This window comes from Alteromonas sp. MmMcT2-5 (assembly GCF_022348315.1).
GTDB classification, from domain to species: Bacteria; Pseudomonadota; Gammaproteobacteria; order Enterobacterales; family Alteromonadaceae; genus Alteromonas; species Alteromonas macleodii.
This window is the reverse complement of the sequence record NZ_JAKRFB010000039.1, coordinates 1-41,860: the sequence shown is the minus strand read 5'-3', so window position 1 is coordinate 41,860 and position 41,860 is coordinate 1. Positions and strand designations below refer to the sequence as shown.

Annotated in this window: 30 protein-coding genes and 1 pseudogene; 8 read left to right on the top strand and 23 right to left on the bottom strand. The window is 44.4% G+C overall.

Annotated elements, in window-relative coordinates; translation table 11 throughout:
- Nucleotides 1-96: 96 nt before the first annotated feature.
- The 5 genes and pseudogenes from MHN09_RS15430 to MHN09_RS15410 form a co-directional block, all read right to left on the bottom strand.
- Nucleotides 97-987: pseudogene (locus MHN09_RS15430) on the bottom strand (IS66 family transposase); the annotation flags it as partial.
- Between the two features lie 140 nt (nt 988-1,127).
- Entirely contained in the window at nt 1,128-1,478 is a 351-nt protein-coding gene (gene tnpB / locus MHN09_RS15425) for an IS66 family insertion sequence element accessory protein TnpB (protein WP_187447030.1), read from the bottom strand.
- Nucleotides 1,479-2,047: 569 nt separating this feature from the next.
- A complete protein-coding gene (locus MHN09_RS15420) occupies nt 2,048-5,194 on the bottom strand; it encodes a hypothetical protein (protein ID WP_187447031.1) in 3,147 nt (1,048 codons plus the stop codon).
- Nucleotide 5,195: 1 nt separating this feature from the next.
- Complete coding sequence (locus tag MHN09_RS15415; protein WP_187447032.1) at nt 5,196-7,754, bottom strand: hypothetical protein; 2,559 nt, start codon at nt 7,752-7,754, stop codon at nt 5,196-5,198.
- On the bottom strand, nt 7,747-8,340 hold the full coding sequence (locus tag MHN09_RS15410) for a hypothetical protein (protein WP_222936563.1): 594 nt from the start codon (nt 8,338-8,340) through the stop codon (nt 7,747-7,749). Before MHN09_RS15410 ends, MHN09_RS15415 begins: the two co-directional genes overlap by 8 nt.
- Nucleotides 8,341-8,830: 490 nt before the next feature.
- Here MHN09_RS15410 and MHN09_RS15405 point away from each other — a divergent pair, with 490 nt between their 5' ends.
- Entirely contained in the window at nt 8,831-10,549 is a 1,719-nt protein-coding gene (locus MHN09_RS15405; protein ID WP_239241359.1) for an EAL domain-containing protein, read from the top strand.
- 159 nt (nt 10,550-10,708) lie between these two features.
- Here the strand turns inward: MHN09_RS15405 and MHN09_RS15400 are convergent, their stop codons facing one another.
- The 6 genes from MHN09_RS15400 to MHN09_RS15375 all read right to left on the bottom strand — a co-directional run bounded on the left by MHN09_RS15400 (nt 10,709) and on the right by MHN09_RS15375 (nt 21,192).
- A complete protein-coding gene (locus MHN09_RS15400) occupies nt 10,709-12,643 on the bottom strand; it encodes an EAL domain-containing protein (protein ID WP_239241358.1) in 1,935 nt (644 codons plus the stop codon).
- A 194-nt stretch (nt 12,644-12,837) separates the two neighbouring features.
- Nucleotides 12,838-13,905, bottom strand: coding sequence for an MBL fold metallo-hydrolase (locus MHN09_RS15395; protein WP_239241357.1), 1,068 nt, complete (start codon nt 13,903-13,905; stop codon nt 12,838-12,840).
- 246 nt (nt 13,906-14,151) lie between these two features.
- On the bottom strand, nt 14,152-17,199 hold the full coding sequence (locus tag MHN09_RS15390; RefSeq protein ID WP_049588794.1) for an efflux RND transporter permease subunit: 3,048 nt from the start codon (nt 17,197-17,199) through the stop codon (nt 14,152-14,154).
- A 3-nt stretch (nt 17,200-17,202) separates the two neighbouring features.
- Entirely contained in the window at nt 17,203-18,336 is a 1,134-nt protein-coding gene (locus MHN09_RS15385; protein ID WP_039225671.1) for an efflux RND transporter periplasmic adaptor subunit, read from the bottom strand.
- Between the two features lie 278 nt (nt 18,337-18,614).
- Nucleotides 18,615-20,540, bottom strand: coding sequence for a monovalent cation:proton antiporter-2 (CPA2) family protein (locus tag MHN09_RS15380; RefSeq protein WP_239241356.1), 1,926 nt, complete (start codon nt 20,538-20,540; stop codon nt 18,615-18,617).
- Nucleotide 20,541: 1 nt separating this feature from the next.
- Nucleotides 20,542-21,192: an NAD(P)H-dependent oxidoreductase gene (locus MHN09_RS15375; protein ID WP_239241355.1), complete on the bottom strand. Its 651-nt coding sequence runs from the start codon at nt 21,190-21,192 to the stop codon at nt 20,542-20,544.
- Between the two features lie 287 nt (nt 21,193-21,479).
- Here MHN09_RS15375 and MHN09_RS15370 point away from each other — a divergent pair, with 287 nt between their 5' ends.
- Nucleotides 21,480-21,974, top strand: a complete 495-nt coding sequence (locus MHN09_RS15370; protein WP_014949059.1) for an acyloxyacyl hydrolase — start codon at nt 21,480-21,482, stop codon at nt 21,972-21,974.
- Between the two features lie 88 nt (nt 21,975-22,062).
- On the opposite strand, the gene MHN09_RS15365 is transcribed toward MHN09_RS15370, so the two are convergent.
- Genes MHN09_RS15365 through MHN09_RS15355 form a run of 3 tightly spaced genes read right to left on the bottom strand, consistent with a single transcriptional unit; the run spans nt 22,063 to nt 25,605 of the window.
- Complete coding sequence (locus MHN09_RS15365; protein ID WP_239241353.1) at nt 22,063-22,803, bottom strand: hypothetical protein; 741 nt, start codon at nt 22,801-22,803, stop codon at nt 22,063-22,065.
- A gap of 16 nt (nt 22,804-22,819) precedes the next feature.
- Complete coding sequence (locus MHN09_RS15360) at nt 22,820-25,117, bottom strand: molybdopterin cofactor-binding domain-containing protein (RefSeq protein ID WP_239241351.1); 2,298 nt, start codon at nt 25,115-25,117, stop codon at nt 22,820-22,822.
- Complete coding sequence (locus tag MHN09_RS15355) at nt 25,114-25,605, bottom strand: (2Fe-2S)-binding protein (RefSeq protein ID WP_014976187.1); 492 nt, start codon at nt 25,603-25,605, stop codon at nt 25,114-25,116. The genes MHN09_RS15360 and MHN09_RS15355 overlap by 4 nt, the downstream gene beginning before the upstream one ends.
- Before the next feature lie 296 nt (nt 25,606-25,901).
- On the opposite strand from MHN09_RS15355, the gene MHN09_RS15350 reads away from it, so the two are divergent.
- Nucleotides 25,902-26,261 carry a helix-turn-helix domain-containing protein gene (locus MHN09_RS15350; protein ID WP_014949063.1) on the top strand — a complete coding sequence of 120 codons (360 nt, stop codon included), beginning with the start codon at nt 25,902-25,904 and terminating at the stop codon, nt 26,259-26,261.
- Nucleotides 26,262-26,310: 49 nt separating this feature from the next.
- Here the strand turns inward: MHN09_RS15350 and MHN09_RS15345 are convergent, their stop codons facing one another.
- The gene (locus MHN09_RS15345) at nt 26,311-26,586 is read right to left on the bottom strand and encodes an antibiotic biosynthesis monooxygenase (protein WP_014949064.1); all 276 of its coding nucleotides are present in this window, start codon (nt 26,584-26,586) and stop codon (nt 26,311-26,313) included.
- 293 nt (nt 26,587-26,879) lie between these two features.
- Between MHN09_RS15345 and MHN09_RS15340 the strand changes: the two genes are divergently transcribed.
- On the top strand, nt 26,880-28,157 hold the full coding sequence (locus MHN09_RS15340) for a diguanylate cyclase (RefSeq protein WP_239241349.1): 1,278 nt from the start codon (nt 26,880-26,882) through the stop codon (nt 28,155-28,157).
- 43 nt (nt 28,158-28,200) lie between these two features.
- On the opposite strand, the gene MHN09_RS15335 is transcribed toward MHN09_RS15340, so the two are convergent.
- From MHN09_RS15335 to xdhA, 7 genes are read right to left on the bottom strand one after another with little or no spacing between them, the layout of a single operon-like run.
- Nucleotides 28,201-29,460: a urate hydroxylase PuuD gene (locus MHN09_RS15335; protein ID WP_239241347.1), complete on the bottom strand. Its 1,260-nt coding sequence runs from the start codon at nt 29,458-29,460 to the stop codon at nt 28,201-28,203.
- A 47-nt stretch (nt 29,461-29,507) separates the two neighbouring features.
- On the bottom strand, nt 29,508-30,800 hold the full coding sequence (guaD, locus tag MHN09_RS15330) for a guanine deaminase (RefSeq protein WP_239241345.1): 1,293 nt from the start codon (nt 30,798-30,800) through the stop codon (nt 29,508-29,510).
- A gap of 5 nt (nt 30,801-30,805) precedes the next feature.
- Nucleotides 30,806-31,132 carry a hydroxyisourate hydrolase gene (uraH, locus tag MHN09_RS15325; RefSeq protein WP_014976192.1) on the bottom strand — a complete coding sequence of 109 codons (327 nt, stop codon included), beginning with the start codon at nt 31,130-31,132 and terminating at the stop codon, nt 30,806-30,808.
- 58 nt (nt 31,133-31,190) lie between these two features.
- A complete protein-coding gene (gene uraD / locus MHN09_RS15320; protein WP_239241343.1) occupies nt 31,191-31,694 on the bottom strand; it encodes a 2-oxo-4-hydroxy-4-carboxy-5-ureidoimidazoline decarboxylase in 504 nt (167 codons plus the stop codon).
- Complete coding sequence (gene xdhC / locus MHN09_RS15315; RefSeq protein WP_239241341.1) at nt 31,684-32,583, bottom strand: xanthine dehydrogenase accessory protein XdhC; 900 nt, start codon at nt 32,581-32,583, stop codon at nt 31,684-31,686. The genes uraD and xdhC overlap by 11 nt, the downstream gene beginning before the upstream one ends.
- Nucleotides 32,580-34,946, bottom strand: coding sequence for a xanthine dehydrogenase molybdopterin binding subunit (gene xdhB / locus MHN09_RS15310; RefSeq protein WP_239241339.1), 2,367 nt, complete (start codon nt 34,944-34,946; stop codon nt 32,580-32,582). The genes xdhC and xdhB overlap by 4 nt, the downstream gene beginning before the upstream one ends.
- On the bottom strand, nt 34,939-36,384 hold the full coding sequence (xdhA, locus tag MHN09_RS15305; RefSeq protein WP_239241337.1) for a xanthine dehydrogenase small subunit: 1,446 nt from the start codon (nt 36,382-36,384) through the stop codon (nt 34,939-34,941). The genes xdhB and xdhA overlap by 8 nt, the downstream gene beginning before the upstream one ends.
- Nucleotides 36,385-36,792: 408 nt before the next feature.
- Between xdhA and MHN09_RS15300 the strand changes: the two genes are divergently transcribed.
- The 3 genes from MHN09_RS15300 to MHN09_RS21480 are packed head-to-tail and all read left to right on the top strand — an operon-like array spanning nt 36,793 to nt 38,555.
- Nucleotides 36,793-37,437 (top strand): TetR/AcrR family transcriptional regulator, encoded by a 645-nt coding sequence (locus tag MHN09_RS15300; protein WP_239241335.1) that lies wholly within the window; start codon nt 36,793-36,795, stop codon nt 37,435-37,437.
- 1 nt (nt 37,438) lies between these two features.
- A complete protein-coding gene (puuE, locus tag MHN09_RS15295; RefSeq protein ID WP_049588806.1) occupies nt 37,439-38,368 on the top strand; it encodes an allantoinase PuuE in 930 nt (309 codons plus the stop codon).
- A 52-nt stretch (nt 38,369-38,420) separates the two neighbouring features.
- On the top strand, nt 38,421-38,555 hold the full coding sequence (locus MHN09_RS21480) for a hypothetical protein (RefSeq protein ID WP_275446548.1): 135 nt from the start codon (nt 38,421-38,423) through the stop codon (nt 38,553-38,555).
- Nucleotides 38,556-39,096: 541 nt separating this feature from the next.
- On the opposite strand, the gene MHN09_RS15290 is transcribed toward MHN09_RS21480, so the two are convergent.
- Nucleotides 39,097-40,428: an NCS2 family permease gene (locus MHN09_RS15290; protein ID WP_014949076.1), complete on the bottom strand. Its 1,332-nt coding sequence runs from the start codon at nt 40,426-40,428 to the stop codon at nt 39,097-39,099.
- Nucleotides 40,429-40,750: 322 nt separating this feature from the next.
- Here MHN09_RS15290 and MHN09_RS15285 point away from each other — a divergent pair, with 322 nt between their 5' ends.
- Nucleotides 40,751-41,749 carry an adenosine deaminase gene (locus tag MHN09_RS15285; protein ID WP_014976199.1) on the top strand — a complete coding sequence of 333 codons (999 nt, stop codon included), beginning with the start codon at nt 40,751-40,753 and terminating at the stop codon, nt 41,747-41,749.
- The last annotated feature ends 111 nt before the right edge of the window (nt 41,750-41,860 follow it).

Genomic DNA, 41,860 nt, shown 5'->3' with positions numbered 1-41,860 from the left:
CGCAGCGAATAAACTGTTATGAAGAACCGGATGCGTTAATTGCGCTCGTCCGGGTCTGTGAGGGGTGAGGGCAGTAATGTCCTCATCTACTCGGAAACCCGCTAATGTGGCCTTGGTTTGTTCATAGCCCTGATAGCCATCCACTTGCAAATAGCCTGAGTAATATCCCAGATACTCTACCGCACAACGCCCTGAGCGATTGTTCTGGTAGTCATACAGCACGATATTGGGTATCGGGTTTTCATTGGGCGAATCACTGCCGGTGCAATACAACCACATATAACAGGTAGATTTGTCTTCACTGATGACCTTCAGTGTGGTTTCATCTGCCTGAATGACGGGTTGTTCCAGTTGGATGGTCTTGAGCCGTTCAACTAAGGGTTTAAACAATGTGCTGCACTTTATCATCCAGTCGGCCATGGTACGGCGACTTAATTCGATACCATATTGTTTGAACAAGCTTTCCTGGCGATACAGCGGCAGTCCATATTGTTATTTACTGGTGATGATTTGGCTTAATAATGATGACGTAGCTATCCCCTTAGGAATAGGGCTGGCCGGTAGAGGCGCAATGTTAACCTTAACCTCAATACCTTGCTGCTCACACATGCGGCAACTGTATTTGGGCCTGACATGCTCTACCACTTTGACCTGGGCGGGGATGAATTCCAACTTTTCACTGCGTGCTTCGCCCATCTGATGCAGCTCACCGCCACAGCAATCACAGACCTTGTCTTCATCGCTAATGTCATGAACAACCGTTTCACGCGGTAAGTCTTTAGGCAGTGACTGGCGTTTCGGTGTTTTGTGGGTATAGCTGATGGCCTGTGTCTGGTCTTCCTCTTCAACGTGGTCAGCCTCTGACTCAGCTTCGTTAAACAACTCACCCTGGCCTGGATGGCTTTCACTGCTAGCTCCAAACTGCTTTTGTTGAGCCAAGCGGAACTGCTCTTTTAAATAGGCTATTCTGGCATCCTTCTCAGCCATTAATTCTGCTTGCTCTGCAAGCAATTTTCGAAGCTTTGTCAGTTCGTCAATCATGGTGTCATTTTACCAATAAAGCCCAGTAACCTGTTGTTTTTATTCAGACTAATTCGTGATCGTTAAATCCCTTGTATGATCACAGGTTATAAGGCCACCGACTGGAAGGTCATGGGTTGATGACCGATAACATCATACCCACTTAGCAACCACTCCAGTTGCTGTTCAGTCAGTGAATACGTTGGCGTACTGAGCTTACCTGGCCACTTGAATTTGTCCTTTTCCAGACGCTTGTACCACAGGGCAAAGCCGGTGCGGTCCCAGTACAGGATTTTCAGTTTGTCTTTGCCCTTGTTAAAGAACACGAACAAGGCGCCTGACATCGTCGGCAAAGCCATGTCGGTTTCGACGATGGCCGCAAGGCCATTGATGGACTTTTTGAAGTCGACAAAATCACGGTGCAAATATACTCGGGGTGGATCAACAAAAAGCTTCATGCCGGCAGGCCATTGAGCAAAGTGAGCAGGTAATCTGCCGGTGTTTCTGCTGGCAGCGATAACCTAGAGGCTGAAAGTTCGAGCACAATCGGTTGCTTAATATCTCGATGGACTTCTGTCGCAGTATGTTTGGTAACTTTTGTGCTGACAAAAGCGGATGTCGTGGCATTAACTAATCCATGCTTCTTCCGCTGAGTGAAAAGCCACTGGTTGAAATCTTATGCTGGCGACAAAATTCTGAAATGGTTAAACCGCTTTGCTGCTGGTCTTCCAGAATCTGCCGCCATTGGTCCCGGCTTCGAAATTTTCTCATTGCTCACTCCGTTTTGAATTTTGGAGTCAGCTTACTGAGATTTCTTCAACCACTGAATGTGCTGTTTACCGGACGCTTGCAAACGTCGACATACATGCTAGCGACGTTCGCAATATATGGCTGAGGGAAAAACATGAATATCACTGCATTACGGCTGGCAAAGCTTGCTGAAGCGCGGCAACATTGATAGTGTGATTACGTCAAAATCGCTTGGTACTTATACCGTCAGTATCCCTTGATAATCACACTAGTACATCTAAACGTCCATATGAAGCAACTTACCAAACACAGCCAAAACGCACAAAAAACTAATAAACGCCTTGTTTCGTCTTGGCGTGCTATTTGAGTCTGCTTTCGGTTTTAAAAAGTGCAAACTAACGGTACCCTTCTGTAAGTAGCTGAGGAACCGTCCCTCATCGCTGATTGTGACCTTAACCTTTGATTGCTCGTTCGACCTTAAGTATTCGACAAACCGATGTGGTATGACAATTTTGGTAACGACTTCATTGTCAAAACGACTCTCTATTTCATCAAGCCAAAATTTTAAATCTTTTCGATATTGACTGATCAAGTCTTTGTCAAATTGTTGTTCAGAGGGGAAATACCAAGTGAATGAAAGTTGCCAACTCTCGCTCTTTAGTCCTTCAAAAAGGTCGAGTAGCGTGCGTATCGCTTCTACGTTGTGCGATCTTATCAAAGAGTCTTTTGAAGCAACTCGATTCCTCATTAAATCGTGCATCCCCGACCAAAGTGCATGATTACCGTCCTCTGTTGCTCTACACCGGTCATTAAATGTAGTTAATAACTTTTCCACATTAGCAATTTCGCTTTTCTTGAGCATTGCGGCATTCGCATAGCGAGGAAGCTTATTCTTTGCTCTTTTACCTGGTCGTCTAGATAGGTTGTCATCTATGTTGATAATTTTGTTGATTAGCCCATCATCAACTTGGATAGACTGCATAATCTGAATGTTGGATTTTCTGTTTGCTAGCATTAACATCACTTCCCAAAGATCCAGTAACGAGAGTTTTTTGTTATTGGTCATCGAAAACGCATTTTGGATCTGCGCTAGTAGCGTTTCATTGTCGGCTGATATCTCTTTTGGTTCGCAAATAGTCATATGTCTTGGACGCAGAAAATCTACTTCATGTGCTGGGTTTAATAGTTTCGCACGCGAGTTCAAATCTTCATCTTGAAGCCCCCAGAATTCTTTAAGCGAAGGTTTACTGAGTTTATTGTCAGAGAAGGCAACATGCTGCACAAATTCGGACAGGTGGTAATAGGATGAAAGCGTCACCTCAGGTGTTGCGTGTCCCATTAATGATGATACTGCCCACAGTCTTTTCCTAGACCATGGTGTCAAAGCTAGTCGAGATGCTACTTTTTTATAATTTGCATCATTGAAATAGGGATGGTCGCAAAATTGATAAGTTCTAAATTTCTTCAGGAACTCACTATTTAATAGCAACATCAGCCAATTGCAAAATGAGTGGCGACAGTGATGAAAGACCAAGTTTTGGTCGCCAGTTACTGAGCGTAGTATATAACTAAGTAGATTGAATGCTTGGTTAGCTTCATTGATATCTGGCACTATTTTGGTGTTTATATTGACATGAAGCCCTCTTCGACCATCTAAATAGTCAATAAGCTCCTCTAGCTTGTCCTCAGGCCAAAGGCAATCAAGTGGTAGGTTACGAGAACTCTTTGCTGACTTTAAATCGCGAAACCTATTAGGCCGTACTTGCAGACTAACATAGTGTAGCCCCCCTATTTTAAGGTCCGCAAATTGTAAGCCTGAAATTTCGTTGCGTCGTAATCCACTATAGAACCCAAAACAAAAATAAAGTTTGGCAAGGGTTGCTAGTGGTGTGTTCAACAGGTCGCATAATTGGCATATCCTGTCCGCTTCATGATGGGTAATGATGTTGGCATTCACCCCAGTCTTGTTGCATGGGACATCGATATCAGAAACATCCATTTCCCTAACGAAGTTCTTAGTAACTAAAAAATCGGCGAAGTAAAGTACAAACTGTTTCTTGCTAGATATGATTTCATCGATGACGTCGTTTAATTTAGTCACCCAAATATCTGGTGATAGGGTTTGCATATTGCAACCTGCAAACTCTTGGATAAAAGGTTTGGCAACATAATCTACGTAGTCATATATGGTTTTAAGTCTTAGTCGGTCCTTTTTTTTGCCTCCTTCATCAAGTAGATGATATGCCCATGCGAGTAATAACCATATAAGAGGCTTTTGTATAGCATGCTCTGTTTGCTCTAGCCACGTTCGTAGTTTGCCTTTAAGTGGAGTAGTAATCTCACCGCTCTTCTTTTGAGTCGTGTTTATCTTCAATGGGCGAATAAACGAGGTTACTTCTGTATATTGTTCGGTAGTGGTTTGTTCTAGAGGAAATATACTCTTAGCGTATTTTCTATTATCGCTGCTTGGACGGTTAGCATCTGACCATGCTTTGCGTTGACGATGTGAAACAGTCCTGTCAACGATGAAATCTTGTTGTATCTCTACTGCGGTGCCTTTCAATAATCTAAATAGCGTATGTCTCTTAAGTGGAGTGGTAGGGAATATTCTTAGTCTAATAGCCGACTCAGCTGCACTTAATGATAATGCCAATTCAGTACGCAGCATACTTCGAAACATTATTGCGCTGATTTTGTATTCAGTGGGCACGATCTGAAATGTATGTAACGTTTTGTTGATTGCGTTGACTATGTTTGCAGGGCTGCGCTGTCGTACGTTCCAGTTCAGCTTGAGCAGCATGACCGCCGTCTCGGATAACCAAAACCGCTGATACTCGGTTTCAAAAAAGCACTCTTCTCCGATGTAAAAAATGTCTACCTCTCTATTTAAAAGGCTTCTGACATTTTGAGGCTGTGATACGCCCTCTTTAAGTATTAGCCAAGCAATGAGAATACCCACTTGATCGTAAGTGTTATTCATATAAATAGACAATGTGTCGGGTGCTTCAATAAACCTGTAAATTCTTCGTTGCAACGTAGACAGTATCATGTCGTCGGGTTGAATAAGAGGAATGTCTTGTCTGATTTGAACAGGAAAGGAGAGCTTTGGGGTTTTGATTCCAGACTCTTTTTCTAAGATACAAAATAGTAGTTCTGCAAGACGTAACTCAACCAAATGTAACTCGAATCCTTTGCTTAGCGAATTCGTGAAATTTTTTATAGATTGCGCTAAGTATTTTTGGTTGTCATAGCGAACATGACGTTGAAATTTTTCGATTACGTTCTTTATTGTTTTGTCGACATCTGCACTATCAAAGTGACTAATCTTAGAAAGTTTCACATACTGCGAGATATTCGTTTGCGCTGAACTCGCATAGTGTTGCTTGACATCAGTCGACAGTGATATCTGCGCTTGTTTAGGCATATTAAGACCGGAGCCTAGTGAGTAATGACGGCAGCGCTGTCCAACCCAGATCTTCCAGCATCTCATCAAGTAATGGCTGTAGCGATGAGACGGTCGTTGGATAGCTTGATGATGAAAACTTTTCCAAAGGGTTCTCACCAGAAACGAAGTGACCCAGCTGAAACTTAACCAGCTCTTGGTGCACGCCTTGAGTTTGAAGATATCTTCGCATGTAATGTCTTCCAAAATTTATCGGTAAATGTATTTCCGCGCGTAATTTTTTGGGGGTGACAGTAGTCGGTATAATGGATTGTTCCGCATTTTCCGCTTTAATTCGTTCGCCTTCTGTTTCATTGCCATGTGTACTAAACAAGAAAAAGACGCCAAGTTGAGTTGCGGAATTTCTGATAGTGATAAAATGATCGAGTCGCTCGCTTTTACCTTGCAAATGAACGTAATTTGTAGGAGAAAGTTGGGAAAATAGGTGTCTAGCGAGCAAAGGCTCTACCATACTGAGAAGGTTCGCCATAGTATTTATATGTACTTGATAGAATTGAAGTTGCTGGCGCAATAGTCTTGCACACACTATAACGCGCATATGTGAGAAGGTCTTTGTTGAGTCTTTGTCCGAAATACATAACGTATTTCTTTCTGGAAAGATTAGACTCAAGGAGGGCAGGGGGTTACATACGGCGCGGTATCCTGTTCCGCTCAGAAGCATCCCAAGCGTGTAGATTGTATAAGCATTATGATATTCAATGAGGCTTTCTATTTGCCTCGTAATTTGTCTAGATTGGAAATGAGTTTTTAGGTGTGCTGCAGTAGTTGAAATCCAAGTCTGCAATGCAATTTTCGTTGGCGTAAAACATGAACCCACTCCAATATGTTGTTCGATACCGCTTTCATTCTCGACGTCGTTATTGGTATTAACTGACGGCATGAGCTCTGGTGGTTTAAAATTAGGATCAAAAAGCATCACTTGTTTTAATACATCCTGCCAAATGGAATGAATGCGGGCATTGATTTCCCTCTCGCTGTACCAGGCATAGTGCCTCGGCGCTCTTGTGTAGTACGATATTTTGCCTGATAAAATTTCTAGAATAACGGGATCGTGTAGTTCTTGAGCAACTAGGAAATTCTGAAGAAAGCATTCAACCCTCGTAACACCTATCTGACTGTGGTTGCGATGATTTATGACCTTAAGGAAACCATCGACTGCATTTTTTATTGTGTTCAATCTGTAAGTGCAGCCAATAGTCTCGTGCTTGAGTATATCTGCAGCTACTATTTTGTCGCGTATAAACGCAGGCAGAAAGAGCTTTACGGTGGAACCTACTCTGAGTAAGTCTCTTCTATGCGAAAGAGAGCTCTTCGTAGTTGGAGATGGAGCGACAATCAAACTTGTTGATGTATCGGTGACATGAAGGCCTGGCTCATGATGGTTTTGATTTAGATGCACAGGAATGTTGAGGAGTTCGTCTAATTCTTTACCTAGGAACCAAATTAGACATATTAGGCTTTGAATGTAGCTTGCTGGTAATCCACTGTATGTACTGCTTGATGATGATGTTAACTCATGCCACAGCAATTGAAGTTCATGAGGTTGAAGAATTGCACGGTCTGTCGGTAGTAGGTTGTGACTGCGCCTAACGTCTCGAGTGATTTGTCTTCGTATTTTCTCAATTTTGTATTCATCTTTGATAACAGCTGTATCAGGGCGCTCATGCTTATCTTTACTTTCACCCGCCTCGTTAATTTGTACGATAGTCACACTCGGGTAGTCCTCGCTCAAGCATGCAGAGGGATCCTCCGTTTTATCATTCGATAAGTATTTTGCTTTAAGAGATGCAGTCAAAAGGTTTCCGGAACCTGGAAGTCTTACTAGCTTTGTTCTTTGAAAATAAGAACGTGTTTTTGAGGGCGAGTCGCGGGATTGTCTCACTCGCGTGGTCCAATTTAAGCGATAAAAATGTTCAAGGCTATAAAGGTATGTCAAGCTTGAAGGATTCTGATTACTTGGATTCAACGCTTTGATGCTCTCTCGAGCATGAGCTGCACTGATAGCCAGTGCATCTGGTGAACCTGATGTTCTCAAATGATAAGCTACGTCCGGATCGGTATATGATAGTCGGAATGCTCTTGCCGCTTCCTCTACTCTACGATTGCGTTTAATCTCAATCTCATTATTAAAATAGTGACTGAGAAATGAAAGTAAAGCAGACGCCATTTTATCGTCTTGATAATCATAAAATATAAACAGTAATGAATATATTGGTCGGAGGCTTAACCAGCCTTTCGCCTTTGTTTTATTGTATAAGATTTGTTGTTTAGCAGTTGGGGTCTGTACAATTTTTTGTTGTAGTGAATCGAAAGTGCTTAGCTCAATTTCAAGAAGTTTGAGCCACCTTTGTCCTGAAATTCCTCTAACATAATCAAGGATTCCAAAAACAAACCCTAAACCGCGAAAATCAATAGGGCACTCAATTTGCTCTAGGAATATCTCTACCTCCTCGACGTTGACGACATCGCTTCCGAAAAAGTCGATTATTTGTTCACGTGTTGGGGTTTCTATATTAATCACTACTGCGACTCAATTCTGTTTTTGATACTGATAAGTACTCAGCAACTTTTTCAATTGAATTAAGGTTAGGGAAAAGCGATAGCCATTCTTGAGATTGAAAAATGCTTCGTTTGCCAGGGTCGTGATTAAACCAAGTGCGAAGATAAAAGCTTATTTTTTTTGTGTCTGCGATAAAGCACTTTGAAAGTAAATCTGTACTCAGTGAGTGCAATATGATGGACCGCCTCAGTGACTTTGGCGGTGTTTTACCTAACAGGAAAACTCTTATGATTCTCTCTGAAGCCGTTTGATATTGCGCAGCGTATCTTTGGAATGCTAAGAAGGTAAAAAAACCTGACACTACGTAGTAATACCCTCTAGCTTGATAACAGATAATAGGGGAGTGAAGTGAGAGTAAATTTAAAAAAGGTGAGGTTTGTTCGTAGGTTTCTTTCGCGGTTCTAACGGCGCTAAACGGGTTAGCATTTTTGGTCATTGCGGACATAATACTGTCCGGAGAGAGTCTATTTAGTTTTACTTCTACCAATTCACTTTTGTCATACAAATTGCTGTCAAACTTAGCTAGTTCTTTTTCCAATTCGTTCATTATTCCACTCGCTAAAATACCAACCTCTTGCAATACCAAGATGAAACTAAAACGAGCCTGAAAAATAGCTAAATTAAACTGCGTTTTAAGTACTTTTATCTGTGACTGAATTGTGACCAAATATAGAGTGAAAATCAACCAAAAAGTGTTAAAGTAAAGGTCATAGGGTCAGAATAATTATCGAATTATAAATGTGTTATATGTTTTCTATGGTTTTGCGGAGGGTGGGGTAAGTGTTGATATATGTCTTGACATGGTAGAGGTCCCCTGTTCGAATCAGGGTAGACGCACCATCTTACGATTTAATTTCATCTTTTATTTACCCAAGTTCTGCGCAACACGCACTGGTACCCTTTTCTTTATTTAGCGATATTCACGAGCAATTTAACTTTTTAATGTCGGGTGGTTTGTGTGATTTGGACTACACTAAAAGAATAGTGGCCATTTTTATATCTTTGCTATCTAACAATTTAGCACTCGCGGGAGTACGATGAGCTTACAGAAATACCAAGAGCCCCCGTTATTTGAACAACATGGTTCGGCTGAAAGGCGGTTCCTTCAGCTTATTAGTGCCTTGCCAAAGGTATCGGTGCAAGGTTATGACAAGCACCGAAAAGTTATCTACTGGAATAAATCAAGTGAAGACATGTATGGCTTTCGTGAGTGCGAAGCACTAGGTCAAAAACTTGAAGATCTCATCATTCCCTCGTTCATGAAAAGTGAAGTGATAAAGCTACATCAGCGATGGATAGATTACGGTGAGGCAATTCCTTCAGATGAACTCGTGCTTGAGAAGAAAAGTGGCGAGCCTATCCATGTTTTCTCATCTCACGTCATGCTGAAAGAAGGCACAGATTCACCCGAAATGTATTGTGTGGATATTGACCTGAGTGAGCAGCACAACATCAGGCAAGAACTTGAGCGAATGGCATCCACAGATTTATTAACCGAGTTGCCTAATCGACGCCTGTTAGAGCAGTTTTTGACGTCGTCCATCGAGGATGCATCGCGCAATGAGTCTGGCTTCGCTTTGTTTTTCATTGACTTAGATATGTTCAAAGAAGTTAATGACACGCTTGGGCATACCTGGGGTGATGAATTACTGCGCTCTGTTTCTAAGCGTTTGTCAGATTGTCTGAGCGAACAAGGCTTACTGGCTCGGTTTGGTGGAGACGAATTTGTTTTTGTCGCCACACAAGTGACCTCTGAAAATGAAAGTGCTGACATTGCTAAGAAACTTACTGAGTGTTTTAAGCAGAGCTTCGCACTTAGCACTGAAAACGTGCATATCACTTCAAGTATCGGTATTAGTATGTACCCTAAAGACGGAAGTGAGATTGATGATCTTCTGAAAAATGCAGACGTCGCAATGTATCAGGCGAAAGCTGAAGGCCGAAACCGTTTTCATTTTTTCACCCACGCTTTAAGTCAGAAAGTTCGACAACAGCGAAGTATCGCAGCTTATCTCCATAAGTCTTTGGTTAACGATGAGTTTGAACTCTTGTATCAACCTCAAATCGATTTGCTCACTGGAAAAGTGGCATCGTGTGAAGCGCTGTTAAGGTGGCGTCCTAAAGATGAGGATAGGGCTGTTCCACCCAATATCTTCATCCCCATCGCTGAGCGCAGTGAGTTAATTGTTCACATTGGAAATTGGGTGTTAGAAAAGGCGTGCAAACAGGCACAGTTATGGAAAGAGCAGGGCATTAATATTCGCGTTGATATCAATGTTTCAGGAAAAGAGTTAGAGCAGAATGCTTATTTCGAACGCCTAAGGGAGTGTCGAGAGCGGCACGGTTTACTGCCTAAAGATATTGGGTTAGAGCTTACTGAGAATGTGCTTATTAAGTCTGACAATACGATTTTAGAGAATTTGAGAGCGCAACGCGACCAAGGCGTTGAAATATCGATTGATGACTTTGGTACGGGTTATTCTTCGCTTAGTTATTTAAAACAGTTTCCCGTTAGCCACTTAAAAATAGATCGTTCATTTTTAAGAGGTGCACCGGAAAATGCCTACGATAGCGCGTTAATGGAGGCTATCGTGAATGTTGGTCACAAACTCGATTTAAACATTGTTGTTGAAGGCGTGGAAACTCAAAATCAATCGAACTACTGTAAGTCTCTTAACGTTGAATATGTGCAAGGCTTTCTGTATTCAAAACCCATTAGCTCTGACGCCATTATAAAGCTGCTTAACGATCAGTAAATGCGGTTAAAAGGAGGTGTATATGAAAGAGATTTTCACAACACCGCCTTAAACGTTTCATTGAATCGACGCACAATTAAGTCGTATAAAGCGCGGGGGCTCACATAAAGCGTCAATACTTATCCTGACGTTCAGTGCCTCAGACCAGCGAGCTTACACTTAGTACATTGTCCAAAGTGAGGGTTTAGAAAAGTAATAGCCTTGTTGGTGTTCAACGTCTAGTTTGCTCAGTGCAACAGACTCAGCCTCGTTTTCTACCATTTCCGCAATAACATGGATATTAAGGCCTTTCGCAATATTGATAAGGCTAGAGACAAATAACTGATTATCTTTGTTGGTATGAATTCCTTGGGTTAGCCGTCCCGAAAGCTTAACGAATTGAGGCTGAATTGCCCTTAAACCCGCAAGCGAGGCAAAGTTATCGCCAAAGTGTTCTATGGTAATTCTACAGCCCAGCTGTATAAGTTGACGGCAAAAGTTCTCGGCTACTTCTCGATGGTGAATAAGCGCTGCATCTTCGACTTCAAAAATAAGTCTTGGGCATAGCGTTTCCCGGGTTCGAAGCTCTTCAATTAACCATTTTCTAAATTCGCCGTTGGCAATTGAGGCGTTACTAATATTTATAGCAACCTGATGAGACGTTACCGTTAGTTTTTTAAACACAATGCCTGCAACCAACTTGTCGACTTGAGGAATAAGGTCCAATCGCTCCGATGCGGGGATAAGTTGTGCCATGGGTATAACATCATTGGTGTCTTTGTCTTTAAATCGAGCGAACGTTTCGTAATATGCTGGTGCGTTTCGCTCTACATTCATCACGGGTTGAATGAGAATATCGGCATATTGCTGCGACACGATGTAATTGAGGCGCTCACGCCATTTCGTATTGCTATGAACCTGAGACACTTCCGAAGAAAACTGCCATCCTTTTTGCGTTTTCATTGCCGCCATCAACGCACTGTCAGCACTTTCCATTACCTGCTGTAACGACATTTGGCTAGAAAAACGCGTTACGCCCATCCACGTTGCTTTGCTTCCATCTCGAAGTGGCGTGGCGTTTGCAAACTGCTTCGACATATTTTCTAACATCAAATCCCGTTCGTCCCGCCCCATAATTTCACTTATCAAGGCGAAATCTCCGCCTGATAACCGAAATACAAAGCCACTTTTGCAATTGTGCTTCGCCTCATGCACAAGAAAGTCCGCGATAGATTTTACATAATTGTCACCAGCTAACATGCCCAACTTAGTATTTATAGTGGTAAGTTGAGCGAGCCTGATGAGAATAAGCTCTTTTTCCTGGAAATTAGACGTGTCAGACAACAGCGCGCGAGCGTGTCGCTCGAATGCACTGCGGTTCGACAACTTCGTCAATGTATCTTTATTGGCTTCTGTTTTGAATCGCTCAGATTGCTGAGCAATGTCATTAAATTTTGATGCTAACGACGTGGTTAGGGTGTTCACTGTGCTGGTAAGTTGGCGGTAATCTGTTGTAAACGCATTTACCTGCGAGGGGGTGAAGTCGTGGCTATTTATCTGATTAAGCTTCTTAATGATGTTGGCAATGGGGCGCCTAGCAAATTTGGTTACCGTGACGATATATAGCGCGAGGGCGAAAAATAGCCCACAAAAGATAACAGCATTTTTGATGAGAATAGCGGTGATTTCAGTGTAAATATAAGACGTGTCTGACGTAACTAACAAATAACCATCATTGTTCGAAAAAGGAATTTTCTTGTTAACGGCAGGTGCGGAGTCCAGCTGTAAGTACCAATTAGGAACAATAGTGTTAGGCGAGCGCTCGTACTTCGCAAACACATTTCCTTCGACATCAATGACTTTGGCTGCAGATAAAAACGGCTGCAATACCATTTGACGAAGCAAGGCATCAATCACTGATTGCTTCGACTGAGAAGACAGGGCAGAGGTTTGTAAGACGGTTGTTTCGTAACGCAGCCGTGCTTCTTCAGCTTCTTGCTCGATTGACACTGAAGTGCGAGATTTTATTTCGCTTAGCTCAATACTCGACAACACCGTAAATGCTAAAAGCATAAGGGCAAAAACGCCCAAATTAATTTGACTAGACAGCTTCATTGCTAGCAGTTAGCTCCTTTAACTGAGAAATTTATTATTCGCCTCAACCAAATCGAGTGCTATCACTTTGATTGAGGCTTTTGTTATACCCGCCAATAGTGCCTAAGCGGCGAATAATAAATGTACTGAAAAACATAGAGTTAAGCGAGCAATTAAAGCCCAGAATAATGAAGCAAGCGCTGTTTATTAGCTACTCACCTTTCGTCTAACCACCAGGTTTTGTTCGGAGCTTCGCCTGCACCCTTAACCGGAACAACTTCGCCAAAGATAGGAATACTGGTGGGAACACCCTTAGTACCAGCAAGGTCTGTGATTTTTATTAAAGGCTCATTCCAATTATGTAGTGCTAAATCAAAGGTACTGTTGTGCACAGGCATCATGACACTCGCTTGAATATCAATATGGGCTTGCAAGCTCTCTTCAGGCAGCATGTGAATGTCAGACCATAGCTCGTTGTATGCGCCGGTTTCAATCATCGATAAATCAAACGGACCGTACTTTTCACCAATAGCTTTAAATCCGTCAAAATAGCCCGAGTCACCGCTGTAAAAGATGTTGGTATTTGCAGATTTGATAACCCAACTTGCCCAAAGAGTTTCGTCTCTATCAAATAAACCTCGCCCTGAGAAATGCTGAGACGGTGTGGCCACTATTTCAATGTCGCTCACTTTTGTACTTTGCCACCAATTTAGCTCAACAACTTTATTTGCATCCACACCCCAGTCACGTAAATGATTGCCTACTTTTAGCGGTGTAATAAACACGTCGACTTTGTTTTTCAGTATTTCAATACTGCCCTTATCTAAATGGTCGTAATGATCGTAACTTATGATAACGGCATCTAATTTAGGCAAATCTTCCAGTGAAATTGGCGCTTGGTGGAAACGCTTGGGTCCCATCCATTGGACGGGAGAAGCACGCTCACTAAAGACCGGGTCGATCAAGATATAACGCTCGGCAAGTTTCAATAGGGTAGTAGAGTGGCCCAGCTTTATCACGCTGTCTTCTGCAACTGCGTCAAGCATTTGTGGTGTAAGTGCCGACACGGGTATGTCAAACGTTGGCGTTGCAGCATCTCTATTGTCACGAAAATACGCTTTGGTGACTTTCCACATGTCTCGCCACGTCGTTTTATATTCAATATGAGTATTAGTGAATTTTTCAGGTTGCGGCGCGCTTGCAGCAAGTGTGTTTGAAGAACCACAGAAAGATGTCATAAATAAAACTCCAACAAGAAAGCGTGTGCGATTAAAAACGGGCATGCTCTCACCTTAAATAAAAAAAAGTATACTGCACAGTGTAGTTTACCCATAATAAACTAATTTTGTTAAAAGTAAACTGGTGGGTGTAGTTTTTGTTGAGAAGGATAGATTGCAGCTAAGCGATAGTATGCAGCCAGCATGAGTAGACTCTCCTCATGCTGGCTGTTAACAATATTAGGTTCGCACCGTTTTTGTGCTACCTACACGAACTAGCGCACAACTAATCGAATTTGTTGTGCGTACTTTTTATTCTGACTTTATACCGTGGAACGTACAGTGCAGCACAGGCAATATAAGCAGTGTAAGTACGGTGGCAACGGTCAGACCAAATACAATAACAACTGCCATTGACGCGAAGAACGCGTCAGAAAACAGCGGGATCATACCCAGTATGGTGGTAATGGCTGCCATTGAAACGGGACGTACACGAGATACTGACGCGGCTACTACGGCATCGAATGCGCCACTGTTACCCTTTGCCTGTACGTTTATTTCTTCCATTAATACGATCCCGTTTTTAAGCACCATACCAATAAGGCTTAAGCTGCCGAGCAGTGCCATGAATGTAAAGGGTGCACCAACTAACACCAAGCCGCCAATAATGCCGATAGTGGTGAGCGGAATTACGCCCCATATCGCTAACGCCTGACGAAGCTTGCCAAACAGCAAAACGGTGATAATGAACATACCTAATATACCAATAGGCATACTTGCAAATAGGGCGCTTTGCGCGTCTGTTGATGTCTCATATTCGCCGCCCCATTCAATGTGGTAGCCATCTGGCAGTTGAAGCTCTTCTACAAGAGGGCGAACTTTAGCTTGCACGCTCGCAGCCGTCTCACCGGATAAAGGCATGGGCTCTGCATAAACCGCCAGCATCCGCACCCGGTTGCGGCGTTTGATGATAGGGTTATCAAGCGATACATCCACATTGCTGATAACATCAGCCATGCTTATATATTTACCTTGTTCTTGGCTCCATACGTTGAGTGAGGCGAGGTTATCTATGTCATAGCGCTGGTTTGGATCGTTGCGCATGACGATAGGTATTAAATCACTACCTTCGCGGTAAAGGCCCACAGTTTCACCTTCATTGTTCAGTAAAAATGCGGTGTGAACGGCATCTCGCGTTACGCCGATACGCCTGGCTTGTTCTTCCAGAAACACAGGTTCAACAAATGGGACTTTGTTGCTCCACGACAAGCGAACGCTGTCCATGGTTTTCTCTGCTTGAAATATCGCTTCAATGTCGCTGCTTATCTCACGCAAAACTTCAGGCTCTGGTCCGTAGATTCTCGCTTCAATTGCCGCTTTTGCAGAAGGGCCTACTTGCAGTGCTTTTACCTTGTATTGCACATTAGGGAAGTCTTCTCGCACCAGCTCGATAATTTCTCGCATACGAGCATCACGAGACTCAACCGTATCAGTTTCAACGATAAGCTGACCATAACTGGCGTATCTGTCTTCTGGCGCATAGGTGAGGGTAAGGCGCTGTGCTCCACCGCCAATAACGCTTGTTACGTTGGCGATATTCTCCATGCCTAACACGTTGTCTTCTAAGCGACGAATAGACTGCTCGGTGGTTAAGATGTCGCTACCTTCAGGCAACCATAAATCGACGAAAAACAGCGGTGTGGATGAATCTGGGAAAAATGCATTTTTTACGAATTTACCTGAAGCCATGCTGCCTACTAATGCAACAAGTACCAGTACAATTGTCACGTAACGATGATTGATAGCAGCAGTAAGCACACGCTTGTATACCGTAAAAATAATGCCCTTATATGGGTCGTCATCTTCGTCATTAGCTCCGCGCTCTTTTTCAGTTTTAAACAGTAAGTCGAAAAAGAAGGGGGTAATGGTAAGTGCGGTGATCCAACTTAAGAAAAGCGAAAAGCAAAGTACCCAGAAGAGGGAGCCGACGAATTCACCTGTGGCATCTGGCGATAGACCAATTGGCGCAAAAGCGGTGATGGCAATCACAGTCGCGCCAAGCAGCGGCAACCCATTTTGCGACACCACGTCTTTTGCCGCCTGAAGCTTGGTTTGTCCTTTTCTCACACCAATCAACATGCCTTCGGTTACTACGATGGCGTTGTCGACCAACATGCCAAGAGCAATAATAAGCGCACCCAAAGAGATTTTTTGCAACTCAATGCCTTTTACCGACATCAATATAAAAGTGCCAAGAATGGTAAGCACAAGAATGAGCCCCATCAGAACGCCACTGCGCCAGCCCATGAAAAGTAGCAGCACGAAAATAACGATGGCCACGGCTTCAACAAGGTTGATAAGAAAGCCAGTTACAGAATCGTCGACAACTGTGGGCTGGTTGTAAACGGTATCCAGCGTCATACCCAGGGGCATACGCTGCTCTAGCTCGGCAATTTTGCTATCAAGTCGTTTACCTACATCAACTACATTTACCGCCGACGCGAACGATACACCAATTGACAGGGCCGGTGTGCCAGAACTGTGATAAAGGATTGAAGGGGTATCGTTAAGCTTGCGCTCAATAGTCGCGATATCTGTTAAGCGAATAAGGCCGCTTGCAGGTGAGCCAATTACCACCTGACCTAACGCCTCTAGGTTATCAAATTCGCCAGTGGGCTGTATGGACAGGCGCTTGCCCTGAACCTTAATCGAACCCGCGTTGCCCACTACATTTTGCGCGGTTAAAAGGCCAGCAATGGATTCTGCAGAAACATTTAGGGTTTTCATTTTATCGTGATCTAACGACACAATAATCTGTTCATTAACGGTACCGGCAATCGACACCTTTTTTACACCGTCAACAAGCTGAATCTCTCGCTGCATTAAATCTGCAAAGTCTTCCATTTGCTTAAGGGAGTAGTCTTCGCTTTTAAGAGTAAGCAGCAGGCCAAAAACGTCACCAAAGTCATCATTCACAATCGAGGTGCTGGTGCCAGGTGGCAGCGATGCTTGTGCATCGCCCACTTTACGGCGCAAGTTGTCCCAGTATTGCTCTAGGTCCTTGGCCTGGACACTGCTTTTAAGCTCAACGGTAATTTGCGATAGCCCAACCATGTTTACTGAGCTGATTCGTTTCACGTTGGGTATACGCTGAATCGCCTTTTCAAGCTGCAGCGTAACTTCTTCCTCAACTTGCTCAGGCGTTGCCCCTGGGTATTGAGTAATAACCAGAGCATTTCTAATGGTGAATTCGGGAAACTCTAGCTGACCTAAGCCAAGAAAAGTCACAATGCCACCAACACCCAAGATGATGGCGACCATCCAGCTAATTACTTTTTGACGAAAAAAATACTCGACCATGGCTTATAGGCCCCCTTCTTTCGTCCACTCCGTAACAGCTTGGCCTTCTTTTACAAGATGAGCTCCAGCAGCAACGATTTTATCATCGTCGTTTAGCGGGCCTTCAACTAACAGACCGTTGGAAATACCGCGCGTAATCATTACTTCTACTGCTTCTACGGTGCCCTTCGTCGCGTCACTATCACTGGGCTTAAAACGCCATACAATCGCTTTGTCTGGATCTGCATTGTCGGTAACCACCGCACCAAAAGGTACTAGCCAAAGCTTTGCGTTAGACTCAATGAGTTTCGACATATCAAGTAATACGGTAGCGCTCATGCCCGCTAGAACATTGATGTCGTCTGGTTCTGGCAGAGTAATTGTTACCTCATAGCTAAGCTCGCCTTGTCGCGTGGTGCTTTCGTGATCCTTATACATGGCCGCGTAACGCTTGTCTGGCATACCTGAAAAGCTCACCCATGCCATTTCAGATGTACGATTTTCACGGGCTCGTGAGCGATCAATCATACGCATTTTTTGCTCTGGTAATTGAAACGTAACGTCGATTGCACCCGGCATATGAAGCTCGGCAATGGTCTGCTGTGGTACAATGACTTGGTAATTTTCAACAGGAACAGACGCAATAAGCCCCGCAAACGGTGCGCGAAGCTCCGTATAGCTTAGCTGGTCCTGTGCGTTGGTCAGACTGGCTTTAGCGGCTAAAAAATTGGCTTTCGCTTCATCAAAAGTAGAGCGGCTTACCGCGCCTTTTTCAACGGAAGCCTCCATACGCTCAAACATAGCCGATGACACGTCAAACTGAGACTGGGCAGTGGCTAACTGTGCTTTCGCGTCTCTATCATCAAGTCTAGCGATAAGCTGGTTCTCTTTAACTTCCTCGCCCGCTTTTACTTTGAGTTCTTGGAGTTTGCCGCCGATGCGAAACGAAAGGTTCGAATATTCAGCCGCTTCCACTTGCCCCGGGAATTTAGCGATGGTTTCGTCTGAGTGCTGCACTTTATAAAGCGTTACCGGTGTTGATGAGACTGCTTTGGGAGGCGTGGGGGCTTCTTCACACGCACTTAATCCAGCGAGTGCAGTAAATACCATCACAGTGCGCAGGGCTAAGCTGTGAAAGAGACTTTTTTCAGACAACATGGTAACTCTCCATTTAAATAGACCACTTTTTATTCCCACTAAGGCAATGGGTTATCTTGTACAAGGCGCGTGTTAACTTCTGAACGTGAAAGATAAAAAGCCAATATACGACAAGTTTGATATACATACAGGTTATAGCGCTTTTTTCCCTTTTCGATCAGCTTTTTGTTTATTTTTACAAGGCGATAGTATGCTACCGCCCATAAATATTCGTGAGTGACCGGTCACTATCAGACAATTACCCTCTCTAAATACCGCCGGCTAGCTCACAATTCACCCTAATCAGGTTTCTCATCGGGCGCGAGGTTTTCAGCATAGCCTTTCGGTGGTGGCGTCCAGCCACGCATTTTCGAATGCTTGTCGTGTAAATCTGCTTTTAGCGCATTTTCGATTAGCGACTCAAGTTCAATAAAGAGTTTCAGATAATTATTGTCTACTCGTTCTCCGCTGGCCTCATCCGCCCACGCGTGATACAGCACATCGTTTTGCTGAGCCTCAATATTTTTATACGCCATTTTTTGCCGTTCAACTTGGAAAGGGTGAATATTGAGTGAGCGAAGTGCCTCTGCGCCCATTTCAAGAGCGCTGTGGTACGTTTCTGATACCACAAAATCTGCACCCAACTGGCGCAAGCGATACCCATGACCGCGATCAAAGGCACGCGCAAGCACTTTAATGTTAGGAAATGCGTGCTTGGCGTATTTCACCATTTCTGCAGCGGTTTCTTTATCGTCTATAGCAATAACTAATAGCGATGCTTCATGGGCGCCAGCAGTATGCAAAATGTCTGGTTTTGATGCATCGCCAAAATAGGCTTTGGTGCCAATCCGTCTGATAAGGTCTATTTGCTCAGAGCGAATATCAAGCACAACGGTATTTACATCGTTGGCTACTAAAAGACGGTTAATGATTTGTCCAAAGCGCCCAATTCCAGCAATAACGACGGTGCCTTTCTCGTCAATCTCATCTTCAGCTCGCTGTGATTTCGTGTTTTTGTAGCGAGGAATGATGGCCTTGTCGAAAAGAATAAAAAGTCCTGGCGTTAGGAACATTGAAATGGCAACAACAAGCGAGAGAACAGAAATAATGTCGCTGGGAAGCACATAGTTTTGCGAGGCAAAACTTAATAGCACAAAGCCAAATTCACCCGCCTGAGCAAGGCTTAATGTGAATAGCCATTTGTTAGTGCCTTTTATTTTAAAAATTAAGGCGATGATAAACAGCACAATGGCTTTCACAAGCATAACAGCTACGGTTAGCCCTGCTATTAGCATCGGGCTCTCACTAAGTACGGAAAAGTTAATGCCTGCGCCTACCGTTATGAAAAAGAGGCCCAACAATAAGCCTTTAAACGGCTCGATATTAGCTTCAAGTTCATGCCTGAATTCACTGTTTGCCAAAACTACACCAGCCAAGAATGCACCAAGGGCGGGAGAGAGACCTACAAGTCCCATTAGTGCTGCAATTCCTATAATGAGCATGAGCGCAGTGGCGGTAAAAATTTCCCGTAAACCCGACGCAGCAACAAACTTAAATAAGGGGCGACTTAAGTAGTGTCCTCCGATGGTTAAAAAGGCAATTGAGCTAATGATCACGAGACCTGAAGCCCAAGGGGCAAGCCCTTCAACTAAATTAAAGCTATCGTGTGATCCTGTATCGCCGCCATGTGCATTTCCTGCTTCGACCAGTTCAGGTATGGCAAGAAGAGGGATAAGCGCAAGCATGGGAATAACCGCGATATCCTGAAACAGCAACACAGAAAAAGCGCTTTTGCCTCCTTCCGTTTTTTGCAGCCCTTTTTCCTGCAACGTTTGTAAAACAATGGCAGTTGAAGAAAGGGCGAATATAAGGCCTATTGTAAGGGCAATGCTAAAAGGCTGATCAAGCAATATGGCTACGCCTGTGATAAGGGCGGTGGTTAACGCTAACTGAAGTCCGCCCAATCCCATTAGTTTTGACTTCATCGCCCACAGCGAGCGAGGCTCTAGTTCTAGCCCAACCAAAAACAGCATCATGACTACACCGAATTCAGCAAAATGTTGAATGGCAACAGTTTCGTCACCAACAAGGCCGAATATCGGGCCAATCACTAGCCCTGCTATTAAATAGCCTAGTACAGACCCTAATCCAAGACGCTTCGCAATGGGCACTGCAATTACGGCGGCGACCAGATAGATAAATGCATATAAGAAATAGCCAGTCACGTTACTCTCCTTGCGATGTACAAAGGTCTGCGAGATTCTCGATGTGCTTTGCTTTTTCTAGATCTAGGGTGTTAGTGGTCAATTTGTTTAGCAAGGTTGTCCACTTACCTCTATGTTCAGCAATGCGATGTTCTTCTTGCGCAGTACGAGAGCCAAAGATCGCAAAAGGAGCAATGTAGGTCATGTGCGTGATCTGAGCCATTTGCTCTAAAGGCTGGAGCAGCTGCCTGATGGTGTAATGATTAAAGCCATCAGTTTGATAGGCTTCTTCCTTACCGCCTGCACTTAATGCGCAAAGAAATAATTTATCTTTAAGTGCAGTGCCTTCATGCCCATAGGCAAAACCATATTCCAACACTAAATCTTGCCATTCTTTTAAGATTGAAGGTGTGGAATACCAGTAAAGAGGAAACAGAAAAATAATGACATCGTGATCGATTAAACGCTGCTGCTCCCGTTCAATATCAATATTGAAATCTGGATACTCTGCATACAAGTCAACAGCAGTAACGTGTTTATTCATTTTTGCTTCGTGAAAAAGCGGCACATTTACTTCTGAACGGGTTTGCGCGGGGTGGGCAAAGAGAACCAGTACTTTCTTACTTTTCTTAGTGCTCTCTACATTGCTTTCAATGATGTTCTCGTCAGTCATACATTTCTACTCAGTGCTACAGCCAGCTCTCGTTGAGCTATAAGGAGCCGTTGATTTTTGATGTGCAAAACACAGCAAAGGTCAAAAGACCCTAGGTTATTCATTAATTCAATCTGTACGTTTAGAGCAAATAAGAATGTGTTTTTCCTCAAAGTTATAAGGTTACTAATATTTATTAGGTTGAAAAAAGTAACCTGATTACCATTGTGTACTCACGTATAAAAACAGCTTCGAATAGAAGCGTCGACGGAACACTATTTTTAACTTTTGCTTAGAACAGTATAAACATGAAAACACCAGTAAAAACACTCGCACTTGCATTATCTTTACTTTCTCCCCTTGTTTCTCTTTCTACTCAAGCCCTGCCGCAAGGAAGTGAGCTTAAAGCTGGGGCTGCGGTATGGAACTTGTTTGATGACGCAGACCGTTACGCATTGCATGTGGCTTATGTTCACAAACCGCTCGAATCATTTTACGGAATTCGACCAACAGTTCTCTTGGTAAACGCAGATCAAGGCCAACATTACTTCGCAGCGGGGTTGGCAAAAGATGTCTACAAATACAATGACTTTTCAGTACGCGTTGCCTTTCACGCGGGCATTGTTGATGAATCTGAAAATTTAGGCGACACCATTGAATTCTATTCATCACTTTCCGGACTCTACAATTTTTCTGAATCATTTTCGCTAGAAGCTGAAATTGGCCACATTTCTAACGGCGGGCTAGGGGACACGAACCCTGGTTCAGAATCGTTTGTATTAAGTGCTCACTACCATTTCTAATCTCGCCTAAACAAGTTGTGCCTAGTTCGTTCGTTAAACAGCCCGCTTAAAACGCGGGCTGTTCATTTTTGGCAAAGACTTTTTTAACTTAACTTTCTGTCGGGCAAGGTGCGCCGCCGTTAATCCAAACCGACATTGCCTTAGCAAACTGTGCATGTGTCCCAGGAGCAGGTGTTCTGCCTGGGCCGGGGTTCCATGCCCATCTCACTAATGGATCATCACTGACATGATGCTCAAATTCTTTTTTAAACGTTTTCATGTCATCTCTTCCCCCACGTTGAGCAAGAAAAGAGTTCAAACGCGGGTTTAACCAATTGTTGCATAATTTTGAGGGTGTCATGTCGCTGCCAATAATCATGGTAGGAGGCGGCATGTGCCACACGAAACCTGGCATAAGGTCGTTTGCTGCACCAGGCGGCCTGCCGGGTTCACGCGCATTTTCATCTTGGTGACATCCGCGGCAGTTTACGGGGTGCGTTTCGCCAACCTGAACGAACTTTCCATATTGCACCGCCATTTTCAAGTTATTCACAGAGGTAATGTTCATAGGGTGGGGGACGCTGTTGTCGCCCACTGTCGGTCGGTGAGCGCCATCTTCAATAACACCGTGACAGTTCACACACCGTGGATGTGTTGCTACATCGAACAAGTAGTTAAATGCTGTCGTTGGGTTAGGATCTTGCTGATAAGCTTCAAAAGCAGGTGTTGAGTTAGCTGCTTTTGAAGTGCTAGCGGTCAAATTATTATGGTCGCTATCGTCATTTTTATTTGCAATACACCCACTCAGGACGAATGATGAGAGAGCACCAATTAATAGGACTGTTATCATTTTCATCATACTGCCCTTATGCTTTTAACGCTGCGGTAACGTGTTGAGCAAGCATGGGCAAATGACGTAGCCGTACACCAATAGCTTGGTACACGGCATTGCCGATAGCCGGCGCGACACCAATAACGCCTGGTTCACCCAGTCCTACTGGAAATTCCTCACTTTCAACGAGTTCAATATCCATCTCTGGGACATCGTTCATACGTAGAGGAAGGTAGGTATGTAAGTTTGTTTTTGAAACCTGACCGTTTTTCACTTCGTTATGTTCAAACAGTGCCAAGCTCAATCCCCACAGCAGTGAACCTTCAAGCTGTGCCATCGCGCCATCTGGATGAATAACAATACCAGCATCAGACACAACCCATAACTTCTTAACCGTTATCTTTCCAGTGCGCTTATTCACGTGAACATGGGCTGCAGTCGCGAGCCAAGCTGGCATAGTACGTTCTTGTCCCGCACTTAAGCTATAGCCAATGCCTTCATCAGCACCAAGTTCAACACTCGCAGTCTTTTTCTTAAGAATTTCAAGCGTATTGGCAAGTCGTGTGGCACCGCCGACACTTTCAGGCGCTTTGCCCCCTTGTTTACCTTTACCGTCTAACATAGCAAGTCTGAAGTCGACGGGGTCTTTGTTGGCTTTCACTGCCACTTCGTCAATAAACGATTCTAAGCCCCATACAATCCAACCTTGACCTACCGAACGCAGCCAACCTGGCGTAAACGTATCTTGCGCTACCTTATTGTTAACCGCGCGTGCGCGATGGTGAGACATGGTGTACCAGTGGTCGGCACCAGATGCCGAAAACATATCGACTTTCCCTTCACCGTTTACTCCTGGTGCTAGAAATCCTGGTGCCATTTTTAGTGTTGGCCAGCCTGCCGCTAACACATGCTCCATGCCTAAAAACTGATTATTTTCATCGAACGACGCATTAAACAGTGAAGTAGAGGCAGAGCGGGGTTGATCAAATAATGTATCATCCGGGCGCATGAATACCAGTTTGACTGGCTGGCCAGCAGCTTTAGCTGTAAGCAAAGCAGGAACAACCCAATCACCAAAAAGGCGTCGCCCAAAGCCACCGCCAAGATAATACTGGTGAAGGACCACATCACTTTCTGGGACCTCTGCGGCTTTAGCTACAGTAGGAAGTGTTAGGCTCTGCCACTGGTTACCCGTATGTATATGCCATTTACCACCTTTAAATTCAGCAATGGCGTTAAGTGGTTCTAGCTGGAAATGATTGGCAGTCGCTGTGGTGTATAAAGCTTCAATGGTTTGTGCCGCTTGTGTTTGCGCCAGCTCTATATTTCCTTCGTCTACAAAAACGGTGCCTTCCTTACGATCGCGTACAATTCTCTCGCCTTCTTTTTGTATATCAGCTTCAGAAACATTAGCGGTTTTACCGGCGTTATAGCCGACTTTCACCATATCAACGGCTTTAATCGCTGTGGGGTAGTCTGTAGCCAATACAGTGACCCAGCCTTCGATGGTACCGCTCGGATCGGTAAGCACTTTATAACCTTTATATCCCGGTAGACTCTTAGCCTTACTGTCGTCGACATTTGTTACTGTACAGCCATAACGAGTCGGAGGCAGAATGGGGCGTGCATAAAGCATGTTTTCCACTTCCACATCAATGCCGTATACCGCAGTACCGTTAGTTTTAGGCGGGATGTCGAGTGCTTTGTAGTCTGCGTTAACACCGATAAGGTGGCGTTTTTTACCCGGTTTAATTGGCAATTCAGCAAGCTCATCTGCACTGAATGTTTTGTCTACTTTGCCATTCGCTACGATATCGCCGTAGCTAATTTTTTTGTTACCTGAGATAACAAAGCCTTTTTCTGCCTTACAACTATCGGCAGGCACGCCAAGTAGCTTCGCACCTGCATCAATTAACACCATGCGGCCAGCGGCGCCCGCCTGAGACATTGGCTTGTAAGTATGGAAAATTGACCAAGAGCCGCCTGTTACCATGTAGCCCCATTTCGGGTCTGTATCAACGTGCACTATAGACACTTTCTCCCAGTCGCACTCAAGCTCATCAGCCAAGATTCTAGCGATTGGCGTGCCGATATGCTGACCCATTTCCGCTTTGGCTATGTTGACGGTAACGTTGCCATCTGTATCCATTTCAAACCAAATATTTGGAGAAAACTGTTTGGCTTCAATACTTTCTTTCGCCGACAGCAGGGATGGAATAGCGGCAGCACCAAATGCCATGAATAAAGACGTTTTCACTGATCCCACCATAAAAGACCGGCGAGATAAGTTGATCATGTCTTTCTTTTCTTGAGAGATATTTTTCATGCTCATGCGTTTTCCCCTTCTGATGAAGCGGTTGGATCAAAGTATTGAACAGAAGACGTTGCAGCGCGCTTAATCGCCTTTTTTATGCGCGCGTAAGCCATACAGCGGCAATAATTGGTGCTCATGTGATTAACAATATCTTGGTCGCTCGGGTTTGGATTTCTATCTAGCAATGTCGCTGCTTGCATGATTTGGCCAGACTGGCAATAGCCACACTGAGGAACCTGCTCTTCTACCCAAGCAGATTGCAGCGGATGCGCGTTGTTGAAGCTTTCAATAGTGTTTACGTTCTTATCTTTAGCTAACGAAACGGGATAGGAGCAAGAGCGAATAGCGTTACCATCAATATGTACCGTGCATGCGCCACACATCGCTACACCGCACCCAAACTTGGTACCTTTTAGTCCAAATTCATCGCGTATTACCCAAACGAGAGGCGTATCTGATGCAGCATCTGTCTGCACTCTTTTTCCATTTAACGTAAATTCAATCATGGTTTGTGTCACCGTGAAGTTAATGTTTAATATGCTCTCGCCAAGGCGCTGTACTTGGTTTGAACGGTCTGTTTTGCCTGTTTTAATTGGTATTATTAAAATCTGGCCGCGTTGGCTCTCCCTTTAATAACCGCTCACTCCATAGACGCCCGAATGAACCTTTCGAATTGGAGTTAGACTAATTAACTAAAGGTATACTAGAGGCCAAACTTGCTTATGTGGTCTATTTTAGTTACCTTGTTCAAACAAACAATTAGTATACTTTTAGTAACTAGGTGGCTTTTTTAGGAAAATAGATGGAAAGTGAAATAAAAACAGACGCTAAGGGTAGAAAAACCGTTCTAAATACTTGTACAGAGCCTTGTGCTATAGAGCGTGGAATGCGCCTAATTGGTGGAAAGTGGACGGGTTCTATTATTTATCATCTCAAAGATGAGCCTGTTAGATTTAACGACCTGTGTAGAATGCTTGGCGGCGCCAGCCGGAAGATGGTCGATCAGCGCCTTAAAGAGCTGGAAAACAACGGTATGGTGATCCGCAACGTTATCGACTCTCGTCCAATTGCGGTTGCTTATAGTCTCACCGAGTTTGGGCGCTCAGCGCTAGATATTCTTGAACAGCTAAGAGTCTGGTCTGAAAACCACACGAATGATTGAATACCGCTAGCGGTGAGCATTTATCTCACCGCATTTGCTTTATAAAGAGCTAGACCGACACTAGCGGTAATCGAAGTACTTTTTCAACAAGCTCTCCGGCTTTTTCTTGGAAACCAACAAAGTGTTCAGTAGCTTCATGAGCATCAAGGGCATCCTGAGATTGCCATTTCTCCGTAATAACAAACACACCCTCTTCACTTGCATGTAGGTCATACATCACTGCGCCGACTTCTTCTCGGCTTGATTTAACCAAGGGTAACAATGCGTCTAAAAGTGCATCTTGTTGGTTTGGTTGAGAATAGATTACGACTGAAAACTCGATCATTTTACTGTCCTATTGAGAAAAAACGCTAACATAGGCAACTAACGGAGTAATGGTTAGCGTTTAAAGCTGACTAGCAACTTTTTTCAGGTGAAAAGCAATCTCCACCATCAAATGCCTTCTACCGCTATGTCGCAGTTAGACGCTATCTAAGCCTTTTTCTTAGATGCATTTTTTAGCGAATGAAAAAAGTTAATCTATAATGGCTTATACTAAAGTATAAAAGGGTGCTCATTATCCTTTGAGTGCCACCTCTTGAGGCGACGGAATGCAATTACCGAACGGGGCGATGCCCTATGTTTGAAAAAACTTTTCACTTTTGTCCTGTTGGGCTCGCTCACGTAAGCGTGGATGGAAGCTTTATACGTGTAAATAAGCGACTGTGTGATTTTTTAGGATATTCTGATGAAGAACTAACGACGTTAACCTTTCAAGAATTAACTGCGCCAGATTATCTTGATGAAGATCTAAGTTACTTAGAGCGCCTGATGGCAGGTGATATCGATGACTATGCGATTGAAAAGCGATATGTAAGGCGCGATGGCGAGCAAGTTTGGGCGAAGTTAACAGTGTCTTTAGTAAGAGATCAGCGCGGCAACCCAGACTATTTTATTTCTATTGTGGAAGATGTTGACGAGAAAAAGCGCATCCAGTCTGAGCTCTTTCAAGTTGATGCCTTGTTTAGCAAAATTGTTAGCGCATTTTCTGATAGAACGTTTATATGGGTGGCGACGCCAGACTTGTCTAAACTGCAATACGTTAACGATGGCTATTCAAACATATTCGGTCGCAACGAGTACGAACTTTACTGTAACCCTATGAGCTTTATTGATCATGTACATGAAGATGATAAAGCACGGGTGTTAAAACTGTTCAGTCAACGCCCTTTGCAGAATTGGGATATTCAATATCGTATATACGACTCGAAAGGCGAAGTGAAGTACCTTCACGATCGCGGAAGCTTGATATTTGACGACCGTGAAATGCAGTCGCTTATTTTAGGTACAGCCGACGACATAACAAGAGAGAAAACGCAGCAACAAGCTCTGATGAGCGCCGTCACTAAATTAGAGCACCTGTCGAAAACCGACTCGCTCACTGGACTTGCCAATAGGAGAGAGATATTTAGCCAGTTAAGTGACGAAATTTCTCGTATGGATCGTGGCCAACAAACGTCAACGCTTGTTTATATAGACTTAAACAAATTCAAAGAAATTAACGATAAATATGGTCACAAGGTAGGAGACAAGGCGCTTGTTGAGTTCTCTGAAAGAATGAGTAGTTTGCTGCGTGATAGTGATAGATTCGGTCGTATTGGAGGAGATGAATTTGTCATCTTGCTCTATGGCACGGGTGAAAAGGAAACGGAAGCTTTTTTCAATAGGGTTGCCCAAAGCGACTTTGAAGTTAATGTAGATGGCAATAAGGTAGTACCAATTGGCTTCAGTGTTGGCTGGGTTGAGTGGAGCGAAGGGATTGAAACCGTGCAGGAGTGGCTAGATAAGGCCGATGAGGTAATGTACGGAAAAAAGCGTTATCAGCAAGTTTTAACCGCGATTGATAAAGCGATGTAGACAGCTATTCCTGAGACTCGATATCTACATCGCTTTCGCCATTCTATTTTTGTCTTTGAGCGAACCAGCGCGCTATTTCCTGACGCTCTTCGTCTGTCATTTTTGTCTTGTTTAAAAATGGCATGTCTTTGGTCACAGTGGTTCTTCGAACCACTTGTGGCGCAAACCTTTCAATATCTTCCCATGTATCTAATACTACGCCTAAAGGCGCGACTTTAAAGATATCGTCGGTTGGCGTGCGCGAGTGGCAACCCACACAATGGGTTGTAATTAAGCTTACTACTCGCTCATTGCTTACTTCAGAACTCGCTTGGGCGACTGCATTGTTAGCCGTTACTTTTTTACCTACTTCATCGACAAGGGTCACATCTTCATGTCCTTCATTCGATGTATGTGATGGCGACTGTGGCCATGACACCCACAGGGCGATTGCTAGCATGGCGACTGCGCCAGACACTAAAATACCAGGTTTAGTGGTGCCTACATGACGCAAGTTAAAGAAATGACGTATCCAAGCGGCAGCGGCCATTATCGCAATGAGTACCAGCCAATTTTGCGGGTGTTGATACGTCATGGGGTAATGATTTGAAATCATGATAAACAGCAGTGGCAGCGTAAAGTAGTTATTGTGTACCGAACGCAATTTAGCGCTCGCCCCCCAATTAGGATCAATATCTTTCTTATCGGCTACAGCTGCTACCATTTTGCGCTGGTTCGGCATGATGTTGAAAAAGACATTTCCTGCCATGATAGTGCCAATAAGCGCACCAACGTGAATATAGGCACCGCGACCGCTAAACCATTGGGTAGACAGGTAGCTGACAATACAAACAAGCGCGACTAATCCAATACCGAAGGCGAGTGGATATTTTGCCAATGGGCTGCGACAAGCAAATTCATATAAGGCTAGTCCGCCAAAGATTAACCCTAAACCTAAAGATATTGCCGTGGTAGGTGACATGGCATTTACCGAAGGGTCGATAAGATAAGCGCTAGCACCAAAGTAATAAACAATTATGAGTAGTGCGAAACCCGATAACCACGTGGTATAGGCTTCCCACTTAAACCAGTGCAGTGTTTCTGGCATTTTCTCTGGGCCATAGGCGTATTTTGCGACCTCATAAAAGCCGCCACCGTGAATAGCCCATAAGTCGCCTTTGATACCTTTGTCCTGTTTCCATTTAGGTGGCGTGCGTAGATTGTTATCCAACCAAATGAAGTAAAACGACGCGCCAATCCACGCTACACCCGCTACAACGTGGAACCAACGTACAAATAAACTTATCCAATCTAGCCACGGCATTATTGTTCTCCTTATTTAGGGCCAAAAAGCCCTACAGCAGCCTGTTATTAATGATGTTCTTTTTTATAGCGGCAGGTGCCGCTTATCCACGTTTGGTCGATAGCGCGGTCATCACCTAAAATACTCAAGGCAAAAAACACATCGTCAAAGTCCGCGTCTTCTTTTATTCTCAATTGTGTCAATTCGTCAAACCTAGGCTCAACAACGATAAAGTCAGCAGTGGTGCCTGGGTTTAAGTTGCCTATTTCATGATCAAGCGCATGAGCTACGGCCGCGCCTTGGGTCATAAGATAAAAGCCTTCTAACGGGCTGATGGGCTCGCTGCGCAATTGACTAACCTTGTATGCATCGCCGTAGGTTTTAAACATGTTAAACGTAGTGCCTGCACCCACATCGGTGGCCATAGCCACATGGACCTTGTTAGCACGCGCTGCGGTCATATCAAAAAGGCCACTTCCTAAAAACAGGTTAGATGTCGGACAGAAGGCTACCGTAGCGCCGCTTTCGCCTAAGCGCGCCCATTCGTTAGGCGTAAGATGAATGCCATGGCCAAACACCGCACGTTCACGCACAAGGTTGTAGGTGTCATATACATCTAAATAGCCGTCCGCTTTAGGGAATAAGCTCTTCACCCATGCAATCTCGTCTAAGTTCTCAGACAAGTGTGTTTGAATGAAAACGTCGGGATACTGCTTGGCAAGTTCCCCTAATGCAGCAAGCTGAGCTTCAGTACTGGTTGGGGCAAAACGGGGCGTTAGCGCATAGCGGTTGCGGCCCTTGTTATGCCAAGCTTCGATTAATTCTGCACTGTCAGCTTGTGCTGTGTCGGCGCAGTCATTAAGCGCACTAGGGCAATTCCTGTCCATACATACTTTACCGGCCACAATTGCCATATCAATTTCGCTTGCTGCACTAAATAATGCGTGGCTACTGCTTTTATGAACCGTAGTAAAAACAAAACCTGTGGTAGTACCGTTCTTTAGCAATTGGCGCAAAAATACGTTAGCAATGGTTTTAGCGTGTTCACTGTCAGCAAACTGCATTTCTGTGGGAAACGTATAGTTTTCAAGCCAGCTCAACAGCTGTTCGCCATAATGAGCTATGCTCTGTGTTTGCGGATAATGCAGGTGGCTGTCTATTAAACCTGGCAAAATCCACTTGCCTGAAAAATCTGTCACAGTGGCAGCAGGGTAGCGCTTTGCTATCTCTTCAAATGTGCCAATGTCTTTTATTTCTTTATTGTCTACTAACAAACCACCGTCTTTGAATATAGCGATGTCATTATCGAACTGTGTAGTTTGGTTAGGAAAGTGCGCAATGCTTGCACGAAAAAGCTGCATGTTTGTTAGCTGCCCCTGTAGCTGCTGAAACCGAATGGAGAGATAAGAAGTGGCACATGATAATGACCGCCATTTTCATCAAGTTCAAATGTAATATCAATGTGTGGGTAGAAACTTTTGCCATGCGTTTCTACAAGGTAAGGCTTGCAGTGAAAGCGCAGGGTATAAACGCCTGCGGCAAAACCGTCTTCAACGCCCCAGTTGTTAAAACGCCCGTCATTATCCGTTTCACCCGAAAGGGTGCTACCGTCAGGTAGTGTAAGTGTAAGGGCAATGCCTTGTGCTGGCTTACCTAATGTAGTGTCGAGTACGTGGCTAGAAAGCGTATTCATACTGTTTTCCTTAAAAACTATTCAATGCGTATTGACTATTTTTTTGAAAATACGGGGGTTAATCCAGCGCTTTGTTAATACGCAATAGGGTTATCTTTATTTGCTCTGCAGCAGCATTGGTAATCTCTTGCTTTGTGGTATTGGGTAGCCTAGCTTGTAATGCTTCTAACATAGTCTGCGCAGAAAGACCGGTGGCACAAATAATAAAGATAAACCCGTGCTTGTCTAAATAGGCGTGATTGGCTTCTTTTAACTGGTGTAAAACGGCTTCGGACGCGCTGGCTGTACCCGACTGCTCGCCCGCAGCAATGGCTTTGGTATTTGCAAACTTTTTGCGCAACGAATCAACGTCGCCAATCATGGGGTGTGCCGTAAAAGCTTCAAGGTAGTCGTCATCACTGCATTTGGCCCACGCGCTCTTCGCTTGATTAACAAGTGCGTCCTTGTCGCTGTAGGGGCGTGCTTTTACCATTTGATAAATCCAGGTTTTCGCCGCGCAGCATTGCTCAAACCAAGAAGACGCCTCTTCAGCGCTTAGCGTATTTAATTCTTTAAGTATCACTGATGGTGTCCTTTTCTTTGTGAAACGCTGTAGCGGGTTTCTCACTGTATTTGTTACTGTTGCCTGCCGTTACTTCTTTTACATGAAGACGCTCGATAATTTGCGCAGATATAGAAACGGCAACTTCAATTGGTTGCTTGCCAGGAATATCTCGGTTACCTATTGGCGTAAATAGCCTTGCCAGCGCGTTGTCGTCAAACCCACGCTGAGTCAGCTTGGTAATAAAGCGCTTTGCTTTGGTGTCTGAACCAATTAACCCAACAAAGGGAAGGGAAGGTTGCTTTAACGCCTGCTCTGTAATGCGATAGTCCAATTGATGATCGTGGGTGAGTATAATCAGCCAACTGTTCTCATCAAGGTGTCTAACTTCGCTCTCTGGTGCTTCTTCCACGACTTTGTGCACGTTGGCTGGCAAAGACGATGGAAACAGTTCCTCGCGACTGTCTACCCACGAAATGCGTACAGGCAATTGAGCCAAAATAGGCACCAGTGCTTTTGCAACATGGCCTGCACCAAAAATGGCGATGTGCTGCTGATGAACGTTACACACGTCAAATAGCACCTTTACCGCGCCGCCGCAGCACTGTCCTAAAGAACTGCTCAACGGGTAGCTGTGAAGTTCAGTGCATGCTTCGCCTTTTGCAAGGTACTCTCGTGCGCGGGCAATGGCATCAAACTCAAGGTGCCCGCCGCCAATGGTATCGATGCTTTGTGAAGCGGTAACCACCATTTTACTACCGGGTTCACGAGGCGTAGAGCCTGCAGTGCCAACCACAGTTACAAGCACATAGCCTTCATTACGCGCTTGGCATTCGGCTATTGCCTCATGCCAGTTCGTTGCGCGAAATGATTGGGGGGCGCGAAATGACGTTGCTGACCCGGGTGTCATAGCGCACCGCCTCGGCAATCAGATTGCTGTATAGCAGTTACCGCGTTTAACACCCGTTCTGGCGTAGCTGGCGTGTCTAACTGCGGGTCAACGGTATAACCAGAAAGACTAGAAATGGCATCTTTAAGCGCACACCACACTGAAATGGCTAGCATAAACGGTGGCTCACCCACGGCTTTTGAGTGGTAAATGCTGTCTTCAGCGTTCTTTCTACCAAACAGCTTCACATTTAACTCTTTTGGCGTATCGCCAATGGCTGGAATTTTATAGGTCGCCATATTTTCACTTATCAGCTTACCCGTTTCATTCCATTTAAGGTCTTCTGTGGTAAGCCAGCCCATACCTTGAATAAACGCGCCTTCTATTTGGCCAATATCAATGGCAGGGTTAAGACTGTTGCCAACATCGTGGAGCACGTTAACTTTATCTACCGTATATTCACCGGTAAGTGTGTCGACAGAGACTTCGCTCATTGAGACGCCATAAGCAAAGTAGAAAAACGGACGGCCTTCACCGGTGTCGCGGTTATACTGTAATTTTGGGGTTTTGTAGAAACCGCTTGAAGACAAAGATACACGAGCAAAATATGCTTGCTGCACAAGCTCGGTAAAGGTAATTTTGTGCTCATCCAATACCACGTGCTCATTAATGAACAGCACGTCGCTAGCGCGGCCCTCTAGACCTAAGCTTTTAGCAAAGCACTCGGCCAAACGGGCTTTTAGCGTAATACACGCATTTTGTACGGCTTTTCCGTTTAAGTCAGTGCCGCTTGAAGCTGCTGTTGGTGAAGTGTTAGGTACTTTGTCAGTGCGTGTTGCAGTGACTTCAATCATATCCAAATCTAGTCCAAATTCATTGGCTGCAATTTGGCCTATTTTGGTGTGAAGCCCTTGGCCCATTTCAGTACCACCATGGTTCACCTGAATACTACCATCAGTATAAATGTGCACTAAAGCGCCAGCTTGGTTTAAATGCTTCGCGGTAAATGAAATGCCAAACTTAACAGGCGTTAGCGCTAAACCTTTCTTAATCACCGGGCTTTCGCGGTTAAACGCTGCAATAGCTTCACGGCGCTTCCAATACTGAGCGGTTTCTTCTAGCTCGGCAATCATATCGGGCAGAAGGTTATGTTCTACCTTCATTCCGTAGGGGGTAAAACTACCTGTCGTGGGGCCGTATAAATTACGTTTTCTTACCGATAGGGGGTCGCTGCCAATAGCACGGGCAATTTTATCAATCACGGCTTCAGCCATAATCATACCTTGCGGTCCGCCAAAGCCTCGATAAGCGGTGTGCGATACCATATTGGTTTGCAATCTGTGGCCAACAATGTCGCTATCACCTAAGAAATAACCGTTGTCCGCATGGAACATGGCTCTATCGACAATGGCGTCAGATAAATCAGGCGAGTGCCCACAAATACCATTGATTGTCATGCGGGTGGCTTCAATTTTACCTGTCTCGTCAAAGGCCACGTCGAACTCGTTTTCGAACGGGTGACGTTTGCCAGTAACATGCATATCGGTGAAGCGTGGTAAGCGAAGCTTAACCGCACATTGATTGCGCGATGCCAGTAAAGCCGCTATACAGGCCCATTGCGCGGCTTGCGTTTCTTTTCCGCCAAAGCCGCCGCCCATACGTCGCATGTCTACCATTACACGGTGCAATTTTACATATAGCACTTCGGCAACGAGTTTTTGTACCTCACTGGGATGTTGACTAGACGTATAGATTTTCATGCGATCTTCTTCATCAGGGATCGCAAGGCTCACTTGTCCTTCTAAGTACATATGTTCCTGTCCACCAATACTGAGCGTGCCATGTGCTTGGTGGATCGCTTTTTCAAATGTACTTTCAACGCGGTCAGTGTGTTGGCCAAACCGATGTAGGGGACGCACAAACGTTTGCTGCTGGTGGGCAGCTTCGGCACTAAGTATAGGTTTGGCTTCACTCACCTCTACTTTCCCTTTTAGCGCAGCTTGTCGGGCAAGGTTTATCGAAGTGGCAAGTACTGCAAATACAGGCTGACCGAAGAATTTGATTTCGCCATTAGCAAGTAACGGATCGCCTTCGAATACAGGTCCAATATCTTTATGGCCAGGCACGTCGTCAATCGTAACCACATCTACAACGCCTTCACTTTGGCGAACAGCGTCAAGATTTATCGAGTTAATCGTACCTTTTGCGCATTGGCTTACACCAACTGCAGCATAAAGAGTGCCTTGAGGTTCAATAACATCGTCAACATAGTTGGCGCTGCCCTGTACTTGGCGTGTTGCGCTCTCGTGCTTTTTAGATACGTGAACGACACTTTGCTTGTCGTTTTGTTGCAGTGGATTAGGGGCATCAATTAACTTACGCATGCTGCACCACCCGTGTTTCAATTTGGTTTGCTGTTTGGTTCTCTAACCAGAAGCGATGCCACAGGTTAGCTAAAACAGTTTTACGGTATTGGGCTGTAGCGCGCACATCATCGATAGGTGAAAATGCATCGAATAAGACTTGTTTGCCCAACGTTAAACATTCGTTGCTAGCGAACTGCTTACCTTTCAAAACGTTTTCTAACGCATTGAAGGTTGACGGAACTGCTGCTACGCCACCAAAGCCACTGCTAATGGCTTCTACCTTGCCGTTGTCGAGTGTGACATTAAATACGGCGCATACTGCAGAAATATCATCTTCAAATCGTTTCGATATCTTATATGCAGCTAATGTTTGATTGGGCTGTTTCAATGGTATTTCTATTGCACTTATCCATTCATCTTTCGCCAGCATGGTCTCGCGATAGCCTGTGAAGAATGTGCTAATTGGGATCATACGAACGCTCTCGCCGTTATCTAAATGCAGTATGGCATTCAATGCGAGTAAAAACGGTGGCATATCACCAATAGGGGAAGCGTTAGCCACGTTACCGCCAATGGTAGCCTGATTGCGGATAGGCAACGAGGCAAATCGGGTAACAAGCTCAGCCACTTGCGGAAATGCATTTAGTAATAAAGGTGCCGCATCATTTAGCGGTACAGCTGCACCAAGAATAAGAGAATGCTCGCTTTTGGTGCATTGTTTTAGTGCATCAATATGCGTCACACTGATAAGCGTTTCTACATCTTTTAGCTGTTGCGTGAACTGAAGGCTTAAATCCGTGCTGCCAGCGACTAGCTGTGCAGTTGGATGCGCTTGAATCAGAGTCTTCAGTTCTTCGCGAGACGTTGGCGTATGGATATTTCCCGTACCAGTGGGCTTCTCACCAGATAATGATAGCAATGTAGAAAGGGTAGCAGCTTGGCGTGCAGTGAATTGATCATCAGGTGTTTGTTCGCACACCGCCATCGTAGCATCGATAATAGGGCGGTAGCCTGTGCAGCGACATAAGTTGCCTGATAAAGCGTGCAGCACATCGTCGCGATTTGGTTTTGTATTGCTGTGATATAGGGCAAACATCGACATAATAAACCCAGGCGTGCAAAAGCCACACTGAGAACCATGGTGATCAACTAATGCCTGCTGTACAGGATGTAAGTGTTTACCATCGTTTAAATGCTCAACAAATAAAAGCTGCTTCCCATGAACTGTACTCATTAGCGTGATGCAGCTATTCACTGTTCGATAATTAAGTTCTGCAGCGCTATTTGAAGAGGCTGGTTCCACAAGTACTACGGTACATGCACCGCAGTCTCCTGCTGCACAGCCTTCTTTTGTGCCTGTTTTTTTGCGATGTTCGCGAATAAATTGTAGAAGGGTGAGGTCGGCCCGCGCTTCATTTAATTCAACGACATCGTTATTTACTAGAAAGCGAATCATACTCACACCTTCTTGTTATATTCATTCTTGTATTCATTAATATAGCTGTATTTTTTCAATAAAAGTAGACCATTTGGTCAATTTATTGCTTATAAAAAAAGGCCGAGTTCTAAAAGGCCATGATTTTGCGCAAATTTGATTGGAAAAAAAGAAGTGATACCTTTCTATTTTTCTTTTGCTAAGCACTACGTCGATTTGTTAATAAAGAATAAGGCAAGATTCGTGCAAGGTTTTGAACTATTCGCGTAATTCGTGTTTTAGTATGGTTAACACTCCCTGCATAGGGTATGTATGATCTATAAGAGCATAGCAACTCGTCGGCAATAAATGCTAACCTATCGAAAAGGCATGCAGCATTTATACTGCCCGTGCGCTTGCAAAGTAGATTGCAAAGGAATTTTAATAATAATGATGAAGGTAAAAAGTGCTGACGCTGGCGTTGGCGCTATGAACAGAAGAAAAATACTCCAAGCCGCTGAAAAATGTTTTGCACAGTTTGGCTTCAAAGGTACAGCAGTACAAAAAATTGCTGATGAAGCAGGACTTCCTAAAACCAACGTTTTGTATTATTTCAAAACAAAACAAGAGCTCTACGTAGCGGTACTAGAAGAAACCCTCTCGCTGTGGAACTCACGTTTTGATAAAGCCACAGTAGAAGATGATCCTGCCGAGGTACTCGCCAATTATATCGCCGAGAAAATGGAAGTGTCGCGAACGCATCCAATGGCCTCTAAGATCTTTGCGATGGAAATTATCAATGGTGCACAAAACTTAAGTGGCTACTTTGATGAAGAGCATGCGCTTTGGATGAAAGGGCGACTTGCGGTTATTAATGCATGGGTAAAGGCCGGCAAACTGCCACCTGTTGAAGGTGAATATTTGCTTTACACTATTTGGGCTAGTACCCAGCACTATGCTGACTTCTCTGCGCAAATAACCCGTCTACGCGGTAAAAAGATGACAAAATCAGATTTTGAAGACGCTACAAAACAAGTGGTAAAACTCGTGCTCGGTGGCTGTGGGTTATCTGTGCCAGAAAACTTCGAGGTGTAGCATGACAGAGTCTGTTTACCCTCGTGATCTGATTGGTTATGGTCAACATGTACCTCATGCTAAGTGGCCGGGCGACGCAAAAATCGCGATTCAGTTCGTATTAAATTACGAGGAAGGTGGCGAAAATTGCGTGCTTCATGGTGACGAGGCGTCGGAAATATTCCTATCGGAAATTATCGGCGCACAAGCGTATAAAGATCGCCACCTCAGCATGGAGTCTATTTACGAATACGGCAGTCGTGCAGGGTTTTGGCGTTTACACCGTTTGCTTAATAAATACGACATTCCTGTTACTGTGTTTGGCGTCACTATGGCTATGCAACGACACCCTGACGCCGTAAAAGCCATGATGGATTCAGGTTGGGAAATCGCCAGCCACGCCATGCGCTGGGTGCATTATCAAGACATGGACGAAGAGCAAGAGCGTAAACAAATTGATGAGGCGATTATTCTTCATGAGCAGTTAACGGGCAGTAAACCTGTAGGTTGGTATACAGGAAGAACGAGTCCGAATACGCTGAAGTTGATTGCAGAGCGCGACGATATCTTATATTGCGCCGATTCATATGCTGACGACTTACCTTACTACGACTGCCATTACAGCAAGCCGTTATTGATGGTGCCGTACACATTAGACACCAATGATATGCGCTTTGCCACGCCTCAGGGCTTCAACAGTGGGGAACAGTTTTTCACCTACTTAAAAGATGCGTTTGACGTGTTGTATGAAGAAGGAGAAGAAGCGCCTAAGATGCTATCTATCGGCCTTCATAATCGCATAATAGGACGGCCTGCTCGACTCGCCGCACTTAAGCGCTTTATCGAGTACGTTAAGTCTCATGATAAAGTATGGCTAGCGACACGAGAGCAAATTGCCCGTCACTGGTTGGAGCTTCATCCTAAAGATGGTGGTGACAAGCCGCGTACGTAGCGTTTACAGTACGCCTACTATATTTGAAGTACAGTAAAGTGAAGAGACGAAAGTGAAACAAATGGAGCGCTATCGCCTTCACTTAATAAAGGACAAAACCATGAAAACAAAACTAGCCATTATTGCCCTTGGGGCGCTAGCGCTGACAGCATGCTCAAAGCTGACTAAAGAAAACTATGATAACTAAGGGGCTGTTATCCTTTTCTGTGCAGTTTTGGTCTAAATGGAAGCCTTTTAATCGCGAAACAGTCCTGCAGGCCTAGTGGGCTAAGTTAAAGGGCTGTGACAAAGAGTAAAAGGCCTCCATGACGACCCCTCCGGGCAGCGCCTGTATGTCATCTATACTGCGTTGAATGTTTTCGATTTAGGCCCACTAGACCTTCAAACATCCTCCTTGTCTAGATGACATACAGACGCTGCAAAAATGCACAGAAAAGGTTAACAGCCCCTAATATGGGTATGTCTCAGGACGAAGTTGAAGCAATTCTGGGTTCAGCTGACAACTGAGGAAAAACAATGGGTACCATGGCATGTACATGGGGCAATGAAGACAGTAAGCACGTTAAAATCGTATTTATGGGTGATAAAGCCGTTACCTTCACTTACGATGGATTGAAGTAAACGTATATCTTTTTCACTTGCCTAGTTTAATAAGAAAGGTGGCGTTGAAAGCCACCTTTTTTGTATCTAAAGCGTTAACTTACAGGCACGCAATAAGCGCCGTTGAATTATTTTAAATCCAATAAGTATCGTAATAAGAAAACAATCGCTAGTGCATAAGTGAGCGGTGTTACTTCTTTAAATTTTCCCGTACCTACCTTAATGCCAACATAAGTAATAAAGCCAAGGGCAATGCCTTCGCTAATGCTGAATGTGAGCGGCATGGCGATAAGTGCAACAGAAGCAGTGGCTAACGCACCTAAGTCGTCGAAATCAACCTGTCGAATCGATTCCATCATTAAAATACCTACCATCAATAGCGCTGGCGTAGTGGCCATCAGCGGGATAACTTTCATTAGCGGTGTTAAAAATAGCGAGAGTAAGAAGCAGACAGAAACCACTACTGCGGTAAGCCCGGTTCTGCCGCCCGCCGATACGCCTGTAGCGGACTCCACATAGCTAGTTACTGGAGATGTACCCACTAATGCGCCAGCAATACTCGCTGATGCATCGGCTGTCATTGCTGAGCCAATTTTCGGTAGCTTGCCTTCGGGTGTAAGTAGATTGGCTTTTCGAGATACGCCGATTAAGGTACCTATGGTATCGAACATGTTCACAAACATAAGTGCGAAAATGAGGTCCCACGTTTCAGCAAGGTGATCGATTGGGTACCAAAAGTCCATTGCCATAAAGGTGTTTGAAATAGATTCTGGCATGCCAACTACAGCAGAAGGCGTTGCAGTTAAGGTACCGTTTTCAGTGGGGATAAAAGCACCAATTAAGGTGAGTGTTACGATAGAGATTAAGATAGCGCCTGTAACGCGTTTCACCATAAGAACGATAGTAAAGATAATGCCGATGAGCGCTAACATTACTGCTGGCTCAGAAAGGTCGCCAAGCTGTACGAAGGTTGCAGGATTATCAACAATCAGCCCCGCATTTTTAAGGCCGATAAAGGCAATGAATAAACCTATGCCACACTGCACGCCGATTTTGAGAGAAGGAGGTATAGACTCGGCTATTTTGGTTCGAACTCCGGTGAGAGAAAGGAGTAAAAAGAGAATGCCGTTCCAGAAAACAATACCAAGCGCTGCTTCCCATGGGATTTCACGACCAAGACAAATGGTAAACGCGAAAAAGGCGTTCAAGCCCATGCCTGGGGCCAACGCAATAGGGTAGTTAGTCATTAGCGCCATCATTAAAGTGCCAATACACGCCGCTATTGCTGTCACTGTAATTAGGCCCTCTACGGGCATGCCACTTAACCCAAGAATACCTGGGTTCACCACGAGTATATAAGACATGGCTGCGAACGTAGTAAGTCCTGCAATGATCTCTGTTCTTACTGTTGTTCCGTGTTCCTGCAGCTTAAATAGCCGTTCGATTACGTTGTTGGACATCAAGAGTTCTCTGTTAGTATTTCATTGTGTGTTTTGTGCGTTGAAAGCAATAAACTGACCAATTAGTCAACTTATTGGTGTGTTTTGTGCTAACTTACTTTTCAGTACAATGACTAATTAATAGCCATTGCGTGACTCAAGGTCACTAGCCAGGCAGCACAAAGCCAGCCAAACGGTTAGTAATCAACATAGATGAAGTCAAAAAAACCGCAAACAAAACCTAAATGAGCAATAGAACTCGTTTACAGATAGCATTAAAGATAAACTATTACGCACCAATTAAATGCCATTGCATTGTTGTGGTGCAAATAAGTGAGGGGCCATGTCGCTGTCATCAATAATTAAAAACATTCCAAAGGCCGAACTGCATCTGCATATAGAAGGTAGCTTAACGCCTGAACTCATGTGGCGCCTAGCTGAAAAACACAGTGTATCACTTCCTTATGCTAGCGTGGAAGAGATAGAAGCGGCGTATAACTTTGAAGATCTACAAAGCTTCCTTGACTTATATTATGCAGGGGCGGGCGTGCTTCGCGATGAGGATGATTTCTTTGCCTTAATGTGGGAATACTTAACGCGGTGTCATGAGGACAATATCGTCCACACAGAAATTATGTTTGATCCGCAAACCCATACAGAGCGTGACATAGGTTTCGATATTTTCATGCCAGGCTTTTTGAAGGCGATGGAAAAAGCAAAAGATGAATACGGTATCAGTAGCTATTTAATCATGTCTTTCCTTCGCCATTTGCCAGAAGATGCTGCCTTCGATACGCTTTCTGCAGCAGAGCCTTATTACGAGCACATTACAGCGGTAGGGTTAGATAGCTCCGAACTTGGTCATCCGCCGTCAAAATTCGAACGCGTATTCAAAAAAGCCAAAGCGCTGGGATTTAAAATTGTCGCCCATGCTGGAGAAGAAGGACCGGCATCTTACATTTGGGAAGCCATCGAGCTATTGGACGTTGATCGTATTGACCACGGTGTACGCTGCCAAGAAGATGAAGCGCTTATGGACCTCTTGAAAGAAAGACAAATTCCACTCACTGTTTGTCCGTTAAGTAACCTCAAGCTGTGTGTGATAAATGATATGAAAGACCACAATATTGTCCAGCTTCTTGATGCTGGGCTTCTGGTCACGGTTAACTCTGATGATCCTACGTATTTTGGTGGCTTCTTAAATGACAATTTTGAAGCGTTGCACCAGTCGCTGGGTATTGACGAAAAAACAATTCGTACGTTGGTAGCAAATAGTTTCAAGGCAAGTTTTTTACCGCAGGAGCAGAAAAACCAGCTCGTTGAAAAGGTTCTTTCAGCCTAGGGCCTGTTGACTTTTGGTGTACGAATTTTGGTCTAAATGGAAGCCTTTTAATCGCGAAACAGTCCTGCAAGCCTAGCGGGCTAAGTTAAAGGACTGTGACAAAGAGTAAAA

Excerpts from the sequence above, each read along its gene's own strand:
- MHN09_RS15390 (WP_049588794.1), bottom strand. The coding sequence starts at position 17,199 with ATGGTCGAGTATTTTTTTCGTCAAAAAGTAATTAGCTGGATGGTCGCC.
- MHN09_RS15385 (WP_039225671.1), bottom strand. The coding sequence starts at position 18,336 with ATGTTGTCTGAAAAAAGTCTCTTTCACAGCTTAGCCCTGCGCACTGTG.
- MHN09_RS15345 (WP_014949064.1), bottom strand. The coding sequence starts at position 26,586 with ATGATCGAGTTTTCAGTCGTAATCTATTCTCAACCAAACCAACAAGAT.
- tnpB (WP_187447030.1), bottom strand. The coding sequence starts at position 1,478 with ATGAAGCTTTTTGTTGATCCACCCCGAGTATATTTGCACCGTGATTTT.
- MHN09_RS15300 (WP_239241335.1), top strand. The coding sequence starts at position 36,793 with ATGATGAAGGTAAAAAGTGCTGACGCTGGCGTTGGCGCTATGAACAGA.
- MHN09_RS15370 (WP_014949059.1), top strand. The coding sequence starts at position 21,480 with ATGAAAACACCAGTAAAAACACTCGCACTTGCATTATCTTTACTTTCT.
- MHN09_RS15410 (WP_222936563.1), bottom strand. The coding sequence starts at position 8,340 with ATGAACGAATTGGAAAAAGAACTAGCTAAGTTTGACAGCAATTTGTAT.
- MHN09_RS15285 (WP_014976199.1), top strand. The coding sequence starts at position 40,751 with ATGTCGCTGTCATCAATAATTAAAAACATTCCAAAGGCCGAACTGCAT.
- MHN09_RS15420 (WP_187447031.1), bottom strand. The coding sequence starts at position 5,194 with ATGCCTAAACAAGCGCAGATATCACTGTCGACTGATGTCAAGCAACAC.
- MHN09_RS15335 (WP_239241347.1), bottom strand. The coding sequence starts at position 29,460 with ATGCCGTGGCTAGATTGGATAAGTTTATTTGTACGTTGGTTCCACGTT.
- puuE (WP_049588806.1), top strand. The coding sequence starts at position 37,439 with ATGACAGAGTCTGTTTACCCTCGTGATCTGATTGGTTATGGTCAACAT.
- MHN09_RS15290 (WP_014949076.1), bottom strand. The coding sequence starts at position 40,428 with ATGTCCAACAACGTAATCGAACGGCTATTTAAGCTGCAGGAACACGGA.
- MHN09_RS15400 (WP_239241358.1), bottom strand. The coding sequence starts at position 12,643 with ATGAAGCTGTCTAGTCAAATTAATTTGGGCGTTTTTGCCCTTATGCTT.
- MHN09_RS15355 (WP_014976187.1), bottom strand. The coding sequence starts at position 25,605 with ATGATTGAATTTACGTTAAATGGAAAAAGAGTGCAGACAGATGCTGCA.
- MHN09_RS15340 (WP_239241349.1), top strand. The coding sequence starts at position 26,880 with ATGTTTGAAAAAACTTTTCACTTTTGTCCTGTTGGGCTCGCTCACGTA.
- guaD (WP_239241345.1), bottom strand. The coding sequence starts at position 30,800 with ATGCAGCTTTTTCGTGCAAGCATTGCGCACTTTCCTAACCAAACTACA.
- MHN09_RS15375 (WP_239241355.1), bottom strand. The coding sequence starts at position 21,192 with ATGACTGACGAGAACATCATTGAAAGCAATGTAGAGAGCACTAAGAAA.
- MHN09_RS15350 (WP_014949063.1), top strand. The coding sequence starts at position 25,902 with ATGGAAAGTGAAATAAAAACAGACGCTAAGGGTAGAAAAACCGTTCTA.
- MHN09_RS15405 (WP_239241359.1), top strand. The coding sequence starts at position 8,831 with ATGAGCTTACAGAAATACCAAGAGCCCCCGTTATTTGAACAACATGGT.
- uraH (WP_014976192.1), bottom strand. The coding sequence starts at position 31,132 with ATGAATACGCTTTCTAGCCACGTACTCGACACTACATTAGGTAAGCCA.
- xdhA (WP_239241337.1), bottom strand. The coding sequence starts at position 36,384 with ATGATTCGCTTTCTAGTAAATAACGATGTCGTTGAATTAAATGAAGCG.
- MHN09_RS15365 (WP_239241353.1), bottom strand. The coding sequence starts at position 22,803 with ATGATAACAGTCCTATTAATTGGTGCTCTCTCATCATTCGTCCTGAGT.
- xdhC (WP_239241341.1), bottom strand. The coding sequence starts at position 32,583 with ATGACACCCGGGTCAGCAACGTCATTTCGCGCCCCCCAATCATTTCGC.
- MHN09_RS15395 (WP_239241357.1), bottom strand. The coding sequence starts at position 13,905 with ATGCCCGTTTTTAATCGCACACGCTTTCTTGTTGGAGTTTTATTTATG.
- MHN09_RS15360 (WP_239241351.1), bottom strand. The coding sequence starts at position 25,117 with ATGAGCATGAAAAATATCTCTCAAGAAAAGAAAGACATGATCAACTTA.
- xdhB (WP_239241339.1), bottom strand. The coding sequence starts at position 34,946 with ATGCGTAAGTTAATTGATGCCCCTAATCCACTGCAACAAAACGACAAG.